At 63.6% G+C, this 56568-nt stretch carries 55 protein-coding genes and 1 tRNA gene (1 of these 56 only partly in view); 16 read left to right on the forward strand and 40 right to left on the reverse strand.

The window, feature by feature from the left end; translation table 11 throughout:
* Positions 1–153: 153 nt before the first annotated feature.
* The gene (locus tag NX775_RS10135) at positions 154–1029 is read right to left on the reverse strand and encodes a hypothetical protein (RefSeq protein WP_258835881.1); all 876 of its coding nucleotides are present in this window, start codon (positions 1027–1029) and stop codon (positions 154–156) included.
* Between the two features lie 680 nt (positions 1030–1709).
* On the opposite strand from NX775_RS10135, the gene NX775_RS10140 reads away from it, so the two are divergent.
* Positions 1710–2354, forward strand: coding sequence for a hypothetical protein (locus tag NX775_RS10140; protein ID WP_258835882.1), 645 nt, complete (start codon positions 1710–1712; stop codon positions 2352–2354).
* Here the strand turns inward: NX775_RS10140 and NX775_RS10145 are convergent.
* Together NX775_RS10145 and NX775_RS10150 are read right to left on the reverse strand one after the other, a co-directional pair.
* Positions 2337–2966: a tyrosine-type recombinase/integrase gene (locus tag NX775_RS10145; RefSeq protein ID WP_258835883.1), complete on the reverse strand. Its 630-nt coding sequence runs from the start codon at positions 2964–2966 to the stop codon at positions 2337–2339. The two genes, NX775_RS10140 and NX775_RS10145, sit on opposite strands and share 18 nt — an antisense overlap.
* Positions 2967–3161: 195 nt before the next feature.
* Entirely contained in the window at positions 3162–3428 is a 267-nt protein-coding gene (locus NX775_RS10150; protein ID WP_258835884.1) for a DnaB-like helicase N-terminal domain-containing protein, read from the reverse strand.
* A 550-nt stretch (positions 3429–3978) separates the two neighbouring features.
* Between NX775_RS10150 and NX775_RS10155 the strand changes: the two genes are divergently transcribed.
* Complete coding sequence (locus tag NX775_RS10155) at positions 3979–4494, forward strand: tyrosine-type recombinase/integrase (RefSeq protein WP_258836004.1); 516 nt, start codon at positions 3979–3981, stop codon at positions 4492–4494.
* Between the two features lie 69 nt (positions 4495–4563).
* Here the strand turns inward: NX775_RS10155 and NX775_RS10160 are convergent.
* From NX775_RS10160 to NX775_RS10240, 17 genes are all read right to left on the reverse strand, one after another.
* Positions 4564–4637, reverse strand: a tRNA-Gly gene (locus NX775_RS10160).
* 93 nt (positions 4638–4730) lie between these two features.
* Positions 4731–5759 carry a TraB/GumN family protein gene (locus NX775_RS10165; protein WP_258835885.1) on the reverse strand — a complete coding sequence of 343 codons (1029 nt, stop codon included), beginning with the start codon at positions 5757–5759 and terminating at the stop codon, positions 4731–4733.
* A gap of 169 nt (positions 5760–5928) precedes the next feature.
* A complete protein-coding gene (locus tag NX775_RS10170; protein ID WP_258835886.1) occupies positions 5929–7464 on the reverse strand; it encodes a UdgX family uracil-DNA binding protein in 1536 nt (511 codons plus the stop codon).
* Positions 7461–8690 (reverse strand): putative DNA modification/repair radical SAM protein, encoded by a 1230-nt coding sequence (locus NX775_RS10175; RefSeq protein WP_258835887.1) that lies wholly within the window; start codon positions 8688–8690, stop codon positions 7461–7463. The genes NX775_RS10170 and NX775_RS10175 overlap by 4 nt, the downstream gene beginning before the upstream one ends.
* A gap of 108 nt (positions 8691–8798) precedes the next feature.
* Positions 8799–10349, reverse strand: a complete 1551-nt coding sequence (locus tag NX775_RS10180; RefSeq protein ID WP_258835888.1) for an SEL1-like repeat protein — start codon at positions 10347–10349, stop codon at positions 8799–8801.
* 6 nt (positions 10350–10355) lie between these two features.
* Positions 10356–12578 (reverse strand): putative bifunctional diguanylate cyclase/phosphodiesterase, encoded by a 2223-nt coding sequence (locus NX775_RS10185; RefSeq protein ID WP_258835889.1) that lies wholly within the window; start codon positions 12576–12578, stop codon positions 10356–10358.
* Positions 12579–12587: 9 nt separating this feature from the next.
* Positions 12588–14759 (reverse strand): HDOD domain-containing protein, encoded by a 2172-nt coding sequence (locus tag NX775_RS10190; protein WP_258835890.1) that lies wholly within the window; start codon positions 14757–14759, stop codon positions 12588–12590.
* A gap of 287 nt (positions 14760–15046) precedes the next feature.
* Positions 15047–16330, reverse strand: coding sequence for a multidrug effflux MFS transporter (locus tag NX775_RS10195; protein WP_258835891.1), 1284 nt, complete (start codon positions 16328–16330; stop codon positions 15047–15049).
* A gap of 14 nt (positions 16331–16344) precedes the next feature.
* A complete protein-coding gene (locus NX775_RS10200; RefSeq protein WP_379730857.1) occupies positions 16345–17547 on the reverse strand; it encodes a THUMP domain-containing class I SAM-dependent RNA methyltransferase in 1203 nt (400 codons plus the stop codon).
* Positions 17548–17638: 91 nt separating this feature from the next.
* Complete coding sequence (locus NX775_RS10205) at positions 17639–18052, reverse strand: CopD family protein (protein ID WP_258835892.1); 414 nt, start codon at positions 18050–18052, stop codon at positions 17639–17641.
* A 25-nt stretch (positions 18053–18077) separates the two neighbouring features.
* A complete protein-coding gene (locus NX775_RS10210) occupies positions 18078–19343 on the reverse strand; it encodes a glutamate-5-semialdehyde dehydrogenase (RefSeq protein WP_258835893.1) in 1266 nt (421 codons plus the stop codon).
* A gap of 66 nt (positions 19344–19409) precedes the next feature.
* Complete coding sequence (holA, locus tag NX775_RS10215; protein ID WP_258835894.1) at positions 19410–20423, reverse strand: DNA polymerase III subunit delta; 1014 nt, start codon at positions 20421–20423, stop codon at positions 19410–19412.
* Between the two features lie 3 nt (positions 20424–20426).
* Positions 20427–20996 (reverse strand): LPS-assembly lipoprotein LptE, encoded by a 570-nt coding sequence (locus tag NX775_RS10220; protein WP_258835895.1) that lies wholly within the window; start codon positions 20994–20996, stop codon positions 20427–20429.
* On the reverse strand, positions 20996–23638 hold the full coding sequence (gene leuS, locus NX775_RS10225) for a leucine--tRNA ligase (protein WP_258835896.1): 2643 nt from the start codon (positions 23636–23638) through the stop codon (positions 20996–20998). Before leuS ends, NX775_RS10220 begins: the two co-directional genes overlap by 1 nt.
* Before the next feature lie 129 nt (positions 23639–23767).
* Complete coding sequence (locus tag NX775_RS10230; RefSeq protein WP_258835897.1) at positions 23768–24094, reverse strand: barstar family protein; 327 nt, start codon at positions 24092–24094, stop codon at positions 23768–23770.
* A gap of 1 nt (position 24095) precedes the next feature.
* Positions 24096–24905 (reverse strand): 4-hydroxy-tetrahydrodipicolinate reductase, encoded by an 810-nt coding sequence (dapB, locus tag NX775_RS10235; RefSeq protein WP_258835898.1) that lies wholly within the window; start codon positions 24903–24905, stop codon positions 24096–24098.
* A gap of 8 nt (positions 24906–24913) precedes the next feature.
* Entirely contained in the window at positions 24914–25525 is a 612-nt protein-coding gene (locus NX775_RS10240) for an outer membrane protein assembly factor BamE (protein ID WP_258835899.1), read from the reverse strand.
* Between the two features lie 79 nt (positions 25526–25604).
* Between NX775_RS10240 and fur the strand changes: the two genes are divergently transcribed.
* Positions 25605–26036 (forward strand): ferric iron uptake transcriptional regulator, encoded by a 432-nt coding sequence (gene fur, locus NX775_RS10245; RefSeq protein ID WP_258835900.1) that lies wholly within the window; start codon positions 25605–25607, stop codon positions 26034–26036.
* Between the two features lie 79 nt (positions 26037–26115).
* Here the strand turns inward: fur and hrcA are convergent, their stop codons facing one another.
* The gene (gene hrcA / locus NX775_RS10250; protein ID WP_258835901.1) at positions 26116–27132 is read right to left on the reverse strand and encodes a heat-inducible transcriptional repressor HrcA; all 1017 of its coding nucleotides are present in this window, start codon (positions 27130–27132) and stop codon (positions 26116–26118) included.
* Positions 27133–27223: 91 nt separating this feature from the next.
* On the reverse strand, positions 27224–27985 hold the full coding sequence (locus tag NX775_RS10255) for an HAD family hydrolase (RefSeq protein WP_258835902.1): 762 nt from the start codon (positions 27983–27985) through the stop codon (positions 27224–27226).
* A 19-nt stretch (positions 27986–28004) separates the two neighbouring features.
* Here NX775_RS10255 and NX775_RS10260 point away from each other — a divergent pair, with 19 nt between their 5' ends.
* From NX775_RS10260 to NX775_RS10270, 3 genes are all read left to right on the forward strand, one after another.
* Complete coding sequence (locus NX775_RS10260) at positions 28005–28145, forward strand: hypothetical protein (protein ID WP_258835903.1); 141 nt, start codon at positions 28005–28007, stop codon at positions 28143–28145.
* Between the two features lie 73 nt (positions 28146–28218).
* A complete protein-coding gene (locus NX775_RS10265; RefSeq protein ID WP_258835904.1) occupies positions 28219–28806 on the forward strand; it encodes a hypothetical protein in 588 nt (195 codons plus the stop codon).
* A 20-nt stretch (positions 28807–28826) separates the two neighbouring features.
* On the forward strand, positions 28827–29471 hold the full coding sequence (locus NX775_RS10270; RefSeq protein WP_258835905.1) for a hypothetical protein: 645 nt from the start codon (positions 28827–28829) through the stop codon (positions 29469–29471).
* Positions 29472–29706: 235 nt separating this feature from the next.
* Here the strand turns inward: NX775_RS10270 and rsmA are convergent, their stop codons facing one another.
* The 4 genes from rsmA to NX775_RS10290 form a co-directional block, all read right to left on the reverse strand.
* Complete coding sequence (gene rsmA, locus NX775_RS10275) at positions 29707–30483, reverse strand: 16S rRNA (adenine(1518)-N(6)/adenine(1519)-N(6))-dimethyltransferase RsmA (RefSeq protein ID WP_258835906.1); 777 nt, start codon at positions 30481–30483, stop codon at positions 29707–29709.
* Positions 30480–31574 carry a 4-hydroxythreonine-4-phosphate dehydrogenase PdxA gene (gene pdxA / locus NX775_RS10280; protein WP_258835907.1) on the reverse strand — a complete coding sequence of 365 codons (1095 nt, stop codon included), beginning with the start codon at positions 31572–31574 and terminating at the stop codon, positions 30480–30482. Before pdxA ends, rsmA begins: the two co-directional genes overlap by 4 nt.
* Positions 31575–31577: 3 nt before the next feature.
* A complete protein-coding gene (locus tag NX775_RS10285) occupies positions 31578–33005 on the reverse strand; it encodes a peptidylprolyl isomerase (protein ID WP_258835908.1) in 1428 nt (475 codons plus the stop codon).
* A gap of 238 nt (positions 33006–33243) precedes the next feature.
* On the reverse strand, positions 33244–35520 hold the full coding sequence (locus tag NX775_RS10290) for an LPS-assembly protein LptD (RefSeq protein ID WP_258835909.1): 2277 nt from the start codon (positions 35518–35520) through the stop codon (positions 33244–33246).
* A 113-nt stretch (positions 35521–35633) separates the two neighbouring features.
* Here NX775_RS10290 and NX775_RS10295 point away from each other — a divergent pair, with 113 nt between their 5' ends.
* The 4 genes from NX775_RS10295 to NX775_RS10310 are packed head-to-tail and all read left to right on the forward strand — an operon-like array spanning position 35634 to position 39919.
* Positions 35634–36698, forward strand: coding sequence for an aminoglycoside phosphotransferase family protein (locus tag NX775_RS10295; RefSeq protein ID WP_258835910.1), 1065 nt, complete (start codon positions 35634–35636; stop codon positions 36696–36698).
* Between the two features lie 10 nt (positions 36699–36708).
* Positions 36709–37431 carry an N-acetylmuramate alpha-1-phosphate uridylyltransferase MurU gene (murU, locus tag NX775_RS10300; protein ID WP_258835911.1) on the forward strand — a complete coding sequence of 241 codons (723 nt, stop codon included), beginning with the start codon at positions 36709–36711 and terminating at the stop codon, positions 37429–37431.
* Positions 37428–38774 (forward strand): Xaa-Pro aminopeptidase, encoded by a 1347-nt coding sequence (pepP, locus tag NX775_RS10305; RefSeq protein ID WP_258835912.1) that lies wholly within the window; start codon positions 37428–37430, stop codon positions 38772–38774. The genes murU and pepP overlap by 4 nt, the downstream gene beginning before the upstream one ends.
* Positions 38771–39919, forward strand: a complete 1149-nt coding sequence (locus NX775_RS10310; RefSeq protein ID WP_258835913.1) for an FAD-dependent monooxygenase — start codon at positions 38771–38773, stop codon at positions 39917–39919. The genes pepP and NX775_RS10310 overlap by 4 nt, the downstream gene beginning before the upstream one ends.
* A 112-nt stretch (positions 39920–40031) precedes the next feature.
* Here NX775_RS10310 and NX775_RS10315 read toward each other — a convergent pair whose 3' ends face one another.
* From NX775_RS10315 to NX775_RS10335, 5 genes are all read right to left on the reverse strand, one after another.
* Complete coding sequence (locus NX775_RS10315; RefSeq protein ID WP_258835914.1) at positions 40032–40718, reverse strand: type 1 glutamine amidotransferase domain-containing protein; 687 nt, start codon at positions 40716–40718, stop codon at positions 40032–40034.
* Positions 40719–40810: 92 nt separating this feature from the next.
* The gene (locus tag NX775_RS10320; protein ID WP_258835915.1) at positions 40811–41416 is read right to left on the reverse strand and encodes a TetR/AcrR family transcriptional regulator; all 606 of its coding nucleotides are present in this window, start codon (positions 41414–41416) and stop codon (positions 40811–40813) included.
* 132 nt (positions 41417–41548) lie between these two features.
* Positions 41549–43006 carry an NAD(P)(+) transhydrogenase (Re/Si-specific) subunit beta gene (locus NX775_RS10325; RefSeq protein WP_258835916.1) on the reverse strand — a complete coding sequence of 486 codons (1458 nt, stop codon included), beginning with the start codon at positions 43004–43006 and terminating at the stop codon, positions 41549–41551.
* Positions 43003–43323, reverse strand: coding sequence for an NAD(P) transhydrogenase subunit alpha part 2 (locus NX775_RS10330; RefSeq protein WP_258835917.1), 321 nt, complete (start codon positions 43321–43323; stop codon positions 43003–43005). Before NX775_RS10330 ends, NX775_RS10325 begins: the two co-directional genes overlap by 4 nt.
* A gap of 53 nt (positions 43324–43376) precedes the next feature.
* The gene (locus NX775_RS10335; protein WP_258835918.1) at positions 43377–44489 is read right to left on the reverse strand and encodes a Re/Si-specific NAD(P)(+) transhydrogenase subunit alpha; all 1113 of its coding nucleotides are present in this window, start codon (positions 44487–44489) and stop codon (positions 43377–43379) included.
* Between the two features lie 248 nt (positions 44490–44737).
* Between NX775_RS10335 and NX775_RS10340 the strand changes: the two genes are divergently transcribed.
* Positions 44738–45220 (forward strand): NUDIX hydrolase, encoded by a 483-nt coding sequence (locus NX775_RS10340; protein ID WP_258835919.1) that lies wholly within the window; start codon positions 44738–44740, stop codon positions 45218–45220.
* Between the two features lie 21 nt (positions 45221–45241).
* Positions 45242–46354, forward strand: coding sequence for a tRNA 2-thiouridine(34) synthase MnmA (gene mnmA / locus NX775_RS10345; protein ID WP_258835920.1), 1113 nt, complete (start codon positions 45242–45244; stop codon positions 46352–46354).
* 7 nt (positions 46355–46361) lie between these two features.
* On the opposite strand, the gene NX775_RS10350 is transcribed toward mnmA, so the two are convergent.
* The gene (locus NX775_RS10350) at positions 46362–48140 is read right to left on the reverse strand and encodes a sensor domain-containing phosphodiesterase (RefSeq protein ID WP_258835921.1); all 1779 of its coding nucleotides are present in this window, start codon (positions 48138–48140) and stop codon (positions 46362–46364) included.
* 167 nt (positions 48141–48307) lie between these two features.
* Here NX775_RS10350 and NX775_RS10355 point away from each other — a divergent pair, with 167 nt between their 5' ends.
* Positions 48308–49054: a GAF domain-containing protein gene (locus NX775_RS10355; RefSeq protein WP_258835922.1), complete on the forward strand. Its 747-nt coding sequence runs from the start codon at positions 48308–48310 to the stop codon at positions 49052–49054.
* A gap of 6 nt (positions 49055–49060) precedes the next feature.
* Here the strand turns inward: NX775_RS10355 and NX775_RS10360 are convergent, their stop codons facing one another.
* The 6 genes from NX775_RS10360 to NX775_RS10385 all read right to left on the reverse strand — a co-directional run bounded on the left by NX775_RS10360 (position 49061) and on the right by NX775_RS10385 (position 53513).
* The gene (locus tag NX775_RS10360; protein WP_258835923.1) at positions 49061–49456 is read right to left on the reverse strand and encodes an ANTAR domain-containing response regulator; all 396 of its coding nucleotides are present in this window, start codon (positions 49454–49456) and stop codon (positions 49061–49063) included.
* A 33-nt stretch (positions 49457–49489) separates the two neighbouring features.
* Entirely contained in the window at positions 49490–50272 is a 783-nt protein-coding gene (locus NX775_RS10365; protein WP_258835924.1) for a 5'-3' exonuclease, read from the reverse strand.
* Positions 50273–50359: 87 nt separating this feature from the next.
* Entirely contained in the window at positions 50360–51040 is a 681-nt protein-coding gene (locus NX775_RS10370) for a glutathione S-transferase (RefSeq protein ID WP_183556019.1), read from the reverse strand.
* A gap of 70 nt (positions 51041–51110) precedes the next feature.
* Positions 51111–51371, reverse strand: a complete 261-nt coding sequence (locus NX775_RS10375) for a DUF6587 family protein (protein ID WP_258835925.1) — start codon at positions 51369–51371, stop codon at positions 51111–51113.
* A 2-nt stretch (positions 51372–51373) separates the two neighbouring features.
* Positions 51374–53254 carry a ferrous iron transporter B gene (gene feoB / locus NX775_RS10380; protein ID WP_258835926.1) on the reverse strand — a complete coding sequence of 627 codons (1881 nt, stop codon included), beginning with the start codon at positions 53252–53254 and terminating at the stop codon, positions 51374–51376.
* 4 nt (positions 53255–53258) lie between these two features.
* Positions 53259–53513 (reverse strand): FeoA family protein, encoded by a 255-nt coding sequence (locus NX775_RS10385; protein WP_183556016.1) that lies wholly within the window; start codon positions 53511–53513, stop codon positions 53259–53261.
* 248 nt (positions 53514–53761) lie between these two features.
* Between NX775_RS10385 and NX775_RS10390 the strand changes: the two genes are divergently transcribed.
* Both NX775_RS10390 and bfr read left to right on the forward strand, forming a co-directional pair.
* Positions 53762–53971, forward strand: a complete 210-nt coding sequence (locus tag NX775_RS10390; RefSeq protein ID WP_183556015.1) for a (2Fe-2S)-binding protein — start codon at positions 53762–53764, stop codon at positions 53969–53971.
* Between the two features lie 251 nt (positions 53972–54222).
* Entirely contained in the window at positions 54223–54693 is a 471-nt protein-coding gene (gene bfr, locus NX775_RS10395; protein ID WP_183556014.1) for a bacterioferritin, read from the forward strand.
* 56 nt (positions 54694–54749) lie between these two features.
* Here the strand turns inward: bfr and NX775_RS10400 are convergent, their stop codons facing one another.
* Positions 54750–55676, reverse strand: a complete 927-nt coding sequence (locus NX775_RS10400; RefSeq protein WP_258835927.1) for a PfkB family carbohydrate kinase — start codon at positions 55674–55676, stop codon at positions 54750–54752.
* Positions 55673–56287, reverse strand: a complete 615-nt coding sequence (locus tag NX775_RS10405; RefSeq protein WP_258835928.1) for a glutathione S-transferase N-terminal domain-containing protein — start codon at positions 56285–56287, stop codon at positions 55673–55675. The genes NX775_RS10400 and NX775_RS10405 overlap by 4 nt, the downstream gene beginning before the upstream one ends.
* A gap of 157 nt (positions 56288–56444) precedes the next feature.
* On the opposite strand from NX775_RS10405, the gene purB reads away from it, so the two are divergent.
* On the forward strand, positions 56445–56568 hold the beginning of the coding sequence (gene purB, locus NX775_RS10410) for an adenylosuccinate lyase (RefSeq protein ID WP_258835929.1). It continues 1256 nt past the right edge of the window; 124 of the gene's 1380 nt are visible here — the first part of the coding sequence; the start codon lies at positions 56445–56447; its stop codon lies beyond the right edge, outside the window.

Here is a 56568-nt window from a genome sequence, read left to right on the forward strand (position 1 = left end):
TTGCAACGGCAACGGCAACGGCAATGGCTTGTCTAACTGATTTGCATTGCTCAAAAAGCGCCTGAGAAAACCCAAAAATCAGACACTATATGGACTTCGCCATTAAGAGAATTTGACCGATTTGATCAACAGTCACGAACTCCACAGGAGTCATCAGACTTCAATAATCAAACTCTTTTCTATTTGATCAACGTATTTTTCTGCCCCTCTAGTTAATCTTCTAGAGAACTCATTTTCGATAGCTAATCGTAATTCCTCAGAAGGGTTGCTTAAACGAGCTTTGCCAAACATGAGCACCTTATCATCTGGAAACTCATACTTTAAAATACCGGCACTTTGTGCGCAAATTAGCGTTCCGTAAACATATTGGAAATTTAAGCTTTTTTCAAATAAGATTTTTAAGTCACAATATGATTTATTTTGTTTTGCATCAGATAACGCTTTCATCGCGACTAGTGCGAGAAGACTTGATTTCGCCAAAAACGTCTTAATTTTTTCTGCATTCCACATAGTCCGAAGCTCTTCAGAACCGTTTAACACTCGCTCAACCGGTGCTCGTTTACGCACTTCGTCGCGGAGTTCACCGAACTGGCTTGGGAAGGTGTCGAGCCGACCTGCAATCTCGGAAGTTTTATTCGAAACTGTTTCAATCGTCGCACGAAGCTCACCAATCAGCAAATGCAATTCCTCGTTTCTCTTTTCTGCACGATCTTGCAGCGTTTGGCCTCCAGCAACTACCGTGCGCAAAGACGTTCCTATATTGCTGATATCTTGAGCTGACGCTTGAATTGACCCTAGCGAACCATTCATCGAGTTGCTGGAAACAAAGGAATAGATAATAGCCAGTACGCCAAGAACAAGAGAAGTAATTGTCGCAGCCACGCTTAGATATTCTGTAAAGCCTGGTAGAGAAGTCCAGTTCCTAGTTGCTAGAATCAAAATTATTCCAACAAGGATCACTACCGTGTAGAAAAAGTGAATTTGGAGGGAATTGTGTTCTTTTTCGAATTCAGGCTGTGACGGATCCATATGTTCCTGTGCAATGGTATGGTTTAACTTAAAGCAACATTTAATGTTGCAATTTGGAAATTATTTGGTATATTACAACATCCTATGCGTTCGCGCTATAAGCATTCTCTTTGCCTGTGGCACCAAGACATCAGATTTGCCAATGGCGATATCGAACAGCGATTTCTCTAGTCATAAAGTCTTGTATTTGATATGAAATTCTTTGAAGCCTGTTGTGTTTTATTCCCCACATCTACAATCATAAATCGTTGGTTCACGAGCGGGACCGGCGTGTGGTGGTGAGAGACCTACTGCGTTCGAATAATAATTTTATTCGGCGACAGCATGCAGATCTGAAGGGGAAGATCATTCCGGTCAACTTGCATGATGTCATCGAGAAAATTTACGTCGCACCCGCTGAGGCTCGATGACTCATTGATCTAGTCAAAAAGTTGTTTGACAATATGACTTTTCCGACATCTTACGATACTCAAACTTGGCACACCCGCCGGTCCCCTATCAGATCAATGCATACTTGCTGTCCCAGCGAGCGGCCGCCCGGCTGAGTCATTCCCGATAACTCTTTATCATCCGGAAACCCTGGATTTCCGGGCTTCATTTGACGTTACGCGCCATTTTCACGCCACACTAACCGTCAAATGCACCGTAAAATGTCCCTTCGACTCCCCACGATGCTATAAATGGCTATCCCAACTGAACCAGTTAGCGCGCTTACACTCATATTATCCAGCGCTGTAGTGAGCGCTGGCGTCAACGTCACATGGAGCGTTATCGCCCGATACTTGGATCGGCGCAAAGAAGCCCAAAAGATCGATCACGTGTATCTTTCGTTGGCTCTGCAGATGGAGGAGTTCGCACGTCAGTGTAACGGGCGCATCTACGATGTAAGCGAGGCATTGCGCCGGTACTATGATGACCATGACATGGCCGCATTCGAAAACTTTTCACGATTCGTTCTTGACTTTGCGCCTGAGCCAGATTGGGTGTCACTTCCAATCCCATTTGTGGCGAAGATAAAGTCTCTACAGAGCCGCTTCGACCAGTGCAACTCTTGGGTCAACATGCAATCCCAGCTATGGGCTGGACTTGATGATGCGTATGCTCTCGACGAAGAGCGGCTTGCGTTCTATGGTAAGAAAGCATGCGAAACCGCTGCTGACATCCGTTCAAAAATCAAGGCAGGGCCCGGCGAAAATGAAGACTTGATCTCGCATTTCGACACGGTCTTGGAGAGTCGCCGAAGTCTCTATTCACAGTATCCTGATAGCCATACATTCATCCCTGAATTACGAGCGCAGTTTGACAGCTTATGCCCCGCTCATTAGCCCAGAAAGCTCGCCAATTTTCTCCTGGGCTTGTAGGGCGAGATCGAGGTTTTTTTCGAGGTAACCCATTGTAGTAGCATGACTCTTGTATCGCATGACTCTCTGCATAGTCTGGACTGGCACGCCTGCCTCGGAAAGCAACGTGGCAAAGGTGCCACGCAGACGGTATGGCGTAATTCCTTTGAGCGAGCAAGAGGTGTTCGCCAGGCGCATCACCTGGCGCGCGAAGCCGGATTGAAATTCCTTCCCGTCCTCTCTAGTCACCATCAAGCCTTGGGCCTGACGCAGCGGCTGAAGGTGTTCGACCAGCCAGTCCGGCATTGGCACCGGTTCGGCTCCCCTACCCTTCGTGATTCCAGGCGTGTAGGTTGCACGCTGCCAGTCGACCCACTCCCACCGGGCCGAGGCGCATTCGCTTTCGCGTAGGCCCAAACCAAACATCAAGCGCACGGCGGTGGCTACCACTGGCTTGCGCTTGGCGGCCTCGTCGATCGCGTCGAACCAAGTGCGTGCCACGTTGAGCTGCAAAATAGCGCGCGGGCGCTTCTGCACCTTGAGCATCGGCACGCGCCATGGCGCCGCCGCCAATGTGCCTCGCTTGACCGCCCACATGGTCAGTAGCTTCAGGATACGTAGCCAAGTGGTTTGCGCTGGCCGGCTTGTGGTCCTGTAGGTGCCGGTTGCGTGCCAGTTCGACGTCGGTGGTGGTGGTGCTGTGGATGGCCTTGGGGCCGAGATCATACATGTTCAGGCGCCGGAACGTATCCACGCTGCGAATATGGGCCGCGCTGGCAACCGGCCTGTGCACTACGTACATGCCATCGAGTTCAGGTACGGCAAACAGTCGCCCAGCTTGGCGCGCAGCGCGTCGCCCAGCGAGATCACGTCGCAGCTGCGGCCGGCGGCCAAGTTGCGCATCAGCTCACCGAAGATTACGGCGTGGTCGGACAGAAAAAAGTGTTCGGCGCGGAGATCGCCGAGCCGATCGACTGCTTCGTTGTCGCGCAGCAGCGCGCCGATGACGCTTTGTTCAGCGTCGAGGTTGTCCGGTAGCGGTTTAATTTCGTTGCTCATGCTGGCTCTCTCGATTCGTGGATTTTTTGCGCTGCCTTGCCTTGCGTAGTTAGGACGTACTGGCCATTGACGTCAATCGCCCACGGGCGCAGGTAGTTGCCTTCGACATACTTACGGAACGCTGCCCGCCAGTCCTTGTAGCACTTGGTGGCACCCGTGCCGCCGGGCGGGAACCGGCGACGGAACTCGACCCAGGCCAGTGCCGTGAGGTCCTGCGGCAGCCCGGCCTCCTCGGCATAGCGCCACAGCGGCGCATAGTCGCGCAGTGGCCGGTCACCCTTCTCGGCGCAAACATCGAGGAAGGTTTGCAGCGCGATCGCTCCAGGCTTTCTCTCGGTCGAATCGAGGCCCCCGTCAGGAGGTTTGGGGGAAGTTATTTTAATGTAAATGAAGATGTAGATGGAGGGCCGTCACCCTGCCGCCCACCAAAGGGAGGCTTTGGTGCTAGCTTAGGTAGGCCAGGGGGCGGGGCTATACCGATCTGCCGAATCCGTGCGAAGGGATTCAAGGGCACTCGCTTGGAAAGCGCACGGTCTAGATTACCGATGCGATCTTCGAAGCAGTATGGGCAAGCGCGAGCGTCCCCCTCCGCGATGCCATGGATCTTGCGTATCTTACCGGCCAGCGACCTGCAGATGCACTCAAGATGACCGAGCATGACATCATTGATGGACACTTAATCGTGACCCAGGAGAAAACGAAACAGCCGCCGCGCATCAAGATCATCGGACAGCTGGCCACGCTACTCGATCGCATCAAAGCTCGCAAGGCAGGGTGCAAGGTAAAAACTGCCGCATTACTGGTCAATCTAAATGGAAAGCGACTGACTGCGCCTGCGCTACGCGCGCAGTTCGACAAGGCGCGAACGGCGGCGGCCGTTGCCGTGCCAGACCTGGCGGAAGAGATCAAACAGATGTGGTTCTACGACCTGCGCGCGAAGGCGGCCGATGACACGGCGGACGACCTGGGCGATCAGGCAGCGAGCAATTTACTAGGGCACGAAAATGTCCAGACGACTCGCCGACACGACCTGAGGCGGGGCAAGATAGTCGCCCTTACGAAGTGAAGTAGGTTTTTTTGTGGAACGGTCTGATTTTTGTGGAGCGGCGAAGATAGATTTTTCGCCGTTTTTCATTGGAGCGGGTGAAGGGAATCGAACCCTCGTCGTAAGCTTGGGAAGCTTCTGCTCTACCATTGAGCTACACCCGCGTTGCCAGCATTCTACGCGCGTTTGCGAAGGTTTGACAAATTCTCAACCGAAGTGCGCGCATGCTGCTTGTTAGCCATGCGCGCAGCATCACATCACTCGGGCGACTCGACCTCATACCCCTTCGCCGCCAGCGCCGCGATCACGCCTTTCGGATCGAAAATATCGTCTATCGACAATAGCGCAAACGTCGAAGCATTGGTATCCAGCGCCTTCTCGGCCGATGCGATCCACTTCGCATTCGCACGCGCCTTCACGTTCTTCCATTCAGGCTCCGTATCGAGCGCGGCGCTGTTCATCAGCGCGCCGAAACACGCTTCCTCGCGTTCGGCGTAGTTCAGCTTGCGCATCTCATCCACGTCGCCCTTGGCCCAGGCATTGGCGCGCGCTGTTGCGCCATCGAGATCCTGCTTCAGTGTGGCCATCGTTGTCCTCAGGCAGGCAGCGTCAGCCAGGTTCGACTTCTTGAAGTTCTTAATCAACGCGCGCGCATTGTCCGTCGGTAGTTCAACCTCCGTCGACGTCTGTTTCAGCTCACTCTTCTTGATCAGGGCGAGCAGCTGCTTGCGCACCGCATAGCCGTTGACCAGGCCCGCCTCCTTGCGCGCCGCTTCCGTCAACGCCTGCGCGGCAAAGATCGGCCGCTCGCGTTCGACATCGCTGTTCTCCGGGAGGTAGGTTGCCTTGAGCGTGCTCCACTGCGCGTAATCTTCCTGCGGCAGAACATCACGCAGCTGCGCGCCATCCGGATTCTTGCGCATGCCGATCAGGCTTGGCAACAGCGTGACCATTTTGAAAAAGCCCGGCTTGGCTGTGGCGCCTGGTGGTGACAGGTACTCCTGCGAATGCTTGATGACGTTTTCCACCTGCTGCGAACGCCATGTTATGTTCTTCGGCAGCGGCGCATAGGTGCCAAACACCCACAGCACATGATCGCCCTTCTTTACCTTCCACATGCCAGGGCCAGGGCGCTGGGCGACGACGTGAATCTGTTCCGGCGCAGGTTCGATCGCGTCCGTGGTGACAACCGCGGCAGGCGGGGCACCGGCCCCGTCAATCGACTGTGCCCATCCAGGGGCAGCCAGCAACGACAAGCACAGTGCGGGAACGACGAGTGGGCGCATGAAGGTATCCTGTTGTGAAAGTGGCCAGAAGCGTGCGCCGATTATGAGGCGGCCACTGCGGCGATCACAAGGACTTTCGAATGCATACGCAAGATGCAGTGTACGAATAAGGATTGCTTGGGAGGGGTGCAAGCCCGCCTCCGCACGCGTCACGATGCCGCTACGTGGATCAGTACTCGCCAGACTGCTCAAGCAGCGACTGCGCCACCCGCAAGCCCTCGACCATCACGGCAAACGCTTCGTGCTTGGTTGCCTCGTCCGGCACGCGCAGCACGTACGATGGGTGATAGATCGTCACGACCCACGCGTCGCCATGGCGCACCGGTTGGCCGAGACTGTCCCTGAGCGTCACGTTCCCCTTCTGCAGCACCGATTTGAGCGCAGTGGCCCCCATCGCCACGATCACCTTCGGCTTGCGGGTAGCGATTTCTTTTTCGAGCCAGTAGTGGCAGGCTTCGATCTCTTTCTGCGCCGGCGTTTTGTGCAGGCGCCGCTTGCCACGCGGCTCCCACTTGAAATGCTTGACGGCGTTGGTGATGTACACGCCCTTGCGGTCCACCTCCGCCTGCGCAAACACGCGATCGAGCAGCTGGCCGGCCGGCCCGATGAATGGCTGGCCGGACAAGTCCTCCTGGTCGCCCGGCTGCTCGCCGACAAGCATGATCTGCGCATGGTCCGGCCCGATTCCGCCGACGGCCTGCGTCGCGTGCTGCCACAGTTCGCAGCGCCGGCATTCGTCGAGCTTCGATGGCTGCTCGCGGTCGGGCTGGGCCTTCTCGGCCGCGATCGGGATCGTGGTGCCGCGGCGCTGGCCCACCTCGGCGACCTGGCCGATGCGGCGCGCGCCCAGGCCGGCTTGGCTGACCATCGACGGCACCAGCGCGCCCTCGGGCAGGTTCTTCCAGAAGCGCGACGGCACATGGCTTTGCATGACCTTCGTGTTCAGGCGCGCGGGGTTAAAGATGCTGCGGTAGTAGGTCAGCCACAGCGCCTCGCCGTCGTCTTCGAGGTCGGCGGGGCCGGACATCAATGGCCCCGCATCGTGCAGCGTAGCGCCGTCCCACAGCACGCTGGCTTCGGGCGTGGCGATCATCCAGGTCATCTTGCCCATGCGGGCAACAAAATGTTCGGCCACCTGCGGCAGCACGTCGTGCGCGGGTTCGAACCAGGCGACGAACTGCGGCGGCCCGGCCTCGATCGGCCGCTCACGAAAGCGGATATACGCAAACATGTCGTGCACCTCGCGCCGCACCGCCTTGACCATCGACGTCAGCCGCGCGCCATCGGGGTCGGCGGGCGACTGCACATCGTGCTCGCCCTGCTGCCAACGCCAGACCACGCGGTACAGGAAGGCCCAGCGGTCTTGGTCGCGGTAGCAGGCGGCCGTCTGCAGCATCTCCATCAGCGAGCGCGGTACCTGCGGCCTGGGCGTGGCTTGTGCCACCCGTTCGGCAGGCGGGGCGGCGAGAAGGTCGCCAGTCGGCTGCACCGTCTCCAGAGCCGATGCGGGCGCTGCCGGCGCGCTCGAAAACAAATCGGCGCCGGGCTCGCCCCAGGTCACCGCCTCGGGCGGCACGCCTGCGCGCAACAGGGCGCGGGCCGTGGCGCGCCACTCGACGAACGAGGCCACCAGCAGCGGCTGGCCTGCGCGGACCGCGGCGACGGCTTCGCTGGCGACGACGGCTGCGCTGGCCGCGGAGGTCATGCTGCCTGCAGCTCCGGCCACAGGTTCATCTGCTGCGGCGCATCGGCCATGTGCTTGCGCAACAGGTCGGAGCTGGTCGCGCCCTGCGCCGGCTTGTAGTCGGCGGTGATGACAAACGGTGCCAGCTTTTTCAGGCTGCAGCGCAGCCGCGATAAATCTTCCCAGCGGATGCGGCGAATGCGGCGCAGATCCGCGATGCGCTTGGCGTTGCGCAGGCCAATGCCGGGGATGCGCGCGATCAGCGTCGCATCGACGCGGTTCAGGTCCATCGGAAACTGGTCGCGGTTCGACAGCGCCCAGGCCAGCTTGGGATCAATGTCCAGCGCCAGGTTGCCCGTCTGCGGCATGATTTCGCCAGCCGTGAAGCCGTAGCTGCGCAGCAGGAAATCGGCCTGGTACAGGCGGTGCTCGCGCAGCAGCGGCGGTGGCGCGAGCGGCACGCTCTTGGGGCTTTGCGGGATCGGGCTGAACGCGGAGTAGTACACGCGCTTGAGTTTATAGCTGCCGTACAGCGTCTCGGCCGTGTTGAGGATCGTGTGGTCGTCGCTGGCATCAGCCCCGACGATCATCTGCGTGCTCTGGCCGGCCGGCGCGAACGCGGGCGACCTTGGCTCTTCGGCTTTTTCATCGAGCTTGCGCCGGATGGAGCCCATCGCCAGCTTGATCGTGTGCACGCTCTTTTCGGGCGCGAGCTTCGTCACGCTGTCGTGCGTGGGCAGCTCGATATTGACCGACAGGCGATCGGCCCAGCGCCCCGCTTCGGTGATCAACAGCGGGTCGGCATCGGGAATCGTCTTGAGGTGGATGTAGCCGCGGAAGTTGTGCACCTCGCGCAAGGTGCGCGCCACGGCCACCAGCTGCTCCATCGTGTAGTCGGCCGACTGGATGATGCCGGAGCTGAGGAACAGGCCATCGATGTAGTTGCGCAGGTAAAAATCCTGCGTCAGCTTGACCACTTCATCGACCGCAAAGCGGGCGCGCGGCACGTTCGACGTGCGCCGGTTGATGCAGTACTGGCAGTCGTAGATGCAGAAGTTGGTGAGCAGGATCTTGAGCAGCGAGACGCAGCGACCATCGGGCGTGTAGCTGTGGCAGATGCCCATGCCGGTGGTGGCGCCCAGGCCGTCCTTGCCCTCGGAGCCGCGCTTGGGCGCACCGCTGCTGGCGCAGGATGCGTCGTACTTGGCCGCGTCGGCCAGGATTTCGAGCTTGTCGTTGAGTTCCATCGGACGCCCGTGGCTGTATGGGCATACAGTATAGCGTGGCGTGTCATGACAGAGGGTGCGGCAGCGCACCCGTGCGGGGGTGGCGCCGGTTCAAAGACGGGACGCTAGTTATGCGTGCAGCAAGCCTTCGGCCAGCGACAACTGCTGCGCATCCATGCGGCGCGCGGTGCGGGCCAGGTAGTCGCGTGCCGGTCCGATCCCGGCGCCGCCCGCCCGATGCAGCCACGCATACGCTTCCACCAGATCGCGCGGCGCGCCCTGCCCCGCCGCATACATCACGCCCAGGTTGAACTGGGCGCGCGCGTGGCCCTGGCGCGCCGCGCACAGGTACCAGAAATGGGCGGCTTCGTAATCCTTGTCCGCGCCCTTGGCGCAGTCGTAGCGCAGCCCCAGTTCGAACTGCGCCAGCGCGTGCTTCTGGTCGGCCGCCTTGTGCAGCCAGTCGGTGGCTTCGGCCGGGTCGCCCAGATCGAGCCGGTCGAGCAGCGTGGCCACCATGTACTGCGCCGCCGCGTAACCCTGAGCCGCGGCGCGCCGGTACCACCCAAGTGCCTGCACGCTGTCCTGCGCCGCGCCGATGCCGTTTTCGTGGCGCAGGCCCAGGTCGAACTGCGCGCGCAGGTGGCCCTGTTCGGCGGCCTTGCGGTACCACGCCGTGGCCTCCACCGCATCGCGCTCGACGCCGTTGCCCGTGTCGAGGAGCTGCCCGAGGTGGTACTGCGCCACCGGCAAGCCCTGCTCGGCCGCACGCCGGTACCAGATGGCCGCCTGCGCCGCATCCTGCACCACGCCCTGGCCGTGCTCGTGACGCATGCCCAGGCTGTCCTGCGCGCCCGCATGGCCCTGCTGCGCGGCGCGCCGGTACCAGATGGCGGCCAGCGCGTCGTCCTGCGGCACGCCGTGGCCGGTATCGTACATCAGCGCCAGATTGAACTGCGAGCTGGCATGGCCCTGGATGCCCGCGCGGCCGTACCACAGCATCGCCTGTTCGCCGTCCGCTTCCACGTCCTGGCCCTTGTCGTAGCGCAGCCCGAGATTGAACTGGGCCGGCGCGTAGCCCTGCAGCGCGGCCTTGCGCAGCCAGCCGAGCGCCTGCACCGGATCGCGCGCCACGCCCTGGCCGCTGTCGTAGCGCAGGCCCAGGCTGTACTGCGAACGGGCGTAACCCTGTGTGGCGGCGCGCCGGTACCAGTCCAGCGCCGCATCGTGGTCCTGCGCCACGCCCTTGCCGGTGTCGTACATCATCCCGAGATTGTGCTGGGCGCCCGGCTCGCCCTGCTCTGCGGCGAGGCGGAACCAGTGCAGCGCGCGGCCCACGTCCTGCGCCACGCCCTGCCCCTTGGCGTACAGCCAGCCCAGGTTGTACTGGGCCAGCGCGTAGCCCTGGCTGGCGGCGCGCTCGTACCAGTGGGCGGCCAGCATGAAGTCCTGCGGCACACCCTGGCCCTTCTGCAGCATCACGCCGAGGTTGTACTGGGCCTGCGCCAGATTGGCCGTGGCCGCGCGCCGGTACCAGCTCACCGCCAGTTCATCGCTTTGCGCCACGCCCTGGCCGTTCACGTACATGAAGCCCATGCTGTGCTGGGCCTCGGCCACGCCCCGCTCGGCCAGGCCTTTCACACGCAGGAATTCGGCGCTGTACAACGACGTGTCGGGCATGCCCACTCAGGCCAGCACGGCGCGCAGGTTCGATCCGGGCCGGGTGCGCAGCGCCACCATGAAGTCGCCCAGCGAAATCGGGCGGTAGAACAGATAGCCCTGCATCGTCATGCAACCGTTGGCGCGCAGGTAGCGCGCCTGTTCCTCGGTCTCGACGCCTTCGGCGATCAGGTTCAGGCCCAGGCCACGCGCGATCGAGATGATCGCCAGGATCACCGGATAGTGGCCGTCTTCCTCGTGGATCTCCTTGACGAACGACTGGTCGATCTTGATCGTGTGGATCGGGAAGCGGTGCAGGTACGACAGCGACGAGTAGCCGGTGCCGAAGTCGTCGATCGCGATCGACACGCCCAGCTCGCACAGTTTGTTGAGCTGCTCGATTGCATACTGCGGGTTACGGATGCAGATGTTCTCGGTGATCTCGACTTCGATCTGCTGCGGCGAGATCGCGTAGCGCGCCAGGGCCCCGCGCATCTTCTCGAAGAAGTCGCCGCGATCGAGGTATTGCGGCGACAGGTTCAGCGAGAGACGGATGTCGCTGCCGCCGACGGCGTTCCAGCGCAGCATGTCGCGGCACAGCGCGCCGATCATCCAGTCCGAAATCGGCAGCATCAGCCCGTTTTCTTCGGCGAACGGCAAAAATTCGCCGGCCGACAAGCGCCCGCGCGTTGGATGGTTCCAGCGCATCAGCGCTTCGGCGCCTGTGATGTTGCCGGTCATGGCGTCGATCTGCGGCTGGTAGAACATCTCCAGCTCGTCGTGCTCGAGCGCACGGCGCAGCGCCTGTTCCAGCGCGATCTTCTGGTGCGACACTTCGAGCATCGAGTCGTGATAGAAGCTGTGGCCGTTCTTGCCCAGCGCTTTCACCTGGTACATCGCGATGTCGGCGTGGCGCAGCAGTTCGTCGATCGATTCGCCATCTTTCGGATAGATCGCGATGCCGATCGAGGCCGAGATGTGCACTTCGTGGCCATCGAGGTCGAACGGCAGCTGCAGGCAGGCCAGGAATTTGTCGGCGACCATGCGCGCATCGTCGTGGCTGACCAGTTCGGGCAGCACGATGGTGAATTCGTCGCCGCCCTGGCGCGCCAGCGTGTCGCCCTTGCGCAGGCATTCCTTCAGGCGGCTGGCCGCCTGCTGCAGCAGTTCGTCGCCCTTGACGTGGCCGAGCGTGTCGTTCACGAGCTTGAAGCGATCGAGGTCGATGAACATCACCGCGAGTTCGGTCTGCTTGCGCTTGGCCTGGATCACGGCCAGCCCCAGGCGGTCCTTGAACAGGATGCGGTTTGGCAGGTCGGTCAGGATGTCGTGATAGGCCTGATAGGCGATGACTTCCTCGGCGCGCTTCCTGTCCGTGATATCGCGCGCCACGCCGTAGGTGCCGAAGAACTCGAGCTTTTTCACTTCCTGGTCCGGCACATGCATGCCGATCGCGTTCAGCGAAATCGTCATCAGCGTCGTGTTGAACGTGCGGTCGTTGCTGGTGTTGCCATTCCCGCCCCGGCACTTCAGGCGCAGTTCGACGTTGCGCGATGCGCGTTCGTCGATGCGGCGCTCGTTGAACACATAGCGCGCGCGTTCCAGGTCTTCTTCGTGCACGACGATCGAGTAATGCTTGCCGATCAGCTCTTCGCGCGTGTAGCCGAGCAGCTGGTAGGCGCGGTCATTGACGAACGTGAAGCGGCCTTCGTGATTGAGCGTATAGATGATGTCCGGCGACGAGTCGACCAGGTAGCGGTACATCTTCTCGGAGTTCTCGAGCTGGTTCGCGATGCGCGCGTTTTCCAGCGCCAGGCGCCGGCGTCCCAGTGCGTTGCTGACGGTCGAGAGCAGCTCTTCGCGGCTGTACGGCTTGCGCAGGTAGCTGTAGGCGCCGCGCTTGAGCGCGCCGATCGCGGCGTCGATGCCCACCTCGCCGCTCATCACGATCACATCGGCGTCGATGCCCCTGTCGTTGATGAAGTCCATGATCTCGTGGCCGCCGATATCGGGCAGGCGCAGGTCGAGCAGGACCAGGTCGAAGCGCTGGCGCGACAGCTGCGCCAGCGCTTCGGTGCCGGATGGCGCGGTCACGAGGCGGTAGCCACGCCCCTGAAGCAATTCGTACAGCGACGCCAGCAGACGGGGTTCATCGTCGACCAGCAGCAGGCGTGGCTGGCTGTCGGCGTCGAGTGTCGGGGAAAACGGGGATGGTTCACCAGGGAGCATGGTGGCAGGGTGCGCGTGCATGGTGAGGGGTCAGGCGGAACCGAGCGCGCGCGCCGGCAGCGCGAGCGCCGTGCCAGCGCCGGTGTACGCCGGCAGGAGTATTTCAAACGAGGTACCGGAACTGGCGCTGCGGCAGGCGATATGGCCGCCCATCTTCTTGACCAGGCCATGGACGATCGACAGGCCCAGGCCGCGCTTGCCGCCATCGGGCGCGCCTTCCTTGCTGCTCTTGACGGGCATGAACAGATTGGCCAGCACTTCGCGCGACAGGCCCGGGCCGTTGTCGCTCACGCCCAGTTCGACGTACAGGTGGCGCTCACGGTTGACGTGGCCGCGGTTGACGACCTCGATCCGGCCGCCGCTCTTGTGCTGCGGCCCGAATGCTTCGACTGCGTTCTTGACCAGGTTCACCAGGATCTGCTTGAGCACATCGGGGTCGCCCTCGATCGCGCTGTCGCCGTCCATGTGCGCCACGATCTGCACGCCGCCCGGCACGAAGCCGCTGGTGCGGAACAGGCGCAGCACATCGTCGACGACGCGGGCGGCATCGACCGGCCGCGGACCGGTCTCCGGCACCTGCGGTTCGGCCAGGGAGCCGATCAACTGGCCCACGCGGTCGATCTCTTCGTTCAGGATCGACAGCTCGCCGCCCACCGGTTCCTGGCGCGCCAGCTTGCCGTCCAGGATGCTGAGGTAATTCTTGATGATCGCCAGCGGGTTGTTCACTTCGTGCACCACGCGACGTGACGCGTCGCGGAATTCTTCGGCCACATTGGCCAGCTGGCGCCGTGCGTGACCGCGTTCGAGCAGCAGGTTCTCGAGGGCGCCGGCAGCCTGCGCGCCGAAGGCCTGCATGAACCGCTCGCGGCGCTGGCAATGCGGCAGCTGCCAGGTCGGCACGCCGCCAACCAGCACGCCCAGGCAGCGCGCGCCAGCTACCAGTGGGACCACCACCAGGCTATCGGTGCCCAGGATGCGCAGCAGCTGTTCTTCGGCCAGGCCTAACTGCTGGCGGTTGCCTCCCACGAACGCGGGGCGGCGCTCCAGCGCGCTGCGCGCCACGGGGCCGCCCTTGGCCAGCGACACCGAAAAATCGGCGATGCGCGCCACGCCCGGCGCCGGGGCGCCCGACAACAGGTGGCCGGTGGGGTTCTCAAGCAGCACGACGGCGCTCTCGAAATCGAACAGGATGCGGGCGGTGCGCGTCATCGCGTCGAGCAGGCTCGACTCGCCCTGCTGGCGCGCCAGCGTCTGGCCAACTTCGGACACCAGCACCATATTGCGCACTTCCTCGTTCAGGCGCTTTTGCACCGGGTCGACCGCCGGCGGCGGCGCATACGCGGACGGCTGCGGGATGTCGTCGGCGCCTGCCAGATCGATGCCCAGATGCGCGGCGGCCTGCTCGACCTGACGCGCGGCGCCATCCATCAGGTGCGCCGTGCGCACGGCGTCGATCCCGCACAGCGCGCAGGCGTCGTGCACCATCGCCTCGTCGTGCGCGTGGCAGGTCAGCACATGCGCCAGGCGCACGATGCGGATCAGGGGATGGCTGCCTTCCAGGCGGTCGCCCGCCTCGTGGTGGTACAGCACCGCGTCGGCCAGGAACGAATCGAGCTGCCAGCGTTCGATCAGCCAGGCGCCCGCTTCGGCGTGGGTGATCTGGAGCGTGCGCTGCTCGACCGCGCACAGGTCTTCGTCATCGAGCGCGGTGAAGTTGAACGCGTATTCCTTGGGCGCGGCGGCCAGCAGCGCCAGGCGGCCGACATTGTGCAGCAGGCCCGCCAGATAGGCTTCTTCGGGATGCACGTAGTCGAGCATGCGCGCCGCATCGCGCGCGATCACGGCCGCCGTCAGGGAGTTTTTCCAGAACGCGCGCAGGTCGATGCTGCCGGCATGCGGGAAGCTGTTGAAGGTCTGGAATACCGAATCGCTGATCACGAGCGTCTTGATCATGTCGGTGCCCAGCGCCACCAGCGACTGTTCGAGGTTGGCGCTGCGCGTGCTGCGGTGGTAGGCCGAGCTGTTGGCGACGGCCAGCAGCTTGGCCGTCATGCCGGCGTCCTTCGCAATCAGCGCGGCGAGTTCCGGCATGCCGAGATCGTCGGCCTGCAGGTGCTCGATCAGCTTGACCAGGATCTGCGGCATGGCCGGCAGCCGGGCGATCAGCAAGCGATTGCGAATATCCTGATCGGATAGGAGCATGTTATCAAGCACGGCCGCCACTTGTCGAAGGGTTCTGGTAGGTGGCGATCGCGCCCGAACAGGCATGCCACGTCGCCCTGCACTTCAGTGCATGGAACAGGCGAGAGGTTTGCCCACTGCTCCAGGAGATAAAAACGTATCGTAACATATATACATTTCTGATCAGGAACAATAGTTACGGGAATACTCGTTGCAACGGACGTCCGTGGGGCGTAAACACGGACACGCTCTAAAACTTGTTGTAACGATACGACTGTTTCCGCGATTCACGCTCATTTCATGCAACGTCAGGGTGTCGCTTCGCCCCGGGCGCGCAGCTTGCGGCGATGGCGCCGCGCGGTATCCCAGCACAAGAGCGACAGCAGCACGAAGAATGCCTGGCCGAGCGCCAGCGCCAGCACCGAATGCGACAGCGCCGGCGCGACGGCGCCGGCCACGACCGCGCCCAGCAGCGTCAGAATGAACGACTGGCATGACGCCACCGTGCCGCGGATGCGGGGGAACAGGTCAAGCGCCAGCAGCGTCGCGCCGGGCGCGATCAGCGAGCTGCCAAAGGTGAAGAAGAACATCGGCGCCACGGTCCACGGCAGGGCCGGCGGAAGGAACGCGTGGTAGATCACGTTGAAGGTCACGGCGCCCAGCATGAAGAAAAAGCCCATGCGGATCTGGCGCGCGAAGTCCATCTTGCCGGCCAGCCGGTTGGCAACGAGCGAACCGAAGAAGATGCCGCTCACGGTCGGCACGAACAGCCACGCGAATTCGGACGGGCCCAGGCCCAGACTTTCGGGCAGCATGACGGGCGCCGCGGCGATATACAAGAACAGGCCGGCGAAGTTCAGCGCCGTCACGCCGGCCATCGTCAGAAACAGGAACGAGCTGAAAACGGCGCCGTAGCTCTGCGCCAGAAAACGGGGATTGAACGGCTGGCGCTCGGTCGGCGGCACCGTCTCGGGCAGGTGCTTCCAGCAGAACCAGAACAGCAGCACGGTATAGACCGACAGCGCCAGGAAGATCGCACGCCAGTCGAGCAGCGTGACGATCCAGCCGCCCACCACCGGCGCGATGGCCGGGGCGATCGAGAAGATCATCGTGACCATCGACAGCAGGCGCGCCGCCGCGGTATCCGAATACAAATCGCGGATGATCGCACGCCCCACCACGACGCCGGCCCCGGCCGACACGCCCTGCAGCACACGAAACACCCACAGGTATTCCACCGAGGACGCCGAGGCGCAGCCGAAGCTGCCGATCGCGAACACCACGAGCGCCACCAGGATCACATTGCGCCGCCCGAACGCATCGGACAGCGCGCCATGCCACAGCACCATGACGGCAAAGGCCAGCATGTAGGCGGTGAGGGTTTGCTGGACCTGCAGCGGCGTGGCGGCAAGCTGGGCCTGGATCTGCGGGAACGCCGGCAGGTAGGCGTCGATCGAGAATGGCCCCAGCATCGACAGCGCCGCCAGCAGCGTTGCCAGCCCGCCTGCCGAGAGCATCGCGATCTTGTGCGGCGGCGGCGGCGGCACGGGGGTGACGGGGTCCTTGGGCAGATCGGATGGTTCTGGCAGCATGGGGCGGTTCCGGGTCAGTCCTGCTTTGGTTTGGCTTCCTCGCGGCGGTTGAAGCCCGCCACCATATCGAAGCGGAACAGGCGGCATTCGAGCGCGCCATTGAAGAACGGGGTCTTGCGCGACTCTTTCAGGCGCAGCATCTTCGGCAGGCCCAGGTCGGCCGTGAACAGGTAGGCGGTCCAGCCGGCAAAGCGCTGCTTGAGCGTCGTGGAAAACGCGGCGTAGAAGCCGGCCGCCATGTCGTCCTGCGGCACGGTGCTGTCGCCGCGCACGCCGATCCGCTCGCCGTACGGCGGGTTGGTGAGCAGGATGCCCGGCTCGGTCGTCGGCGCCGACACGTGCTGCGCTTCGATCTGCTTGAGCGGCACGTCGAACAGGATGCCGGCGATCTTCAGGTTATGGCGCGTCATTTCGACCATGTCGCCCGAGATGTCCGAGCCGAAGATGGTCGGCTCCTGCGGCAGCACGTTCGGCTTGACCGCCGCTTTCATCGCGGCCCAGGCCTGGCGGTCGTGGTCGGCGAATTTTTCGAAGGCGAAGCTGCGGCGCGCGCCGGACGGAATCCCTTGCAGCATCTGGGCGGCTTCGACGAGGATCGTGCCCGAACCGCACATCGGATCGAACAGCGGCACGCCCGGCTTCCAGCCCGAGACGCGCAGCAGGCCCGCAGCGAGGTTCTCGCGCAGCGGCGCGTCGCCCGTCTCTTCACGCCAGCCGCGCTTGAACAGCGCTTCGCCCGAGGTGTCGAGGTAGACGATGAAATTGCGGGCGTCGAGGAAACCGACGATGCGCATGTCGGGTTCGCGCGTGTTGACCGACGGGCGCTTGTCGTACTGGTCGCGGAAGCGGTCGCAGATCGCGTCCTTGATCTTGAGCGTGGTGAATTCGAGGCTGCGCAGCGGCGACTTGACGGCCGTGACGTCGACGCGGATCGTGTGATCGGGGCCGAACCAGTCTTCCCAGGTTTGCTCGAGCACCAGGTCGTAGATGTCGTTTTCGGTGGTGTAGCTGCGCTGCGCCATGCGCATCAGCACGCGCGACGCGATGCGCGAGTGCAGGTTGAGCAGCCAGGCATCCTGCATCGTGCCCGAGCAGTGCACGCCGCCGGGCACCTGGTTGTGCACTTTCAGCGTGGTGCTTTGGGCGGCGATCTCGCCGATTTCTTCGGCCAGTGCCGCTTCCATGCCGCGTGGGCATGGGCAAAAATAGGAAGCCATGAGGGGTACCCTTTGTCCGTTGATGAAACGATGGAAAATTAAACGCGCCACCGGCCCGGGCCGATGACGCAGCAATACAAAAAATGCAGGTTTAGAACGGCTTGACGGTCACCAGAATGACAATCGCCAGCATCAGCACGACTGGCACTTCATTGAACCAGCGATACCATTTGTGGCTGCGCGTATTGACGCCGCGCTCGAATTTCTTGAGGATGCCGCCGCACATATGATGGTAGCCGATGGTCAGGAACACGAGCAGCAGCTTGGCATGCAGCCAGCCGCCCTGGATGCCGTAGCCCAGCCACAGCCACCCGCCCAGCAGCACCGCCGGCACCGACAGGATCATCGAGAAGCGGTACAGCCGGCGCGCCATGCCCAAGAGACGATCGCGCGCCGCAGGGTTGGTTTCCTCGGCCAGGTTGACGAACAGGCGCGGCAGGTAGAACAGGCCGGCGAACCAGGACGCAATGAAGACGATGTGCAGTGCTTTGATCCAGAGGTACATGCTTTCCTTGTGGTGAACGTTGAATTCAGTTGCGTACTTCGCCGTGCCCGAACACGACGTACTTGAGCGACGTGAGGCCTTCCAGTCCCACCGGGCCGCGTGCGTGCAGCTTGTCGTTCGAGATGCCGATCTCGGCGCCCAGGCCGTATTCGAAGCCGTCGGCAAAGCGCGTCGACGCATTGATCATCACCGATGCCGAGTCGACTTCGCGCAGGAAACGCATGGCGCCGCTGTGGTCTTCGGTGACGATCGATTCGGTGTGCTTCGACGAGTATGCATCGATGTGGTCCATCGCCTCGTCGATGCCGGCCACCACCTTGATCGCCAGGATCGGGGCCAGGTATTCGGACGACCAGTCTTCTTCCGTTGCCGCGACCAGATGCGGATAACCGGCCAGGACCGCGAACGCTTCCGGGTCGGCGCGCAGTTCGACGTCTTTGGTCGCATACAGCTCGGCCAGGCGTGGCAGCACGGTCGGCGCGATGCCGCGCGCGACCAGCAGCGTTTCCATCGTGTTGCAGGTGCCGTAGCGGTGGCACTTGGCGTTGAACGCGATGGCCAGCGCTTTATCGATATCGGCCTTGTCGTCGATGTAGACGTGGCAGATGCCATCGAGGTGCTTGATCATCGGGACCGTGGCTTCAGCCATCAGGCGCGCGATCAACCCCTTGCCGCCGCGCGGGACGATCACGTCCACATACTGCGGCATCGTGATCAACGCGCCGACGGCGGCGCGGTCGACCGTGTCGACCACCTGCACTGCGGCCTGCGGCAAGCCGGCGCCCACCAGGCCTTCGGCCACCAGCGTGGCCAGCGCGCGGTTGCAGTGGATCGCTTCCGAGCCACCGCGCAGGATCGCCGCATTGCCGCTCTTGATGCACAGGCCCGCCGCATCGACCGTCACGTTCGGGCGCGCTTCGTAGATGATGCCGATCACGCCCAGCGGCACGCGCATCTGGCCAACCTGGATGCCGCTCGGGCGCACCTTCATGTTCGAGATTTCGCCGACCGGATCGGGCAAGGCGACGATCTGGCGCAGACCCGCGACCATCGTCGCGATCGCGGCGTTTGACAACGCCAGGCGGTCCATCAGCGCCGGGGCCAGGCCGGCCGCCTGCGCGGCCTCCAGGTCACGGGCATTGGCGGCGCGCAGCAGGTCGGCGTCGCGCTCGATCGCATCGGCGATCAGGCTTAGGGCGCGGTTGCGGGTGGCGGTGTCGGCGCGTGCCATGGCGCGCGCGGCGGCGCGGGCCTGCTGGCCCAGCTGGTGCATGTGTGCGGTGATGTCCATCGTGTTTTCCATTGCATTAACCTGGCTCGCGCACGGCGGCGATGGCCATCGGCGTTGAAAATAGCCTTACCGCGCCACCCGCAACGCCAGCTGCAACATCGCATCCCACGCGTCGCCCGCAAATTGTTTGGCGCGCAAGCCCTTGACCATGCGGTCGACCTGCGCCGCTTGTTGCAGCGCCGCTTCGAGCGTCGCGAGCGACACGCGGCGCAGCGCCGGCTCCATCATCCGCTCGCGCGGTCCCCAGATCCGGTATTCCTTGAGCAGGGCGTTCAATGGCCGGCCCTGCCCCATCCCGCTCTTCAATTTTAGCAGCGTGCGGATTTCCTCGGCCACCGCCCACAAGACCAGCGGCAGCGCTTCGCCTTCACCCTTCAGGCCTTCGAGCATGCGCACCAGGCGCGCCGTATCGCCCGTAAGCATCGCCTCGGACAGCTTGAACACGTCGTAGCGCGCCACGTTCAGCACGGCGTCGTGCACCTGCTCGAACGTCAGCTTGCCCGGCTCGTGCAGCAGGCCGAGCTTTTGAATCTCCTGGTGCGCCGCCAGCAGATTGCCTTCGACGCGGTCGGCGATGAAGTCCAGGCTCTGGCGCTCGGCGCTCTGGCCCTGGCTTGCTAACCGGTTGCCGATCCAGGCCGGGAGCTGCGCGCGCTCGATGTTCGGGATGTCGATGTAGACCGCAGCCTGCTGCAGCGCCGTTACCCACGACGCCTTGGCCGTCTGCCAGTCGAGCTTGGGCAGCGTGATCAAGGTCAGGTTGTCGGGGCTGAGGTCTTTCGCATACGCCTGCAGTGCGGCGCTGCCGTCCTTGCCCGGTTTGCCGGTCGGGATGCGCAGCTCGATCAGCTTCTTGTCGCCGAACAGCGACAGCGCCTGATTCGCCGCCAGCAGCTCGCCCCATTTGAAGGTGCGCTCCACGCTGAGCACATCGCGCTCGGTATAGCCCTGCGCGCGCGCCGCCTTGCGGATGCGGTCAGCCGCTTCCAGCGCCAGCAGATGCTCGTCGCTGGCGATCACGTACAGCTGCGCCAAGTTCTTGGCCAGGTGGCCGTCGAGCGCTTCGAGCCGCAGTTGCATCGTTTATGGCGTCGGCAAGGCAGCTGCCGGCGTCGCTGGCGCCGTCACGGGCGCCAGCGGCTTGATCGCCACCAGGCGGCGCAGGACCTGCTGCACCAGGTCGGACTGCATGTCGCGGTACAGCAGCGCTTCTTCGGATTCCTTGGCCAGCACCTGCGATTCATCGAACGCGATATTGCGGCGCAGGGTGATCTCGGTGGGCGCCAGCAGCTGGCGGTTGTTGGCGTCGCGCACCTGGAACACCAGCGTGTAGCTGAGCGCGTATTCACGCACGCGACCCAGGCTGTTGAGCGACAGGATCGCCTTGCCACGCGACTCGCTGATCACGTCGAACAACGCCTCGGCCTTGGAGGCATCGGGCTCGATGCGCACGTTGTCGCCCGCGCGCAGGTTGCGCTTGAGCTCCGTGCCCAGTGGTGAGGCTTCGTTGAACGACAGCCAGATGCTCTGGAACGGCAGGTTGTACTGGCCGTCGCTGCCGCGCAGCTTGAAGCCGCAGCCGGCAAGGACGGCGACCATCAGGACAGCACCGAGGGCGCGTACGAGGAAGTTGTTGTTGGAGGTGTTCATCATCAGACCACGATATTGACAAGTTTGCCCGGCACGACGATGACCTTCTTCGGCGTGCCTTCGATGAACTTCTGCACCGCTTCGCTGGCCAGTGCAGCCGCTTCGATGGACGCCTTGTCGGCATCCTTTGCGACCTTGACCGAACCACGCAGCTTGCCGTTCACCTGGATCATCATGTCGATCTCGGACTGTTCGAGCGCCTGCGGATCGACTTCCGGCCATGGAGCGTTGAGCAGGTCGCCATGCACGCCCGCAAAGCCAAGTTCCTGCCACAGTGCGTGCGTGATGTGCGGCGCGACCGGGTTCAGCAAACGCAGGAAGATCGAGAAGCCTTCGGCGATGATGGCGTTGGACGCTGCGCTGTCATCGAGCTTGCCCGATTCGAGCGTGTTGAGCATCTTCATGCAGGCCGAGACCACCGTGTTGTACTGGATGCGCTTCAGGTCGTAGTCGGCCTGCTGCAGGATCTTGTGCACTTCGCGGCGCAGCGTTTTCTGTGCGTCGGTGTGCGTGCCCTGCACTTCACCGGTCAGTGCCGCGGCAATGCGCGCGCGCTGCGCGTAGCCGAAGGCCCACACGCGGCGCAGGAAGCGGCTGGCGCCTTCGACGCCGCTGTTCGACCATTCGAGCGTCTGCTCCGGTGGCGACGCGAACATCGTAAACAGGCGCGCGGTGTCGGCGCCGTACTGCTCGATCTGCGCTTGCGGGTCGATGCCGTTGTTCTTGGACTTCGACATTTTTTCGGTGCCGCCGATTTCGACCGGCTGGCCGTCGGCCTTCAACACGGCGCTTTGCGGGCGGCCCTTGTCATCGAAGGTCAGCTCGACGTCGGCCGGGTTGAACCAGGTCTTCTTGGTCGATGCGTCTTCGCGGTAGTAGGTCTCGTTGAGCACCATGCCCTGCGTGAGCAGGTTCACGAACGGCTCGTCGAATTTGACGAGGCCGAAGTCGCGCATCACCTTGGTCCAGAAGCGCGCGTACAGCAGGTGCATGACGGCGTGTTCGATGCCGCCGATGTACTGGTCCATCGGCATCCAGTAATCGTTGCGCTCGTCGACCATTGCGTTGTTGGAACCCGGCGACGTATAGCGCATGTAGTACCACGACGAATCGATGAACGTGTCCATCGTGTCGGTCTCGCGGCGCGCAGGTTTACCGCAGGTCGGGCAGTCGCACTTGAGGAACGCTTCGTCTTTGTTCAGCGGATTGCCGGTGCCATCCGGGACCAGGTGCTCGGGCAGCACGACCGGCAGGTCGGCTTCGGGCACCGGCACGATGCCGCACTCGGCGCAGTGGATCATCGGGATCGGCGTGCCCCAGTAGCGCTGGCGCGAGATGCCCCAATCGCGCAGGCGGAACGTGACCTTCTTGGCGCCCAGGTCCTGGCTCGCCAGTTCACCCGAGACCGCGTTGACGGCCGAGGTGTAATCGAGGCCGTCGTACTTGCCCGAGTTGATCGTGCGGCCGTTGTCCTTGTCGCCGTACCACTCCTGCCAGGCGTCGAGCGAGAATTCCTGGCCTTCGACGGCCACGACCTGCTTGATCGGCAGATTGTATTTTTTGGCGAAGCCGAAATCGCGTTCGTCATGCGCCGGCACGCCCATCACGGCGCCATCGCCGTAGGTGATCAGGACGTAGTTGCCGACCCAGACCGGGATCTGTTCCTGCGTGACCGGATGGGTGACGAACAGGCCGGTCGGCATGCCCTTCTTTTCCATCGTCGCCATGTCGGCTTCGATGACGGAACCGAGCTTGCATTCGGCGATGAATTGCTGGAGCGCCGGGTTGTTCTTTGCGGCGTGCTGGGCCAGCGCGTGCTCCGGCGCCACGGCGCAGAAGGTCACGCCCATGATCGTGTCGGCGCGCGTAGTGAAGACGTACAGCTTGCCGTCGTCGATTGGCGCGCCGGTGTCGTCAGCGATCGTGTGCGGGAACGCGAAGCGCACGCCCGTCGACTTGCCGATCCAGTTGGCCTGCATCGTGCGCACGCGCTCGGGCCAGCCTGGCAGCTTGTTGTCGACATGGTCGAGCAGCTCATCGGCGTATTCGGTGATGCGCACGTAGTACATCGGGATTTCGCGCTTTTCAATGAGCGCGCCCGAGCGCCAGCCGCGGCCATCGACGACCTGCTCGTTGGCCAGCACGGTCTGGTCGACCGGGTCCCAGTTCACGGTACCGGTCTTCTGGTAGATGATGCCCTTCTCGAGCATCTTGAGGAACATCCACTGGTTCCACTTGTAGTAGTCCGGCTTGCAGGCGGTCATCTCGCGCGACCAGTCGATCGCCAGGCCCATCGACTCCATCTGGCCACGCATGTGGGCGATGTTCGAGTAGGTCCATTCGGCCGGCGGCACGTTGTTGGCCATGGCCGCGTTTTCCGCCGGCATGCCGAATGCATCCCAGCCCATCGGCATCAGAACGTTGTAGCCGTTCATCCGCAGGTAGCGGTACATCACGTCATTGATCGTATAGTTGCGCACGTGGCCCATGTGCAGCTTGCCTGATGGGTAAGGCAGCATCGAGCAGGCGTAATACTTGCCCTTAGGGAAACGCGGATCGTGTTCGACGGCTTTATAGGCGTCGATCGATTTCCAGTAGGCCTGGGCGGCCTGTTCGACTTCGGCTGGACTATATTTTTCTTGCATGATTTCTGCAGACGTAATGTGGGAGATGGAACCGGTCATTATAACCTGTTGATTTTGCACTACGGCGTGGCGTGGTGCAGGAAGGATGGTGCGGTGAGACAGCGTCCGCTGAACGCTGCCCCGGGTAATTCAGCGCAGCACGAGTTTCAATGCCGGCGTTTCACCATAATCTTCATACCGCTCGTTGATGCCGCCAATACAAAAGGCCAGCTCCTCGAACAGGTCCGGCACGGCGGCTTTCATGGCTGCCGCGTCGCGGAGTACGATCTCGAGCACTTCGTCCGGCGCCAGCTGGAAGCTGGTCATGTTTTCGTCGTCGCGCAGGTAGCTCAGGCAATCGACCCAGGCGTCGATGCTGTTCGCGTACGACGCCGGGAAACCGAACGCGGCCCGGCTTTGCGCATGAAACGACGCCTGGTCGACGATCGCGGCGCCGTTCAGTTCTGCAACAGCCATATCAGGCTTTCAAGCCCAGCACGTCCTGCATGTCGTACAGGCCGTGGGATTTGTCTGCCAGGAAGCGAGCGGCGCGCAGCGCGCCGTGTGCGTAGGTCACGCGGCTGCTGGATTTGTGGCTGATCTCGATGCGCTCGCCCGTGCCCAGGAACATGACGGTGTGGTCGCCCACGACGTCGCCGCCGCGCACGGTGGCAAAGCCGATTGTCGACGGATCGCGCTCGCCGGTGACGCCTTCGCGCCCGTACACGGCGCATTCCTTGAGGTCGCGGCCGATGGCGTCGGCGATCACTTCGCCCATCTTGAGCGCGGTGCCCGACGGCGCATCGACCTTGTGCCGGTGGTGCGCTTCGACGATTTCGATGTCGTAGCCTTCGGCGAAACTTTTGGCTGCCATTTCGAGCAGCTTGAGCGTGACGTTCACGCCTACGCTCATGTTCGGTGCGACCACGAGCCCGATTTTCTCGGCGGCGGCGGCGATCTCGGCCTTGCCGGCGTCATCGAAACCGGTGGTGCCGATCACCATCTGCTTGCCGTTGGCGGCGCAATACGCGAGGTGCGCGAGCGTGCCTTCGGGGCGGGTGAAGTCGATCAGCACGTCGGCGTTGTGCAGGCCGTGCTTGATGCTGTCTTCGATCATCACGCCAGTGAGGAAGCCCCCGAAGGCGCCGGCATCCTGCCCGATGAACGGCGAACCGGGCATGTCGAGGGCGCCCGCCAAGCGGGCGTCGGGTGCGTACTGGATGGCTTCGATCAGCATGCGCCCCATGCGGCCGCTGGCGCCGGCTACGGCAATATTCAACATCGTCATGGCAATCCTTACTGCTGGGTTGCCGGGGCGGTCACCGTGATCGGTGCGACCGGACGGCTTTCCGGCTTTTCTTTCTTGCTCGGCACCTTGGCGGGGCCGGCGATACGGTCGATGTAGTCGCGCTCGCTTGGCAGGTTGCCGCCTTCGAAGCGCTCGACCACGTCATCCTTGAAGAACACGGTGACGCGGCTGGTGGTCAGTTCGCCATTGCCACGGGCCAGGTAGAACGGGTAATCCCAGCGGTCGGCATGGAACGCATCGAGCAGCAGAGGCGAGCCGAGCAGGAAACGCACCTGGTCGCGCGACTGGCCGACCTTCAGCTGGTTCAGCATCTCCTGCGAGACGAAGTTGCCCTGCTGGATGTCCGGTCGGTAAGGCGAGAAGATCCACAGGAACTTTTGCAGGCGCGAGGCTTGCACGGTCTGCGCGCCGGCATTGGCAATGGCGGCCGATTTGTCGGCGTCGGCCGCGGTGGCCGCCGAGTCCGTTGCCACCGGTGGCGCCGGACGGGTCTGGTTGCGCCAGGACGCGCAGCCGGACAGCGTCAGCGTGCAGACGAGACCTGCCGCCAGCACCGCCTTGGCGGAAAATCGATGGGATACGGCTTGTTTGACGCGCATAGGTAACCTCAAATCGTTCGAGCGGGAGCTTTCAAAACGCTATATCATAAAGCACTCCGCCAATATGCGAGTAACAAACATGAGTAACAATCCGACCGACCTGAAGGCAAGCGGCCTGAAGGCCACGCTCCCGCGCCTGAAAATCCTGGAAATCTTCCAGAACAGCGCCGTGCGTCACCTGACTGCCGAAGATGTCTACAAGATTCTGTTGGCTGAAAACATGGATGTTGGCCTGGCCACCGTCTACCGCGTCCTGACGCAATTCGAGCAGGCCGGCCTGCTCAACCGTAACCACTTCGAAACCGGCAAGGCCATCTACGAACTCAACGCCGGCTCGCACCACGACCACCTGGTCTGCGTCACCTGCGGCCGGGTCGAAGAATTCTACGACGACGAGATCGAGCAGCGCCAGAAGATGATTGCCCAAACCCACGGCTATACGATCGTCGACCATGCGCTGGCGATCTATGGCAGTTGCCCGCAGTGCCAGGCAGCGCGTAAAGCAAGCTGATCATCAGCCGCCCGCAGGGCTGGCCAACAAAAAAGGGCGCACCGGAATTTCCCGTGCGCCCTTTTTGCATCCAGCAAGCTTACGGCTGGCTCAGTGCGTTCGACAGCAGCTTGGCGGTGATGTCCACGATAGGGATCACCCGCTCGTACGCCATCCGCGTGGGGCCGATGACGCCAAGGGTGCCGACGATGCGGCCATCGACGGCGTACGGCGCGGTGACGACGCTCATCTCGTCCATCGGCACCAGGTTCGATTCGCCGCCGATGAAGATCTGCACGCCCCCGGCCTTGCTCGACATGTCGAGCAATTGCATCAGGCCCGTCTTTTGCTCGAACATCTCGAACATCTGGCGCAGCGAACTCATATTCGACGACAGGTCGGTCACCGACAGCAGATTGCGCTCGCCGGAAATGACCACGTCGTCGCTCTCGGCCATCGCCTCACTGCCGGCCTCGACCGCCGCATGCATCAGGCGTCCCATGTCGTCGCTCAGCTGACGCAATTCGCCGCTCAGGCGTTGGCGCACGCCGTCGAACGACTGGCCGGCAAAATTCTGGTTCAGGTAATTGGCCGACTGCGACAATTGCGCCGGCGTGTAGTCGACGTCGGTCAGCAGCAGGCGGTTCTGGACGTCGCCACGGGGATCGACGATCACCAGCAGGATGCGCTTTTCGGACAGGCGCAAGAATTCGATCTGCTGAAACACCGATTCGCGGCGCGGGCTTTGCACCACACCGGCAAACTGCGACAGCGACGAGAGCATCTGGGCCGCGTTGGCGATCAGCTTTTGCGGATGCTGCAACGGCAGGCGCATGCGCTCGGCGCCGACCGTCGTTTCATCGAGCTGCTTGACGGTCAATAGTGTATCGACAAACACGCGGTAGCCGCGCGGCGTCGGGATGCGGCCGGCCGATGTATGGGGACTGGCGACGAAGCCCATGTCCTCGAGGTCGGCCATGATGTTGCGGATCGTTGCGGGCGACAATTCCAGCCCCGACAGCTTGGACAGCGCGCGCGAGCCGACCGGCTGGCCGTCGGCAATATAGCGTTCGACAAGCGCTTTGAGCAGGGTTTGGGCACGGTGATCGAGTTGCATGGTTCCGGGAAGCGTCTTTTTCTGTGGTGCTGGGATAAGAATCAAATTGGGGCGCGGCACGGCAGCGCAAGGCTTGCGGTCCGTCCCAGTGTTATACGCGCATCGGCGCAGATCCGTGTGGCAACTCGTGCGGTGGCTCCTGTGACGGCTCGTGCGCGGCATCGAGCCAGTCGAGCAGCGCATCGATGCTGTTCACCTCGACATCGGGCCGTACCTGGTCGGCCAGCTCGTTGATCTTGCCGCTGCGGTTCATCCAGGCTGCGCGCAAACCCGCCTGCTGGGCGCCCTGGACGTCAAGCAGCAGGTCATCACCCACATACAGGGTATCCGCCGGCAGCACCCCGAGCGCAGCGCAGCCGGCCAGGAAAATCCCCGGATCCGGCTTGGCCGCGCCAAAGTCGCGCGCCGCCACCGATGCCTGGAACTGGTCGGCCAGGCCGATCGTGACCAGGTCGGCCACGCCGTTCGTGACCGAGCCCAGCAACGCGCGCTGCCGGAGCCGCGCGAGGCCCGGCGCCACATCGTCATACAGCGTCACCGCATTGCGCGCGGCAACAAAGACGACCATGGCCTCGTCCACCCGGGCAACGTCCTCCCCCACCTGCTCGAACGCCGCGATCAGGCCGGCGTGGCGCAGCGCGCTCAGGTCGATCCCGTACCGGGGCTCGCGGGCCAGCAATTCCAGGCGCGCCTGGCGCAGGCTGTCGATCGTGAACCGCTCGGCCACGCGCGGCGCATGCTGCTGCAGCCACGTATACAAAATGGTTTCGGCAGCCCGGATCACGGGCACGATCGGCCACAGGGTATCGTCGAGGTCGAACAGTACGGCTTTGGGCCAGGGATGGCGGGTCATCGGCTTCCAGGGAACAGGCATGAAAAAACGCTACGCCAGCATAGCGATGCATACGGCCAAAAGCAAACCGCACGGCCTGCGCGTTGCTTATATGACATTGTGCTTACAACCTGATACACATGCAAATGGGACGCAAATGGACCGGTTGCCTAATAAATGAACTAAAATGTTGAGCGATTTTTTGATTCCAACCGCGCAGCCTGCGCTTTCCCGCTAGATTATTTGGAGAATATATGAAGAGTTCCTACCTGCGCGCAAGCGCAGCGCTGGCATGCGCGGTCCTGTTGACGGCTTGCGGTGGTGACGATGGCCAACTGCTGCTGGGCGGCCAGATTGCCGGCGTGACCAAGCCGGGCATGGTCCTGACCAATAACGGCGGCTCCGACTATGAAATCCCGGTGCCGTCGAACGGCACGGGCGTGACCACATTCTTCTTCCCGACCCGGATTTCGTCGGACGACAAGTATGACGTGCGGGTCAAAAGCACCCCGACGAACATCGAAAAGTGCGAGTTGTTCCAGAACACGGGCCGCGCCGGCTTCGACGTGACGACCATCCAGATCGCCTGCACGTTCAAGACCCAGGCCCTGACCGGCACCGTCAGCAATCTCAAGAACGACCTGGTCCTGGTCAATGGCTCGGACCGCGTTCCCGTCCCAGCCGGCGCGACCACGTTCTCCATGGCCCGTGTGGCGCAGGATGCGCCCTATGGCGTCTCGATCCTGGCAAACCCTGCCGGCCAGAGCTGCACCATTGCCAATGGCGTCGGCACCATGGGCGCGGCCGATGTGAACAACGTGACCATCACGTGCGCACCTTAATTTTTTCTGGAGTCAAACGCATGAAGTCTTCCCTGATCCGCCCGGCGCTTGCGCTGGCGCTGGCTGCAAGCCTGGCCGCCTGTGGCGGCAGCGATAAAGCCGAGTTCACCGTTGCCGGTTCGGTAACCGGTATCGTTTATGATGGCCTCACCCTGAGCAATGCCGGCGTGCCACTGAAGGTCGCACCGCCAGCCACGGCCGGTGCACCGGTGCGCTTTGCTTTCCCGGACAAGCTGGAATACGGCGACACCTATGCCGTCACCGTTACCGCGAACCCGGCACACCAGAGTTGCGAACCAAGCGTTCCGGACGGCGGTATCTACACCAACAACGCCGACACGGCGGGCCGTCTGGTGACAATTGACATTGCGATTGCTTGCCGAATCAACACCCGTCCCATCGGTGGCACGATCACCGGCCTGACCGGCGCCGGCCTGGTGCTGGCCAACGGCAGTACCGGAGGCACTTATTCGGCCGCGACGCCAGCAACGCCGCCATCCACGACCCCGATCTCCTACGAGCTGCCTGAAGTGCAATTCGGCACGACCTATGGCGTCACGGTCAGCAAGCAGCCGGCTGGCCAGGTCTGCACAGTCGTCAACCCCACCGGCACCATGGGTGACGAACGCGTGACCAATATCAACGTGACGTGCGTCGCCGGGTAATATCAAAAAGAGTTATATGTAATTCTTATGTCGAGTATGCGAAAGGAAAATTGGACTTATATGCTGTAACGCAGCATACTGGACCTGTCTCCTCCAACTCTCCTCAGAAAAGAATTGGATTTCGGCCCGCTCTTGTAGCGGGCCTTTTTTTTGCCCGTGCCAGCAGCGTGGCCATGAAAAAAGCGCCCTGAAGGCGCTTTGATCTGGTGACATGGTGGCCAGACGGCCACGGCGGCTATGCCTGGCTCGGCAGATTGGCCAGCGCCACATACTGCGCCAGGCTCACGGCTTCGGGCCGCACGCTCGGGTCGATGCCCGCTTCCACCAGCTGCGCTTCGGTGAACATCCCTGCCACACAGTTGCGAATGACCTTGCGCCGCTGCGAGAAGGCCTTGGCCACCACCGCTTCAAGGCGTTTGGCGTCGCACGGCAGTTGCTGCTTGACCGGCACCATGCGCACGATGGCCGATTCGACTTGCGGCGGCGGATCGAATGCGGTGGGCGGCACGATGAACATCAGCGACATGTCATAGCGCCATTGCAGCATCACTGACAGGCGGCCGTAGGTCTTGCTGCCCGGCTTGGCCACCATGCGCTCGACCACTTCCTTTTGCAGCATGAAGTGCTGGTCTTCGATCAGGTGGGCGAAGTCCGCCAGGTGGAACAGCAGCGGACTGGAAATGTTATACGGCAAATTGCCCACCACGCGCAGCTTCTGCCCCTCGGCCACCGGAATCGCGCCGAAGTCGAACTTCAAGGCGTCGCCCGAATGCACCGTCAGGCGCTCGCGCGGATAGGCTTTTTCCAGGCGCGTGACCAGGTCGCGGTCGAGCTCGACGACGTGCATGTGGTCGAGCTGCTTGAGCAGCAGCGCCGTCATCGCGGCCAGGCCCGGTCCGATTTCGACCATGGTCTCGCCCTGGCGCGGCGCGATGGCGTCGATGATGTCGGAGAGGACTTGCTTGTCGGTCAGGAAGTTCTGACCGAAGCGCTTGCGTGCTACGTGTTTCATGAATGCTTTCTTGATGATTTGATGCCGGCCGCGCGCTGCGCCAGCACCATGTGCATGGCGGCGCCGATCGCTTCGATCATGCTGCCGCAATCGGCCAGGCCGAGACCCTGCGCGGCCAGGTCGAGCGCGGTGCCATGGTCGACCGAGGTGCGGATCAACGGCAGGCCGAGCGTGACATTGATACCGCGCCCGAAGGTCGCGTGCTTGAGCACCGGCAGACCCTGGTCGTGGTACATCGCCAGCACGCAATCGGCGTCTTTCAGGTACTTCGGCTGGAACAGCGTGTCGGCCGGATACGGGCCGCGCGCATCGATGCCGCGCGTACGCGCTGCCTCGAGCACCGGCGTGATGACGTCGATCTCCTCGCGGCCCAGGTAGCCGTTTTCGCCCGCATGCGGGTTCAGGCCAGTGACCAGGATGACGGGCGCGGCGATGCCGAACTTGGTGGTCAGATCGGCGTGCAGGATATCGAGCACCTGGGTCAGGTTCTCGCGCGTGAGCGCGCCCGGGACGTCCTTCAGCGGCAGATGGGTGGTGGCCAGCGCAACGCGCAGGTACGGTTGATCCCCGCCTGGCGCGCCGGCCAGCATCATCACCACTTTCGGCGTACCGGTCTTCTCGGCCAGGTACTCGGTGTGACCGGAGAACGCGACACCGGCATCGTTGATCGTGCTTTTCTGCAGCGGCGCAGTAACGATGCCGTCGAACCAGCCCCGCTCGCAGCCTTCGATGGCCAGGTCGAGCGTGGCCAGCACGGCGCGGCCGTTCTCGGGGTCGAGCCGGCCCGGCACCACGTGGGCGTCGAGCGGCACGTCGATGACCGCCAGCCGCGCGGCGCCGAAGTGCGGCAGGCCGCCGTTGCGCAGCGCCTGGGTCGACAGGGCGGCCAGGCGGATGGCGGGATCGATCAGGCTGGCCGTAAGCGCCAGGAAGGCAGCGTCGCCCACCAGCACGCAGTTGGCCTCATCGCGCATGGCCCAGGCGGCGCGGATCGCGATCTCGGGGCCGATGCCTGCTGGCTCGCCGACCGTGATCGCCAGCGTGGGCCGTTGGTGCGCCAGCGGGCGCACAGGCGCCTGCGGCGCGACCATTGCTTACTGCTCCTCGCGGAATTCGACGTAGGCGCGGTCGCGCACCTGGCGCATCCAGTCTTCCATCGCTTCCTGCATCTTGCGGTCACGCAGAACCTGGCGTGCCACGTTGCGCTCTTTCTGCTGCGTCACGTCTTCGCTCTTGCGCTCGACGACCTGGATCAGGTGGAAGCCGAACGGCGACTGCACGATGTCGGACGTATCGCCCGGCTTGAGGGCGTTCATCGCAGTCTCGAATTCCGGCACGGTGTCGCCCGGATACAGCCAGCCCAGATCGCCGCCCTTGCTGGCCGAACCATCCTGCGAGTACTGGCGGGCCAGGTCTTCGAAGGTGCCGGCATTGTTGGCCATTTTTTCCTTGATTTCCAGCAGCTTGCGCTTGACTTCACCCTCGGTCATGGTCGGGGTGACCTTGAGCAGGATGTGGCGTGCGCGGGTCTGCTCGACGACGGCCTTGTCGGTCTCGCTGGCCAGCGAACGCTTGCCGGCCAGTTTCAGGATGTGAAAGCCAACGTTGGTCTTGAGGATCGGCGTGACCTGGCCGGATTCCAGCTTGCGCAGCTCGGTCGAGAAATTCGGCGGCAGGCGGTCGGCATCGCGCCAGCCGATGTCACCGCCCTTGAGCGCGTCCGGGGCGTCGGAATAGGTCGACGCCATGCGCGCGAAGTCGGCGCCGGTGCGCAGCTGGCGCATCACTTCTTCAGCGCGCGCGGCGCGGGCGGCGATCTGCTCGGGCGAGGCGTTCTCGGGCACCCGCACCAGGATCTGGGCGATGTTGACTTCGATGCGGTCGGCAGCGGCGGCCTTGGCGGCGGCCATATAGGTGTCGATCTCGGCTTCCGAGACCTGCACCTTGCTGTCGACTTCGTGTTCGCGCAGGCGCTGCATCATGATTTCGTTGCGGATGTCTTCACGGAACTGCGAGAAGGGCATCCCTTCTTTTTCCATCTGGTTGCGCATGTCCTGCACCGACAGCTTCTGGTTCTCGGCGATGCGGCCGATCGTGGCGTCCAGGGTGCGGTCGTCGACCTTGACGCCCATCTCCTTGGCCAGCTGCAGCTGGGCGCGCTCGACGATCATCGCCTCGAGCACCTGGCGCTCCATCGTGGCGGTGTCGGGCAGCTGGGCGTTACGCGCCTTCATGTTCGCCGTCACCTGGACCATGCGGCCAGCCACTTCGTTGCGCGTGATGACTTCATCGTTGACAACGACCTGGATCGAGTCGACCACCTTGGCGTTGGCCGAGGCAGGCGGCAGGAAGCCCGAGCTGGCGGCCGGCGCTCCGGCGGCCGGCGTGGCAGCGGCAGGCGTCGTGGCGGCCGGCGTACCGGCGGCGGGCGCCGCGGCCTGGGCCAGGACCTGGCCGGCGCTCATCGCGCACAGCAGCGCGGCTGCCAACTGGAGAGACTGCAAACGGGTAGTACGCATCATCTGGAAAGCACTCATTTGAGGATTGTTCACGTCAGGTTGGACGACGAAGTATGGACACCGAGTCTGAAATTTGACTTAGGAAGTATTGATGTATTCTGGCGGATGGAATCGGCAACGAAAAATGTGCCCGGCAAGGCGCAAACCACAGCGATACCGCGTGGTATCGCGAGGATTTGCAACGCAGCAGGGTGCATTTTTTCGTGGCCGATTCCGCCGTCATGAATAGATCAGTACTTCCTTAAGGCCGGCCAATGCCGGCATTCAGTCGCGTATAGCCCGGGACGCTCTTGTTGAACGACTCGAGCGGATTGCCCAGGCCCAGGCGCGACAAGCCATTGAGCTCGAGCTGGAAGAAGATCGGCGTCGACGTCGTCTGGGCCGCCGTCACGAAACGCTGCGCGCCCATCCGGAACACCCAGCAATCGGCCTGGTACTCGAGACCGATGAGACTTTCGATCAGCTTGCTGCCCGTGGACGGATTGATCGCCTGGCCCACACCATACGAACGCAGCGCGTAACTGACCCGCCCAACGCCATACCAGCGCCGCGAGATCGGGTACTGCGCCGACAGGTCGATATTACGGAAGCTGTCACGCTGATAACGATACTCGGCATTCACGGCCTTCATCTTCCCCGGACGCCACTGCACGCTCACGTTCGAGCTGTACAGACTGCTTCCGGCCGCATCGTATTGTACGCCGCTATCGAAGCTCCAGGACTCGGAAATGGTGCCGCCGGCCGCCAGCAGCAGGTCGTACCGGCTTTGCTGGGCCGCTTCGCCCGCGATGCGCACGCGCGGCTCTTCGAAGTACAGGCGCTGGCCGATGGCCAGGCGCAATCGCTCGGCGCCGTCTTCCTGGATGAAGCGCGACACCAGCGCCGCGGTCAGCTGGTTGGCGTCGGACACGCGGTCCAGGCCCACGTAGCGGTTCTCGGAAAACAGCTGGGCGTAATTGAAGCCCGAACGGCCCGTGTCGAACAGCGGGACATCGTCCTGGTTCTCGTACGGCGTGTACACATAGAACAGGCGCGGCTCGAGCGTCTGCGTGGTGGACTTGCCAAACAGCGACGCGTCGCGCTCGAACACCAGGCCGCTGTCGAACGACACCGTCGGAATCGAGCGCGTGAGCTTGGTCGGCTTGCCCAGACGCGTTGCGTGGTCATCGAGATCGTACTGGGCCGCGTTGTACATCAGCTTGGGCGTGACGAACCAGCCCGGGCGCACGATCGGATAACTGACCTGGCCCTGGACCACGGCGCGTGAGCCGCCCACGTCGGTGGGGTGGGCGAAGCGGGTCGCTTCGGCGTCGACCGCCCAGTCGAAGCCCGCCACGTCGTAGCGCGCCGAACGGAAGTTAATCTGTGGCAGGCGGTCGTACGGCCGCGGCACCGTCAGGCTTGGGTTGGTGGCGGCCGCCGGGTCTTGCAGCACCTGATAATTCTGGGCGCGCGCGGACAGGCTCCAGTACTTGGCGGCGTACTCGGTACGCAGTTCGCGCAGCAACTGGCGCTCGGCGCTGGCGGCGACGGTGCGCGAAAAGTCGGACGGGTATTCATCGTCCGATGCGCCATGCAGGTTCCAGCCGTACGACCAGCCCGGCCTGACCATGCCGTTGTGCAGCGAATCGGCGCGCCAGCGCGTGGTGCCGGTTTCGCGGTCGTCCGGCAACACTTCGACGTGGGTTTCGCCGTTGTACGTGCTGCCCAGGTAACGACCGGTCGCACCCAGCTGGAAACCGCGATCGAACATCATGCGCGGGTACAGCGTCAGGTCGCGGTTCGGCGCGATATTGACGTAGTACGGCACCATCACTTCGGCCTTGCCCTGCGAGCCGAAGCCGACGGTCGGCGGCAGCCAGCCCGAACGGCGCTGGCCCGACAGCGAGAACGACATCGCCGGCGTGCCGAGAATCGGCACGTCCTTGAAATAGATGACGGTCTTGCCGGCGGTGCCGACGTCGCGGCCCTTGTCCAGGCGCAGCGTGCTCGACTTGAGGTACCAGTCGGGATCCGGTCCTTCGCAGGTGCTGTAGGTACCGTCGCGCACGACGGCCTGCTGTTCACCCAGGAAGTCGATCCGGCTCGCCTGGCCCTGGGCATTGTTCGCCGCCATGAAATAGGTCGGGTTGAGCAGGTAGCCCTTGCCTGTTTCGAGGTTCAGCTGCAGCTCGTCGCCTTTGTAACGATCGCCAAAGCGCCACATGTCGACGTTGCCGGTGGCCGTGACCTGATCTTCGACGATCAGGTAGCAGGCCGTGTCGGCGGTCATGCCGGTCTGGCCGCGCGTGATCTCGACGTTACGGGCGAGGTCGAGCCGGCGGTCGGGCCGGCCGGCGATATCCTCGGCCTTGACGGTGACGGGAAGTTCGTCCTCGGCCTGGGCCGTTGGTGCAGGGGCGGTGACGTTGACGGTGGCGGGCGTCTGGGCGAACGCAGGCATTGCAGTGACCGAAGCCATTGCATACAGTGCGAGCACGTGTCGTGGTGGGAATGGTTGGGCCGAGGACCAGCTCATGGAAAATCGCAGCTCATGGAGAATCGACGTGCGCCATAAAGGGCGGTTTTTTTGGGATGAATCCCTTATTATAGGGGAATTAGTTCAACCAACCGGATTCATCAGGCCGCTTCATGTCATCTTTGTCTCAAAACCTTTCCGCCTCCGCCGACGCAGTGCCAGATACCCGGCTGTCGCAACTGAACGAATGGCTGGCCACGACCGGCCTGGTCGACGTCGCGTCCGGCCGCCGCGCCTCCGTCGACGCCAGTTTCCGGCGCTACTTCCGCTACGACGTCGTGGCCGACATGCAGGCCAGGCTGGGCGCGACGCTGGTCGCGATGGATGCCCCGCCCGAGCGCGAGAACGTGCCGGCCTTCATCCACGTACAGGGCTTGCTGCTGGAAGCCGGCGTTAGTGTGCCGGCGATCGCCGCGCGCAACGTCGAACAGGGTTTCCTGCTGTTGTCCGATCTGGGCAACACCACCTACCTGTCGCGCCTGTCCATTGACAATGCCGCGTTCATGTATTCGGACGCCGTCGATGCGCTGCTCAAGTTCCAGATGGCCAGCCAGCCGGACGTGCTGCCCGAGTTCGACCGCGCCTTCGTCATGCGCGAACTGGGCATCTTCCCCGAGTGGTACCTAGGCAAGCACCTGGGCGTGACGCTCGACGACAAGCAGCAGGCGCAGCTCGATGGGGTATTCGAAGCGATTGCCGCCAACGTGCTGGCGCAGCAGCAGGTGTTCATGCACCGCGATTTCCATTCGCGCAACCTGATGTTCCTCGACCAGCACAACCCGGGCGTGATTGACTTCCAGGATGCCGTGTATGGCCCGGTCACGTACGACCTGGCGTCGCTCCTGCGCGACGCCTACATCCAGTGGGACGAAGACATGGTGCTCGACTGGGTGGTGCGCTACTGGCAAAGCGCCAAAAGCGTCGGCCTGCCGGTCAATCCGGACATCGACGCGTTCTACCGCGACTTCGAATACATGGCCCTGCAGCGCCACCTGAAAATCCTCGGCATCTTCTGTCGCCTGAACTACCGCGACAACAAGGCCCACTACATGGGCGACCTGCCGACGGTGCTCGACTACGTGCGCAAGACTGCCAACCGCTACAACGAACTCAAGCCGCTGCTGCGCCTGCTCGACGCAGTCGACGACAAGCCGCAACAGTTCGGCTACACCTTCTAAGGCATCCATCATGAAAGCGATGATTTTTGCCGCCGGCCGCGGCGAGCGCATGCGGCCACTCACCGATACCTGCCCGAAGCCCCTGCTCAAGGTGCGCGGCCGGCCCCTGATCACCTGGCACGTGCTGAACCTGGTGCGCGCCGGGATTGTCGACATCGTCATCAACCACTCGCACCTGGGCCACATGATCGAGGCCGAGCTGGGCGACGGCAGCCGCTACGGCGCGCGCATCGTCTACTCGCACGAACCGAGCCCGCTCGAAACGGCCGGCGGCGTGGCCAATGCGCTGCACCTGCTGGGCGACGAACCATTTTTGGCGGTATCGGGCGACATCTATGCGCCCTACTTCGACTTCACCGAAGCGCTCGACGCGCTCAAGGACAAAGACGCGGTAGGCCAGGTCTATGCGGTCGACCAGCGCGACATCGCCTGGCTGTGGCTCACGCCAAACCCGTGGCACAACCCCGAGGGCGACTTCGCGCTCGACATGTACACGCTGCGTAACGAGGGTGACGTCAAGTTCAATTTCGCCGGCATCGGCGTCTACCGGCCCGAGATGTTCGACGGCATCCGCGCGGGCGAATTCGTCAAGTTCGGCCCCCTGATGCGGCAGTACATCGAGCAGGGTCGCATCGGTGGCGAGGTGTATCACGGCCAGTGGGTCAATGTCGGCACCGTCGGCCAGCTCGAAGAACTGAACGCGCCGCTGCGGCCGGCCAAGTCGGCGCCATGATGCCGGCCGGCGCCGTGCATGCGGACCGGCGCGCGCGCGTGCTGGCGCAGATGCAGCCGGGCGCGGTGGCGGTGCTCGGCACGGCGCCCGAAGTGATGCGCAATGGCGACAGCCCGTATCCGTACCGGCACGACAGCTATTTTTACTACCTGAGCGGGTTCGCCGAGCCTGACAGCGTCCTCGTGCTGGTGGCGGCGCTCGATGCGCGCCCTGCCCGCGCAATCCTGTTCTGCCGCGCGAAAGACCCCGACCATGAAATCTGGGAGGGCTTTCGCTACGGGCCCGATGCGGCGCGCACGGCATTCGGGTTCGACGAGGCGTATCCGGTCGACGAACTCGATCACCGCATGGTGGGCATCCTGTCGAATGCACCGGCGCTGTATTACGCGCCGGGCCACAGCGCGGCGCTCGATGCGCAGATCAACGGCTGGCTGAAAGGCGTGCGCGCACTGGGTCGAACAGGCGTGACGGCGCCGGCAACGACGCATCATCTTTTGGTGCTGCTGGACGAGATGCGGCTATTGAAGGACGCGCACGAAGTGGAGCTGATGGCGCGCGCCGGCGCCATCTCGGCTGCGGCGCATGCGCGTGCAATGCGCTCCACGCGCCCCGGCATGGTCGAATACGAGATCGAGGCCGAGCTGCTGCACGAGTTTCGCCGCAACGGCGCGCAGGCGCCAGCGTATTCGTCGATTGTCGCATCGGGCCCGAATGCCTGCGTGCTGCACTACATTTCCAACGACCGCCGCATTCTCGATGGCGAGTTGGTACTGATCGACGCCGGCTGTGAAGTCGATGGCTACGCGGGCGACATCACGCGCACCTATCCGGCCAATGGCCGCTTCACGGCGCCACAACGCACGCTGTACGAACTGGTGCTGCGCGCCCAGGCCGCAGCGCTGGCGGCCGTCCGGCCCGGCCAGCCGTACAGCGGCATCCACGAGGCGGCGGTGCGGGCGCTGACCGAAGGGATGCTCGACCTGGGCCTGCTCGACAAACGCAAGGTCGGCTCGGTCGACGACGCAATCGACACGCGCGCGTTCGCCCAGTTCTACATGCACGGCACCGGCCACTGGCTCGGGATGGACGTGCACGATGTGGGCGTGTACCGTAACCTGACGCTGCCCGACAAGCCATCGCGCGCGCTGCAGCCGGGCATGGCGCTGACCGTGGAGCCGGGCATCTATGTGCGGCCGGCCGACGGCGTGCCCGAAGAGTACTGGAACATCGGCATCCGGATCGAGGACGACGTCGTCGTCACCGGGACGGGCGCGCGCATCCTGACGGACGGCGTACCGAAAGACTTGGCGGAGATTGAAGCATGGATGAAGGCAGCGCGATGACGAACCAAACTTACGACGTCGATGTGGCGATTTGCGGTGCAGGCCCGGTGGGCCTGGCGCTGGCGGGCTTCCTGGTCCGGCGTGGCATCCCCGGGGCGCGCATCGCGCTCATCGACGGCAAGTCGCTGGGCCAGGCGATTTCGGATCCGCGCTCGATCGCGCTGTCATGGGGCAGCGCGCAACTGCTGCAAGAAGTGGGCGCATGGCCGCTGGCCGCCACGCCGATCCACGAGATCCACGTCTCGCGCCGCGGCCAGCTGGGCCGCAGCCTGATGCAGCGCGAAGACCACGACGTACCGGCGCTGGGCTACGTGACGCGCTACGGCGCCGTCGTCGATGCGCTGGCGAAGGTGGGCGAGCAGGCCGGCGTATTGATGCTGCGCCCGGCGCGCGTGACGTCGCTCGATGAACAGCCGGATGCGGCGCTGCTGCATCTGGACGATGGCAGCACGGTGCGTGCACGGGTGGCGGTGCAGGCCGAAGGCGGCCTGTTTGGCGCGCAAGACCAGCGCGCCCGCAGCCGCGACTACGAACAGAGCGCCGTCATCGCGCGCGTGACGACCGCGCTGCCGATCGCGCACCGTGCGTTCGAACGCTTCACCGACGAAGGCCCGCTGGCGCTGCTGCCCGAAGACGGCGCCGACGGCCACCAGTACGCGCTGGTCTGGTGCATGCGCCCGGACCGCGCGCAGGCGATCCTGGCGCTGGACGACACGCGGTTCCTGACGCAACTGGGCGAGGCATTCGGCGCCCGCCTGGGCGCCTTCACGAAAGTATCGCCACGCAGCGCGTTCCCGCTCGGCCTGAACGCCGAAGCACGGGCCACGGCGCGCACGGTCGCCATCGGCAATGCCGCGCAAACGCTGCACCCGGTGGCCGGCCAGGGTCTGAACCTGGGCCTGCGCGACGCCGCCGTGCTGGCGCGCCAGCTCGCGCGCGGGACGGATGCCGAAGCAATCTCCAGCTTTATGAAGGACCGCGCAGGCGACCGCCGCACAACCATCGGCCTGACCGACACGATGGCGCGTGCCTTCACGATCCCCGGCCCGCTGCAACCGCTGCTCGGCCTGGGCCTGGCGGCCCTCGACCTGACCCGCCCCGCCCGCACGCTGCTGGCCGACCTGATGATGTTCGGCCGCCGCTAACCCGGAGCAATTACCCAACAATTGGGGTCAGAGTCGAATTGTTTGACAACGTTTTTTAAAATGGCCGCCAATACATTTCCAACGGCGATGTATTGGCGGCCGCCACGCCCTGTCAGGCAGCGCGCGACAGCGCTTCCAGCAGCTTGGTGGCAGTCGCCGCCGACGAACCCGGATTCTGACCGGTGATCAGCAGGCCATCGGTGACCACATACGAACCCCAGTCATCGGTGCGCGAATAGTTGCCGCCTTTTGCCTTGAGCTCGTCTTCCACCAGGAACGGCACGATGTCCGTCAGTTCGACTGCCGCTTCTTCGGTGTTGGTGAAGCCCGTGACGCGCTTGCCCTGCACGAGTGGCGTGCCGTCGGCATTCTTCACGTGACGCAGCGCGCCCGGTGCGTGGCACACCAGCGCCACCGGCTTGTTCGCGGCGATGAACGACTCGATCAGCGCGATCGAGTTGCGGTCTTCGGCGAGGTCCCACAGCGGGCCATGGCCGCCCGGGTAGAACACGGCATCGAAGTCACCCTGCGAGACGGTGTCGAGACGCACGGTCGCAGCCAGTTGCGCGTTTGCCGCGGCATCGGCCTTGAAGCGGCGGGTGTCATCGGTCTGGGCCGATGCATCATCACTCTTCGGGTCGAGCGGCGGCTGGCCGCCGGCAGGCGAAGCCAGCACGATGTTGGCCCCGGCTTCCTTCAGCGCGTAATACGGGGCGGCCAGCTCTTCGAGCCAGAAGCCGGTCTTGCGGCCGGTGTTGCCCAGGGTGTCGTGTGAGGTGAGTACGATCAGGATGTTCATGGTGTGGCTCCTTGTTGTTGATGTTAATAGACCAGTCGTCTAGATTCCGTGTCAAAAAAACGCTTCCCGAGAAGCGTTCGTCATTGCCTTGTTTATCGAGGCAGTTGCAGCATATGCTGCGTGGTCGCCAGCGCAGCATCAAACGCTACTGCATCCCGCGCGATCTTGGCCATGAGGCTGGCGCCCAGCCACAGCTGGTACAGACTCTGCGCCACCTGCCCGGCCTCGCCCTCCACCTTCAGCGAACCGTCGGCGATGCCGCCTTCAATGGCCTCGGCCAGGCGGGCAACGATGCCGGCAGTACCTTGCTTGAGCGTCAGGCGCATCGGCTCGGACAGATCGACCACTTCGGCGCCCAGCTTGACAGCCAGGCACTTGCCCTGGCAATCGTCAAACGACTGGTTCGTGCGCCATTGCCCGAAGTACGTCAGCAATCTGCTGGCCATTGGTACAGCCGGATCGCGCAGTGTGACGTCCATCTCTGCCAGATACGCGTCGAAATATCTGGCCAGCAGCGCTTCGCCAAAGGCATCCTTCGAGCCGAAGTAATGGTAGAACGATCCCTTCGGCACGCCGGCCGAGACCAGGATCTCGTTCAGGCCCACCGCCGAGAACCCTTTGCCGGCCATGATGCGTTGCCCGACGTCGAGGATAGTGTCACGAACGCCGGACGATTCAGAGGTCAATGCTTTTGCCATGGACCTACTATACAGCAAAATTAGACCAGTCGTCTAGAGCCAGATTCAAGCGAGTCGCCAGGCTGAATGGCCAGCATTCCTGAAGGCTATTAGCCAATAATTCGACTCTGACCCTAATTGTTGGGCTATTGCTTAGTCGACGGCTTTGACCATCGCTTCGATGACTTTTTTGGCGTCGCCGAAGACCATCATCGTGTTGGGTTGATAGAACAGGTCGTTGTCCAGGCCCGCGTAGCCGGAGGCCATCGAGCGTTTGTTGACGATGATGCTTTTGGCCCGGTAGGCTTCCAGGATGGGCATGCCGGCGATCGCCGACTTCGGGTCTTTTGCGGCCGGGTTCACGACGTCGTTGGCGCCCAGGACCAGCACCACGTCGGTCTGGCCGAATTCGCCGTTGATGTCTTCCATCTCGGCCACCTGGTCGTACGGTACTTCGGCTTCCGCCAGCAGCACGTTCATGTGGCCCGGCATGCGCCCGGCCACCGGGTGGATCGCGTAGCGCACCGTCACGCCGTGCGCGGTCAGCTTGTCGACCAGTTCCTTGACCGTGTGCTGGGCGCGCGCCACGGCCAGGCCGTAGCCGGGGACGATGATGACCGACTCGGCATTCTGCAGGATGAACGCGGCGTCTTCGGCCGAGCCAGATTTGACGGGCCGCTGCTCTTTCTCCCCACCGGCATCGGCCACCGCCTCGCCGCCAAAGCCGCCCAGTAGCACATTGAAGAACGAGCGGTTCATCGCCTTGCACATGATGTACGAGAGGATCGCGCCGCTCGAGCCCACCAGCGAGCCGGCGATGATCAGCATCGCGTTGTTCAGCGAGAAGCCGATGCCCGCCGCTGCCCAGCCCGAGTACGAGTTGAGCATCGAGACCACCACCGGCATGTCGGCCCCGCCGATCGGGATGATGATCAAGACGCCCAGCACGAACGCCAGCGCCGCCATCACGATGAACGCGCCCCATGCAGGTTCAAGGCCCTCGGCGAAGCAAAAGACCAGACCCAGCGCGACAATCGCGATGGCGACGAACAGGTTCAGGATGTGCTGGCCCGCAAAGCGCACCGGCGCGCCCTGGAACAGGCGAAACTTGTACTTGCCCGACAGCTTGCCGAACGCGATCACCGAGCCCGAAAACGTCACCGCGCCGACGAACGTGCCGATGAACAGCTCGAGCCGGTTCCCGAACGGCAGCGGCTCGCCCCGCGTCGTGATGTTGAAGGCCCACGGCTCGGCCACCGCCGCGATCGCGATGCAGACGGCGGCCAGCCCGATCAGCGAGTGCATCGCTGCGACCAGTTCCGGCATCTTGGTCATCTCGACCTTCTTCGCGGCGGTCGCGCCGATCGCGCCGCCCACGACCACGCCCAGTAGCACCAGGCCGAACCCCAGCCCCCCGCCCTGCTGCAGCCGCTCCTGCAGTTTGAGCATCAGCGCGATGGTAGTCAGCACCGCGATCGCCATGCCGGCCATCCCGAACGCATTGCCCAGGCGCGCGCTCGATGGCGACGACAGGCCCTTGAGCGCCTGGATGAAGCACACCGAGGCCACCAGATAGAACAGCGTGACCAGATTCATGCTGATGGCGTTCATGCCGCGTCCTCCTGCTTCGGCGCGGCCTTGGGCACCTTCTTGCGGAACATCTCCAGCATGCGCTGCGTGACCAGGAAGCCACCAAACACGTTCACGGCCGCCAGCGCCACGGCCAGCGTGCCGGCCACGCGCCCCGTCAAGCCTTCGGTCAGGCCGGCGGCCAGCATGGCGCCGACGATGACGATGGCCGATATCGCGTTGGTCACCGCCATCAGCGGCGTATGCAGCGCCGGGGTGACGGTCCAGACCACGTGGTAGCCGACGTAGATCGCCAGCACGAAGATGATCAGGTTGATGACGGTGTGGCTGATGTCCATGGTGTCTCCTGTCGGTTCTTGTCAACGATGCCAACGTCTTCGATGCCAACGTCTTATGTGCGCAGCAGTTCTCCGGCGCCGCACATCAGGGTCGCGCGCACGATCTCGTCGTCGCGGTCGATATGAAACTGACCGTCGGCGTCAATCACCAGCTTGAGAAAATCCAGCACATTGCGCGCATAAAGGGCCGAGGCATCGGCCGGCACCAGCGTGGCCAGATCGGGCTCGCCGATGATGTGCACGCCGTGCTTGAGGACAGTGGCGCCGATCTCGCTCAGCACGCAGTTGCCGCCCTGCGCCACGGCCATGTCGACGATCACGGACCCCGGCTTCATGGCGCGCACGGTGTCTTCGCCGATCAGCACCGGCGCGCGCCGCCCGGGAATCAGGGCGGTGGTAATGATGATGTCGGCCAGCTTCGCGCGTTCGTGCACGAGCTGCGCCTGGCGCCGCATCCAGTCGGCCGGCATTGCGCGCGCATAGCCACCGCTGCCGGCCGCGATCTCGCGCTCTTCGTCGGTTTCATACGGCACGTCGATGAATTTTGCGCCAAGCGACTCCACCTGCTCTTTCACCGGCGGGCGCACGTCGGACGCTTCGATCACGGCGCCCAGCCGCTTGGCGGTGGCGATTGCCTGCAGGCCAGCCACCCCGACGCCCATGATCAGCACGCGCGCCGCCTTGACGGTGCCGGCGGCCGTCATCAGCATCGGCATGAAGCGCCCGTAGGTATTCGCGGCCAGCAGGATGGCCTTGTAGCCGGCGATGTTCGCCTGCGACGACAGCACGTCGAGCGATTGCGCACGCGTGATGCGTGGCGCGGCTTCCAGGGCAAAGGCGGTGATGCCGGCCGTGGCCAGTGCGGCGAGATTCTCACCATCGAAGGGATCGAGCATCCCGACCAGGACTGCTTCGCGGCGCATCAAGGCCAGCTCGGCAGCGGCCGGACTGCGCACCTTGAGCACCAGGTCGGCGCCGAACGCGCCCGGCGCATCGACGATGACGGCGCCGGCGGCTTCGAACGCGGCATCCGGCGCCGCCGCATGCAGGCCGGCGCCGGCCTGCACCACGACCGCGTGGCGCGCGGCCAGCTTTTTCACGGTCTCGGGGGTGGCTGCAACACGGGTCTCGCCCGGCCGGGTTTCGGCCGGAATACCAATTCTCATGGATCCCTCCATTCGTTGAACTGCCGCGCCAGCAAATCTATCACGTCTTTACAGTGATTGTTCAAATATTAAATTTACGTAGCCGATTTGATCCTTGGTAGACGCGGTGCAGGGCGCACCGGGCCATGATGGTTGTTTTTGCGTCAGATCAAGCCCGATTAACCACATGCCAACGTTGCAGGAAGCGACCGGCTGAGCAAACACGGGCCTTGTCAAGGTAGAATACCGGCTCATTTTCAAGGACAGGCATGAGCGATATCTTCAAACCATCGGTTACCGTGGCAGCGATCATCGAGCACGAGGGCCGGTTCCTGCTGATCGAAGAAGAGACGAGCGAAGGTATCAAGCTGAACCAGCCCGCCGGCCATCTCGACCCGCACGAATCGCTGGAACAGGCGGTGGTGCGCGAAGCGCTCGAAGAAACGGCGCACGAATTCATCCCGCGCTCGCTGGTGGGCATGTACATGTCGCGCTACCACTCGAAGTCGCGCAATGCCGACGTCACCTATCTGCGCTTTACCTTCGCCGGCAGCGTCGGGCGCCAGTTCGACCAGCCGCTCGACGAAGGCATCCTGCGCACCATGTGGATGACGCGCGACGAAATCGCCGCCACGGTCGACCGCCACCGCAGCCCGATCGTGCTGCGCTGCGTGGACGACTACCTGGCCGGCCAGAGCACGCCGCTCTCGCTGCTGCACACCCACCCTTCGGTCTTCGAAGGCGGGATCTGAAGAATTCACTACGGACGTAACATGCGCAAGAAAAAAGTCGTGATCGGGATGTCGGGCGGAGTCGACTCCTCGGTCGCGGCCTGGATGCTCAAGGAACAAGGCTATGACGTGGTCGGCCTGTTCATGAAGAACTGGGAAGACGACGACGATTCCGAATACTGCTCGACGCGCCAGGACTGGATCGACGCGGCCAGCGTGGCCGACGTGGTCGGCGTGGACATCGAGGCGGTCAACTTCGCCGCCGAATACAAGGACCGCGTGTTCGCCGAGTTCCTGCGCGAATACCAGGCCGGTCGCACGCCGAACCCGGACGTGCTGTGCAACGCCGAAATCAAGTTCAAGGCCTTTCTCGACCATGCGATGAAGCTGGGCGCCGACCTGATCGCCACCGGCCACTATGCGCGCGTGCGCGAAAATACGGCCAGCGGCAGCTTCGAGCTGCTCAAAGCCTTCGACGCCACCAAGGACCAGAGTTATTTTCTGCATCGCCTGAGCCAGGCGCAGTTGTCCAAGTCGCTGTTCCCGCTGGGCGAGATCCCGAAAACCGAAGTGCGCAAGATCGCCGAAAAACTCCAGCTGCCCAACGCGGCCAAGAAGGATTCGACCGGCATCTGCTTTATCGGCGAGCGGCCGTTCCGCGACTTCTTGAACCGCTACCTGGCCTATAAGCCGGGCCCGATCCGGCTCGACGACGGCACGCAGGTGGGCGAGCACGTCGGCCTGTCGTTCTACACGCTGGGCCAGCGCAAGGGCATCGGCATCGGGGGCCTGAAGTCACGCAAGACCGCTGACGGCATCAGCGAGCCATGGTTCGTGGCGCGCAAGGACATCGAGGCCAACACGCTCTATATCGTGCAGGGCCACGACCATCCGTGGCTGCTGTCGGACCGGCTTGAAGCCGGCCAGGCCAGCTGGATCGCCGGCCACGCACCGGCGGCCGGCGCGCTGTCGGCCAAGACCCGCTACCGCCAGGCCGACATGGCCTGCCGCGTGCTGGCCGATGGCGACGCGCGCTTCGCGCTCGACTTCGATGAAGCCCAATGGGCAGTCACGCCGGGCCAGTCGGCCGTGCTGTACGACGGCGACGTGTGCCTGGGCGGCGGCATCATCGACGTGCGCTCAAGCGCCGCCTGACGACACATCAAGGCTGGCGCGCCGCCAGCCACTCCACCAGCACGGCGGGCGCCAGCGGCCGCGCGTGCAGGTAGCCCTGGACCTCGTCACAGCCGGCCAGGCGCAGGAAATCTTCCACCTCCACCGTTTCGACGCCTTCGGCCACGACCTTGTGACCGAGGTCGTGCGACAGCTTGATCATCGTGCCCACCAGCGCGCGGCAGCGTTCGTCCTGGACCAGGTTGCGCATGAAGCTCTGGTCGATCTTGACCACGTTCGCCGGCAGGCTTTGCAGGTACGACAGGCTGCTGTAGCCGGTGCCGAAGTCGTCGATCGCCAGTTGCACACCGGCGCGTCCGAGGCGTTCGAGCGTGGCCTGCGCAACCTTTGGGTTGCGCATCAGCGCGCTCTCGGTCAGCTCGATCACGAGGCACGATGGCGCCAGACCGTGGTGCTGCAACTCCATCAGCACGCGATCACAGAAATCCGGCTCTTCCAGGTTCACGGCCGAGACATTCACCGCCACCTGCAATGCCAGACCATCCCGGCGCCACGCGACCATCTGGCGCAGCGCCGCGCGCAGCACCCACTCGGTGGTGGCGCGCGCCAGTGACGTCGTCTCGATCACCGGCATGAATTCGCCGGGCGAGATCGCGCCGGCCGTCGGATGGTTCCAGCGCAGCAGCGCTTCAACGCCGACACAGGCCCCGTCGAGCAGGCTGACCTTGGGCTGGAACACGAGATGCAGTTCGTCCTCGCTCGCGAGCGCGGCGCCGAATTCCGTCACCAGCCAGAAGCGGCGCTGCAGGATCGCGTCGTGATGCGACGAAAACACGCGCACGCAGCGTTCGGCCGCCAGCGCATCGTGCGCGGCGCTGTGCATATTGCGCAGCAGGTCCAGGCCCTCGGTCTGGCCGACCGTGAACGGCGCAATGCCCACCGTCGTCGTCGTGATCAGGCGCGCCTGGCCATAACTGGCGCGCGCATCGAGCCACGACTGCATCTGCTCGCAGAACGGCTCGATCGACAGGCCGCGCGGCGCGAAGAACGCAAACTGCGTGCTGCCCACATGATAGATCTTGCCGGCGCCGCCCAGGCGCAGCTGCGGCACCGTTTCACGCACCATGTCGTCGAGATAGCTCGAACCCATGACGCGCTGGGCATCGCTCAGTTCCTGCGGGCTGGCCAGGCTGATCAGGGCGGCGAGGCGCACCTCGCCATTTGGCTCGTACAATTCCAGATCGTTGAAGTCGATAATGAACTGGTTGCGGTTCGGCAGGCCGCTGACCGGATCGACGCGCCCGAACGCATGCTGCAGTTCGATCTGCGCCATCACCATGGTCGCCAGGTCCGTCAGCGCCTGGCGCTCGGCCAGGCTGACCTGGCGCGGCTCGGTACCGAGCACGCACATCGCGCCGAGGCAAAAGCCTTCGCTGGTCGTGAGCGGCGCGCCGGCATAGAAGCGGATACCGCCTTCAGCCAGCGGGCTGTCGCGGAAATACGGGTCTTCCAGCAGATCCGGCACGACCAGTACCTCGCGCTCGTCCGACACCATCGCGCAGGGCGCTCTCATCCGCGGAATCGTGTCGTGGGTAATACCGACCTTCGATTTGAACCATTGACGGTTAGCGTCGGTCAGCGACACCGCCGCGATCGGCAACCCGAACAACTGCGCAGCCATGCGCGTGATGCGATCGAACGCTTCGCTGGGCGGGCTGTCGAGCAGCTCCAGACGACGCAGGGCATCGAGACGGGCAGTCTCGTACTGGGGCGACGCACAGTGCGGTTGGAAGAGCGGAGGATTCATGAAAAGACGACGCGCCGTTGCGCGTAAATATGACGAATATGACGGACAGAATCTATTGTTGCTAATAAAAAACTTAAGGTCAATCATTATTTTCAAGCGAATCGTTATATTCGTCATTTTTAGTTGCTTCGTGTAAAATAAAAGCAGCGAATCACACGAACGATGTCATGAAAACACATGAATTTAACGATCCGATACTGACTACCCGCGAAGCAGCGCAGTTGCTTGGTGTTGCTGTCAGTACGGCCCAGGTATGGATGGAGAGCGGTGATTTGCCGGCCTGGAAGACGCCGGGCGGCCATCGCCGTGTGCTCTACAGCGCCGTCATGCGCCTGATGCGCGAGCGCATGGCCTCAAAGGATGAGGTCAAGGCAGTCAGGCAGGCGGGTGCTGCGGAACTGGCGACCGAGTTCTTGCCGGCTTCGGCGCCGGACTACCCGGTCCCGGCTAATGAGGCGCAGCGGCTGGCGGCACTCGCGCAAAGCGGCCTGATGAATTCGGAAGATGACGCCGCCTTCGATCGCCTGACGTGGCTCGCTGGCCACGCCACGGGCTGCCCCATGTCCCTGATCACCCTGCTGTCCGCGCAGCGCCAGTGGTGCAAGTCGCGGGTCGGGATGGAAAACCGCGAGACCACGCGTTCATTGGCCTTCTGCAGTCACGCGCTGATGCAGGACGAGCCTTTCGTGGTCGAGGATGCCAGTGCCGATCCGCGCTTTGCCGACAACCCGATGGTCACCGGCGCGCCGTTCATCCGTTTCTATGCCGGCTACCCGGTACGCACCGCCGACGGGCTCGCGCTGGGCTCGCTGTGCGTGCTCGATACCGAGCCGCGCCGCCTGCGCGAGCGCGAGATGCGCGCACTGCGTGAACTGGCCGTGCTTGCATCGGACGAAGTGCAGCGCCGCGCATAGCCTGTATCAGCCCGGCTTGCCCGGCGCCTGCTGCTGCTTGACGAAGGCAATGACGGTATTGCGGATCGTCTTGAGCACGGTGTCGGCCTTGAACGGCTTGACGATGAAGCCATGCACGCCACGCGCCAGTGCGCTCTGGACCGCGGCGGCGTCGAGCGTGCCCGACACCAGAAACACGAGCGTCTTGGGCAGCGTCGCGCGCAGCTGCTCGACCACGTCGCTGCCGTCCTCGACCTGTTCGCGCGCGATGCAGATCACGTGCGGGTGGTGCTTGACTGCCAGCGCCAACCCCAGCGCGCTGGTGTGCGTGGCGCCGACCACGTCGTAGCTGCCGTCGGCCAGCACGGTGCCGAGCGTTGCGCGCGAGACGGCGTTTGCATCCACGATGACCGCTTTGAGCATAGCTTCACATTCCTTGTCAGTGCGCTGAAAAAATCAGCCTTCGTACGCCAGTGTTTTCCATGTCACGCCCAGGCGCACGTCCAGTTTCAGCGACACCAGACAGCGTGACATCTCCAGTATCTCACGCTCCGCGCGCAATCTCTCGCCAAGTGGCGTCTTGAGGATGCCGGCGCCGGCCATCACGGCCTCGAGATTGCCATACGCACCCAGCAGGCGCGCCGCCGTTTTCATGCCGACCTTCGACACGCCCGGCACGCCATCGGTCGGGTCGCCCATCAGCGCCAGCAGGTCGTGCAGTTGCTCGGGCGCCACGCCAAAGCGTGCACGGACCCAGGCGTCGTCGTGCCACTCGTTCTTGAAATGATCCCACACCAGCGCGCCGTGCGCGATCAGTGGATGCAGATCCTTGTCGGTGGTGGCCACCACCGCCGTGCCGCGGCCTTCGGACAGCCAGCGCATCACGCCAGTAGCGATCACATCGTCGGCTTCGACCTCGGGCACCATCAGCACATGCAGGCCCGCCGCGCGCAGGCGGTCGTGAAATTCGGGCAGCGCCGCGCGCAGTTCGGACGGCATCGCCGCCCTGCCCTCGCGGTAGCGCGGATACAGCGCATGGCGCCAGGTGGGGCCGCCATAATCAAAAGCAGCCAGCACGTGGGTCGGCGCATGCGCCTCGAGCACGTTGCGAAACGACGAGAACGCATGGCGCAGCGCGATGCTCGCCTTCAGGTCGGAATCGGGCTCGGGGCTGGCTTCGTAGACGCGGCGCACGATGTTCAGGCCGTCGATCGCGAGCAGCTTTCCCGGGTTAGACATGTGATGTGGGCATGAAGAGACGTGAAGGCGCCCATCATAAACCGGTTGCACGGTCGCGGGAAGGTGGCGACCGTGGTGGGACTGGCCCTACTTCGCGTATGCGTACTCGCCACCGCGCTCGAGCGCGCGGCGATACGCCGGCCGCGCATGGATGCGGGCCAGGAAATCGGTCAGGTTCGGGTACTTGGCGTCAAGCCCGCCGCGCGAGGCGGCCGCTTCCAGCGGAAAGCTCAGCTGGATGTCGGCGGCGCTGAATTCTTCGCCGGCGAACCACGGGTGCTTGCCCAGTTCGGCTTCAAGATACGACAGTTGCAGCGCGATCTGCGGCAGCACGAAGGTGCCCTTGACCTTCTGCGCGATGCCGCGCGCGATCGGCTTGGCAAAGAACGGCATCGGCGTGCTTTCGATCTTGTCGAACACGAGCTTGAGCAGCAGCGGCGACATCATCGAGCCTTCGGCAAAATGCAGAAAGTGCGTGTAGCGCAGGCGCGCCGGCGTGCGGGCGGCGGGCACCAGGCGGGGGGCGTCCGTATCGGAGGCACGCGCGGTGAGGTATTCGACGATCGCGCCCGACTCGGCCACCACGAGGTCGCCATCGGTGATCACGGGCGACTTGCCCAGCGGGTGCACGGCCTTGAGTTCAGGTGGGGCCAGCATCGTCTTGGGATCGCGCTCGTAGCGCTTGATCTCGTACTCGAGTCCGAGTTCTTCGAGCAGCCAGAGGATGCGCTGCGAGCGCGAATTGTTCAGGTGGTGGACGACGATCATGGCGTGGACAGGAAAGTGGAGATGGCGGCCAGCTTAGCACCGTTGGCCACGCACCTGCAGCCCGCTAGCGCTAGCGCTGGTGCAGCTTGATGACGCGGTGCTTGCCCGCGCCCTGCGGCGCCGGCGCCGCGGCTTTCGGGGCGCAGCTGCCGCAGCTGCCGCCACCGCAGGCGCCGCCGCTGCTGGTATCCAGCCAGCGCGCCAGCGCCGACTGGCGGCCGCCCTTTGTCAGCAGCAGTACCGCGCGTGCGCGCAGCGGTGCCGGCAGGTACTTCGCGCCCAGGTACAACGCGGCGACGGTAACGATGACGATGACGGTCAGTTCTTGCATGGTTATGCTCCGGTGAAGGCCAGCGTGACGCGGTAGACGATGAACGCCGCCACGTACGCCAGCGCGAACATGTAGCCGGCCATGATCCAGGCATATTTGCGGCTGCCCGTTTCGCGCGCCACGGTGGCCAGCGTCGGCAGGCAGTGCGGCGCGTAGACATACCAGGCCAGCAGCGACAGGCCGGTTGCCAGCGACCACGATTGGGCGATCAGCGGTGCCAGCGTATTGCCGACTTCATCGCCGCCCGACAGCGCGTACACGGTGCCCAGCGCGCCGACCGCCACTTCACGCGCGGCCATGCCCGGCACCAGCGCGATGGCGATCTGCCAGTTGAAGCCGATCGGAGCCAGCACGACTTCGAGTGCGCGGCCGATCATGCCGGCCACGCTGTAGTAGATCGGCGGATGGGTCGCGCCTTCCGGTGCGCCCGGGAAGCTGGAGAACAGCCAGAGCAGGATCATCATGGCCAGGATCAGCGTACCGACGCGCATCAGGAAGATCTTGGCGCGTTCGAGCAGGCCCGAGGCCAGGCCGCGCGGATGCGGCCAGTGGTAGGCCGGCAGTTCGAGCATCAGCGCGTGCTGCTTGTAGCCATTGCGGCGCTTCATGAACCAGGCCACCGCCATCGCTGACAGAATGCCGGCCAGGTACAGCACGAACAGCACGATGCCCTGCAGGTTCATGAAGCCGCCCACGACGCGGTCGGGAATGAACGCGGCGATCAGGAGCGCATACACCGGCAGGCGCGCCGAACAGGTCATCAATGGCGCGATCATGATCGTCACCAGGCGGTCGCGCGGATTCTGGATCGTGCGCGCAGCCATCACGCCCGGAATGGCGCAGGCAAACGACGACAATAGCGGCAGGAACGAGCGGCCCGACAGGCCCACGCTGCCCATGATGCGGTCAAGCAGGAACGCCGCGCGCGGCAGGTAGCCGACGTCCTCTAACAACAGGATAAAGAAGAACAGGATCAGAATCTGCGGCAGGAACACGAGCACGCTGCCCACGCCGGCGATGATGCCGTCGACGATGAGGCTGTGCAGCATGCCCTCGCCGATCCACGAGCCGACCATCTCGCCAAAGGCGCCCATGCCCGCCTCGATCATTTCGATCGGTGCATCGCCCCAGCTGAACACGGCCTGGAAAATCACGAACATCAACAGCGCCAGGATGATCGGACCGGCGACCGGGTGCAGCACGACGCCGTCGATCTTTTCACTCAGGTTGCCGGTATCCTTGGCCGTCGAGACGGCAGCGGCCAGGATGCGGCGCACTTCGCGCTGCGTGTCTTCGACCGACACTTCGTCGATCGCCGACAGCGGCTTGGGCGTCACCGGCACGCCGAACGGCATCGCGTCGAGCTGGGCCAGCAAGGCCTTCTCGCCGCCGGACTGGATCGCAACCGTCTCGACGACCGGCATGCCCAGTTCTTGCGAGAGTTTGGCGGTATCGATTTCGATGCCGCGTTTTTTGGCGACGTCGACCATGTTCAGCGCCAGCACCATCGGCAGGCCCAGACGGCGCAGCTCGAGCACCAGGCGCAGGTTCAGGCGCAGGTTGGTGGCGTTGACGACGCACAGGATGGCGTCGGGCGGGACTTCACCGGCGCGCAGGCCGGCCACCACGTCACGCGTGATGCCTTCGTCGGGCGTCTGCGCATTCAGGCTGTAGGCGCCCGGCAGGTCGAGCACGCGAAACGCGCGCCCGGCGGGCGACGTGAAGCTGCCCTCCTTGCGTTCGATCGTGACGCCGGCGTAGTTGGCGACCTTCTGGCGCGCGCCGGTCAGGCGGTTGAAGAGCGCGGTCTTGCCGCAGTTGGGATTGCCCAGCAGTGCGACCAGCGGCGTGCGTGACGCGACTTGCGATTCCATGACTCCCATGCGACTAGTCCGCCTGGATCGAGACGAGGGCGGCTTCGAAGCGGCGCAGCGCAAAGGTGGATTCACCGACCTTGACGGCCAGAGGACCGCCCATCACGCGCTTGAGCACGCGAATGCGCTCGCCCGGCACGAAGCCCAGCTCCATCAGGCGGCGCTGGACGTCGATGCCGCCCTCCTGCGCACCGGACGCAAGATGGACAACGGTGGCGCTCTGGCCCGTCTTGAGCGAGTCGAGGGTTGGCAATGCGGCGTGGGTCATGGCGGCTTCCGAAAAATTGTGGCGCGTATGAGACAGCGACTGGAACGATCCCGGTATCATAAACCTAAATAGGAATTATTTCTATTTGCAGCTTGTCATTGCCAGACGGTCAAGTCCAAAAAAAGTGCGTTTGAACCGAAAATTTCGCTTGCGTTCACGGTCAAGTTTACAGAAAATAGCAACGCAAATGAGAATGATTCGCATTTTATAGACTAAACTGCAATGGTTGTTTCAAAAGGGTTGCTCCAATGATCGTCTGTGTCTGCAATAACATCTCCGACCGTGAAATCCGCCAGGCCGCTGAACTGGGCATCTCGTCGATCGCCGAACTGCGCAAGGAACTGGGCGTAGGCACCATGTGCGGCACCTGCGTCAGCTATGCACGTGAAGTGCTGCACGAGCACATCGACAGCAAGACCACCGTCACCGAAGTGCGCCGCCTGCCGCAGGCTGCCTGAGCCCCTTTCACATACCCGGCACCACGCGCCTCGCAATTTGTGCGGGGCTTTTTTTCGTCGGTGGCAACGGTGTAACCGGGTAGTGAGAACCGTTCGCACAGTGAACTGAGAACGGTTGCTATTACGCGCAAAAATGTCGCATTTCGCGTTATTTAATGCGCTTTTTTACCCATTTTCGCGCAATTTCTAGCGTTTTAATGGTTCTCTGTTTGCTATCATGGAGGTCATTCAACACATTACCGAGGGCACCCATGAAAGGCGATCCAAACGTCATCCGTCTGCTGAACGCACAGCTGACCAACGAGCTGACCGCGATTAACCAGTACTTCCTGCACGCGCGCATGTATCGCCATTGGGGCCTTGACAAGCTGGCGAAGAAGGAATACGACGAGTCGATCGGCGAGATGAAGCACGCCGACAAGCTGATCGAACGCATCCTGATGCTCGACGCGCTGCCAAACCTGCAGGCGCTGCATAAGCTGATGATTGGTGAATCGACGCAGGAAACGCTCGAATGCGACCTGAAACTCGAACGTGCCGCGCACGTGACGGTCAAGGAAGGCATCGGCGCCTGCGAAGCGGCGGCCGATTACGTGTCGCGCGACCTGCTCTTGATGATTCTTGAAGACACCGAAGAGCACATCGAGTGGTTGGAGACGCAGCTGGACCTGATCGTCAAGATCGGTATCCAGAACTACCTGCAGACCCAGATCGGCGAGTAAGCTTTGCCGGCCGGACTCCCGCCCGGGAGTCCGGCACTTCAGGCACTAGCGCACCATCAGCGCCAGCGCGTCATCCACTTGTCGTAGAACCCCATATCCCTTGGCACCGCACCCGGTATCGCGCAGATCGCACCGGCGAATTCGTTCGCGCGCGCGAGCGTGACGTCCAGCGGCCAGCCGCGCGCCATACCGAGCAGGAAAATGGCCGAGAAGGCGTCGCCCGCCCCCACCGTGTCGATGACGAACGGCGGCGCCGGCGTGTCGTGGTTCTTGAGCGCGCTGCCATCGCTGCCGAAGTACACCGAACCGCGGTGGCCCAGCGTGACGATCAGCGCGTCGAGCGCAAACATCGTCAGCAAGGCCTGGCATGACGCGCGCACTTCGTCGGCCGACAGCGCCGGGGAGTCGGGTTGGATCTGGCAGTACCAGCCGAACAGCGCCTGCAATTCTTCTTCATTGACCTTGACGATGTTGGCCGCGTCCAGCGAGCGGGACACGCCGCGTTCGTCGTACTGGCCGTCGCGCAGGTTCAGGTCGAGAAAGCGTGGCGCGCTGCTGGCCGCCAGGACCGCCGTCAGGGCGGCGCGCGACTGCAGGTTGCGCTGGGCCAGCATGCCGAAATAGACCATGGCCGGCTGCACGCCTGCCAGCGCAGCGCCGGCCGTGGCGGCGTCGATGAAATCGTAGGCCTGGTGCGGCAGGATCGTGAAGCGGTGGCCGCGCGGGCCGCGCTCGACCAGCACGCGGCCCGTCTCTTCGATCGGATCGACCTGCAACCCGGCGTCGCTCATCGCGAAGCGTTCGAACTCGGCGCGCACTAGCTGGCCGCTGCGGTCGTCACCGATGCGCGTGATCGCCAGGCATGGCGCCATGAAGGCGGACAGGTGGCGCGCCACATTGAATGGCGCGCCGCCCACGATCTGCTCATTATTGAAATCGTCGACGAGCGCTTCGCCGAAGATGACTGTCGTGGACAGATTCATGCGACGACCGGCACGGTGTCCTTGAACGACTGGCGCTCGGCCAGTTTGTCGGCCAGGCGCGCCAGGTTCGGGTAGTCGCCGCGCCAGTCGATCTCGGGGAAGCGGAACGCGAGCCAGCCCAGCGCGCAGCCCACGGCGACGTCGGCCAGCGTGTACTGGTTGCTGCGGCAGAAGGCGCCCTCGCCCAGCCGCTCGGACATCACGCGCAGGCCGGTAGTCACCTTGTCCATCTGGCGGGCGATCCACTCGGGACTTTGCTGCGCTTCGGGGCGCAGTGTTTTTTCGAGGCGCACCAGCACGGCCGCATCGAGCACGCCATCGGCCAGCGCTTCCCAGACCTTGACCTCGGCCCGTTCGCGCCCGTTCGGCGGCAGCAGCTTGCATACTGGCGTGAGCGTGTCGAGGTATTCGACGATCACGCGCGAGTCGTACAGGGCGCTGCCGTCATCCATCAGCAGGCATGGCACCTTGCCCAGCGGGTTGGTCTGCGCGATGGTGGTGTCGGCCGACCAGACGTTTTCGAGGATGAAGGCGCAGTCGAGCTTTTTTTCGGCCAGCACGACGCGCACCTTGCGCACGTAGGGGCTGGCAATGGAACCGATGAGTTTCATGGATGTACGCAAGTGGAAATTGGACTTCAGTATAGCATCGGCCCCAGCCGCAAAACCTGCAGCGCCACCGCTGCGGTGCGCTGCAACATCGCAGCATCGGCAAGAGGTGGACGGCCGGCCAGTGGTAAAATCCGCGTTTTTGACCGACACGCCCGCCATGACCTCTACTGCTCTGTCGCCGACCCTGTCGGCCCTGTCCCCGCTCGATGGCCGTTACGCCACCAAAACCGACAAGCTGCGTCCCATCCTGTCGGAAACGGGTTTCATGCACCACCGCGTGA

Source organism: Massilia aurea, assembly GCF_024753205.1.
Lineage (GTDB): Bacteria > Pseudomonadota > Gammaproteobacteria > Burkholderiales > Burkholderiaceae_D > Telluria > Telluria aurea.

Coding starts and splice junctions, on each gene's coding strand:
- pepP (WP_258835912.1), top strand. CDS start 37,428: ATGATGCCGGCCGGCGCCGTGCATGCGGACCGGCGCGCGCGCGTGCTG.
- NX775_RS10180 (WP_258835888.1), bottom strand. CDS start 10,349: ATGCCCGACACGTCGTTGTACAGCGCCGAATTCCTGCGTGTGAAAGGC.
- NX775_RS10405 (WP_258835928.1), bottom strand. CDS start 56,287: ATGAAACTCATCGGTTCCATTGCCAGCCCCTACGTGCGCAAGGTGCGC.
- NX775_RS10375 (WP_258835925.1), bottom strand. CDS start 51,371: ATGCAAGAACTGACCGTCATCGTCATCGTTACCGTCGCCGCGTTGTAC.
- NX775_RS10335 (WP_258835918.1), bottom strand. CDS start 44,489: ATGAGAATTGGTATTCCGGCCGAAACCCGGCCGGGCGAGACCCGTGTT.
- NX775_RS10360 (WP_258835923.1), bottom strand. CDS start 49,456: ATGCTCAAAGCGGTCATCGTGGATGCAAACGCCGTCTCGCGCGCAACG.
- NX775_RS10220 (WP_258835895.1), bottom strand. CDS start 20,996: ATGATGAACACCTCCAACAACAACTTCCTCGTACGCGCCCTCGGTGCT.
- mnmA (WP_258835920.1), top strand. CDS start 45,242: ATGCGCAAGAAAAAAGTCGTGATCGGGATGTCGGGCGGAGTCGACTCC.
- NX775_RS10260 (WP_258835903.1), top strand. CDS start 28,005: ATGAAAAAACGCTACGCCAGCATAGCGATGCATACGGCCAAAAGCAAA.
- NX775_RS10270 (WP_258835905.1), top strand. CDS start 28,827: ATGAAGTCTTCCCTGATCCGCCCGGCGCTTGCGCTGGCGCTGGCTGCA.
- NX775_RS10365 (WP_258835924.1), bottom strand. CDS start 50,272: ATGTCTAACCCGGGAAAGCTGCTCGCGATCGACGGCCTGAACATCGTG.
- feoB (WP_258835926.1), bottom strand. CDS start 53,254: ATGGGAGTCATGGAATCGCAAGTCGCGTCACGCACGCCGCTGGTCGCA.
- NX775_RS10325 (WP_258835916.1), bottom strand. CDS start 43,006: ATGAACGCCATCAGCATGAATCTGGTCACGCTGTTCTATCTGGTGGCC.
- NX775_RS10240 (WP_258835899.1), bottom strand. CDS start 25,525: ATGCGCGTCAAACAAGCCGTATCCCATCGATTTTCCGCCAAGGCGGTG.
- NX775_RS10140 (WP_258835882.1), top strand. CDS start 1,710: ATGGCTATCCCAACTGAACCAGTTAGCGCGCTTACACTCATATTATCC.
- NX775_RS10290 (WP_258835909.1), bottom strand. CDS start 35,520: ATGAGCTGGTCCTCGGCCCAACCATTCCCACCACGACACGTGCTCGCA.
- NX775_RS10145 (WP_258835883.1), bottom strand. CDS start 2,966: ATGTGGGCGGTCAAGCGAGGCACATTGGCGGCGGCGCCATGGCGCGTG.
- NX775_RS10185 (WP_258835889.1), bottom strand. CDS start 12,578: ATGCACGCGCACCCTGCCACCATGCTCCCTGGTGAACCATCCCCGTTT.
- pdxA (WP_258835907.1), bottom strand. CDS start 31,574: ATGGTCGCGCCGCAGGCGCCTGTGCGCCCGCTGGCGCACCAACGGCCC.
- NX775_RS10135 (WP_258835881.1), bottom strand. CDS start 1,029: ATGGATCCGTCACAGCCTGAATTCGAAAAAGAACACAATTCCCTCCAA.
- leuS (WP_258835896.1), bottom strand. CDS start 23,638: ATGCAAGAAAAATATAGTCCAGCCGAAGTCGAACAGGCCGCCCAGGCC.
- hrcA (WP_258835901.1), bottom strand. CDS start 27,132: ATGCAACTCGATCACCGTGCCCAAACCCTGCTCAAAGCGCTTGTCGAA.
- NX775_RS10265 (WP_258835904.1), top strand. CDS start 28,219: ATGAAGAGTTCCTACCTGCGCGCAAGCGCAGCGCTGGCATGCGCGGTC.
- NX775_RS10315 (WP_258835914.1), bottom strand. CDS start 40,718: ATGAACATCCTGATCGTACTCACCTCACACGACACCCTGGGCAACACC.
- NX775_RS10340 (WP_258835919.1), top strand. CDS start 44,738: ATGAGCGATATCTTCAAACCATCGGTTACCGTGGCAGCGATCATCGAG.
- NX775_RS10330 (WP_258835917.1), bottom strand. CDS start 43,323: ATGGACATCAGCCACACCGTCATCAACCTGATCATCTTCGTGCTGGCG.
- NX775_RS10210 (WP_258835893.1), bottom strand. CDS start 19,343: ATGGACATCACCGCACACATGCACCAGCTGGGCCAGCAGGCCCGCGCC.
- NX775_RS10310 (WP_258835913.1), top strand. CDS start 38,771: ATGACGAACCAAACTTACGACGTCGATGTGGCGATTTGCGGTGCAGGC.
- NX775_RS10205 (WP_258835892.1), bottom strand. CDS start 18,052: ATGTACCTCTGGATCAAAGCACTGCACATCGTCTTCATTGCGTCCTGG.
- bfr (WP_183556014.1), top strand. CDS start 54,223: ATGAAAGGCGATCCAAACGTCATCCGTCTGCTGAACGCACAGCTGACC.
- NX775_RS10385 (WP_183556016.1), bottom strand. CDS start 53,513: ATGACCCACGCCGCATTGCCAACCCTCGACTCGCTCAAGACGGGCCAG.
- NX775_RS10390 (WP_183556015.1), top strand. CDS start 53,762: ATGATCGTCTGTGTCTGCAATAACATCTCCGACCGTGAAATCCGCCAG.
- NX775_RS10320 (WP_258835915.1), bottom strand. CDS start 41,416: ATGGCAAAAGCATTGACCTCTGAATCGTCCGGCGTTCGTGACACTATC.
- NX775_RS10295 (WP_258835910.1), top strand. CDS start 35,634: ATGTCATCTTTGTCTCAAAACCTTTCCGCCTCCGCCGACGCAGTGCCA.
- rsmA (WP_258835906.1), bottom strand. CDS start 30,483: ATGAAACACGTAGCACGCAAGCGCTTCGGTCAGAACTTCCTGACCGAC.
- NX775_RS10175 (WP_258835887.1), bottom strand. CDS start 8,690: ATGGAACTCAACGACAAGCTCGAAATCCTGGCCGACGCGGCCAAGTAC.
- NX775_RS10285 (WP_258835908.1), bottom strand. CDS start 33,005: ATGATGCGTACTACCCGTTTGCAGTCTCTCCAGTTGGCAGCCGCGCTG.
- NX775_RS10190 (WP_258835890.1), bottom strand. CDS start 14,759: ATGCTCCTATCCGATCAGGATATTCGCAATCGCTTGCTGATCGCCCGG.
- murU (WP_258835911.1), top strand. CDS start 36,709: ATGAAAGCGATGATTTTTGCCGCCGGCCGCGGCGAGCGCATGCGGCCA.
- holA (WP_258835894.1), bottom strand. CDS start 20,423: ATGCAACTGCGGCTCGAAGCGCTCGACGGCCACCTGGCCAAGAACTTG.
- NX775_RS10350 (WP_258835921.1), bottom strand. CDS start 48,140: ATGAATCCTCCGCTCTTCCAACCGCACTGTGCGTCGCCCCAGTACGAG.
- NX775_RS10400 (WP_258835927.1), bottom strand. CDS start 55,676: ATGAATCTGTCCACGACAGTCATCTTCGGCGAAGCGCTCGTCGACGAT.
- NX775_RS10200 (WP_379730857.1), bottom strand. CDS start 17,547: ATGGCTTCCTATTTTTGCCCATGCCCACGCGGCATGGAAGCGGCACTG.
- NX775_RS10195 (WP_258835891.1), bottom strand. CDS start 16,330: ATGCTGCCAGAACCATCCGATCTGCCCAAGGACCCCGTCACCCCCGTG.
- NX775_RS10230 (WP_258835897.1), bottom strand. CDS start 24,094: ATGGCTGTTGCAGAACTGAACGGCGCCGCGATCGTCGACCAGGCGTCG.
- NX775_RS10355 (WP_258835922.1), top strand. CDS start 48,308: ATGAAAACACATGAATTTAACGATCCGATACTGACTACCCGCGAAGCA.
- fur (WP_258835900.1), top strand. CDS start 25,605: ATGAGTAACAATCCGACCGACCTGAAGGCAAGCGGCCTGAAGGCCACG.
- NX775_RS10165 (WP_258835885.1), bottom strand. CDS start 5,759: ATGCGCCCACTCGTCGTTCCCGCACTGTGCTTGTCGTTGCTGGCTGCC.
- NX775_RS10170 (WP_258835886.1), bottom strand. CDS start 7,464: ATGACCTCCGCGGCCAGCGCAGCCGTCGTCGCCAGCGAAGCCGTCGCC.
- NX775_RS10150 (WP_258835884.1), bottom strand. CDS start 3,428: ATGAGCAACGAAATTAAACCGCTACCGGACAACCTCGACGCTGAACAA.
- NX775_RS10370 (WP_183556019.1), bottom strand. CDS start 51,040: ATGATCGTCGTCCACCACCTGAACAATTCGCGCTCGCAGCGCATCCTC.
- dapB (WP_258835898.1), bottom strand. CDS start 24,905: ATGACGATGTTGAATATTGCCGTAGCCGGCGCCAGCGGCCGCATGGGG.
- NX775_RS10255 (WP_258835902.1), bottom strand. CDS start 27,985: ATGACCCGCCATCCCTGGCCCAAAGCCGTACTGTTCGACCTCGACGAT.